Below are 56,033 nucleotides of genomic sequence, written 5' to 3'. Positions count from 1 at the left end.
TGAATTGCGCAATGTCCGGCTTTGGAACGATGGCTGCTTGTGCGGCCGGCGAGCTTTGTGCAGCAACAATCGCAGATGCGGAACTCCCCGACTACGCAGCGGATTTTTCTCTGGACAGGTACAAGAACGCCGATTTGATCACGGCCTTGCGCGCCGCTGACAAAGGAGTGCTCTGATGCGAACCGTAATTCTTGTTGGAGCTGGCCGGATGGCTGAAAGGATTAGAAACACCAACTCAGTTTTTGACGCTTGATCCGCACACAAAGCCGTCATTCGAAGAGATATCTGAAGACATTTTTCCCGGTCACAAGCATCAGCACTTCGATACCGCTTCGAAGATACCCAAATTTACAGCTGCGGATGCGGTTGTCCTGGCGACCAAACCGGAAATGGTAGCTGACTCGTTAAAATCGGTGCGAGAATTTATCGGACCGAACTCAGTTTTGGTGTCAGTTGCGGCTGGCGTTTCAACTGACACCATTAAGCGCGCGATATCTGGTGAACCGGCAGCTGTTCGCATCATGCCCAATATAGGCGCCATGGTTGGGCACGCGGTAAGCGCCGGTTACGCATCGGAAAACGCAACGGCGTGCCAAAAAACACTGGTTGCCGCACTCTTTTCATCGATCGGTGTCTTCTCCTGGCTTGATCGCGAAGACGATCTGCACGCGGTTACGGCTCTCTCAGGAAGTGGGCCAGCATACTATTTCGCGCTGTGCGAAGCCATGATCGAAGCCGCGCAGACCCTGGGATTGCCCGATGAGACATCGCGAAACCTGGCCATAGGAACCGTTGTTGCTGCCGGACGTCTACTTGAGCAAACCGCTGATCCGCAACACCTTCGCAAAACGGTAACCAGCCCCAACGGCACGACCGCTGCCGGACTGGATGCTATGACAGGCGGCGATGCTCTCTCCAGCCTGGTTCATGCCACGTTATCAGCCGCTCGAAATCGATCCATCGAACTGGCCTAAGCCAAGTCGCAAGCTGAGTTGTGGATAGCGCGCATTGATATCAGCAAAGTGCTTACGACGTGAGATTTGAAGCTTGTTTGAGTAACCGGAAACGGAAAATCCGTTTCAATCCCGTATTTCTCGTGTCGCAAGCGACAAAGCTTTCTGCACAAGTAATAGCTGCGTTGGCAAAGGACTGCTTCGTCGCGCAAAGCAGCCGTCCGACATGCCATGCAGCACTTGCCTTTTCAGCCCTAATCCTGAATGGAAAGATCATGAGCTCCATCGACACCCTTCCCCCGCTGCGACAGGTGATTGCCGATCACGGGCTTTCTGCGCGCAAGTCGCTGGGCCAGAACTTTCTGCTGGATCTGAACCTGACCGCCAAGATCGCCCGGCAAGCCGGTGATCTGACAGGTTGCGATGTGCTTGAAATCGGCCCCGGTCCAGGCGGTCTGACCCGTGGGTTGCTGTCTGAGGGCGCGCGCCGTGTCGTGGCAATCGAGAAAGACAGCCGCTGTCTGCCTGTGCTGGAGCAGATCGCCGCCGCCTATCCGAACCGCCTGTCCGTACTGAATGCCGACGCGCTTGAGATCAACGCACTGGACCATCTGAAGCCCCCGATCCGTATCGCGGCCAACCTTCCCTATAACGTCGGCACGGAACTGTTGGTGCGCTGGTTGACGCCGCCCGAATGGCCTCCCTTCTGGGACAGCCTGACATTGATGTTTCAACGCGAGGTGGCCGAGCGGATCGTGGCACAGCCCGGCTCAAAAGCCTATGGGCGTCTGGCCGTGCTGGCACAATGGCGGGCTGAAACGCGGATCGTTATGAGTCTGCCGCCCGAGGCGTTCACGCCGCCGCCCAAAGTGTCATCCGCCGTGGTGCATCTGAAGGCGTTTCCAGAGCCACGGTTTCCGGCAGACGCCAAGACACTGGAGCGGGTAGTGGCCAAGGCGTTCAATCAACGCCGCAAAATGCTGCGCGCGGCCCTGAAAGGCTTGGCACCTGACATTGAAGACCGGTTGATCAATGCCGGTATCAAACCCACGGATCGCGCGGAAACTGTCGGCCTTGAACAGTTCTGCGCGCTGGCCCGGCAGTTTCAGAGTTGAACCGCTGACCAGGCAAAGCCTTAGGACGCTCATTTGAGCAAACAAAAACGCGAGCCGAGTGGCCCGCGTGTTCGGTGTTCTGTTTCGAAGCCTTACTCTGCCGCTTCGGGTGCATCGCCCTTCGGAGCATCCTCAGGCGCGTCGTCATCGGCGGGCTTTTTAGGCCTGCGCTGGCGTTTTGGTTTGGGGGGCGATTGCGCCTCGGGTGTTTCCACCAAACCAGCATCACCGCTGTCCGCGACGATCACATCGGGCTGAGGTGCGTCGGCCAGATCACCACCATTAGATTCGCGTTCCTGCCTTTGAGCACGTTCGCGATCCCGTTCAGCCTGACGTTCCCGATTCTGGCGTTCCTGCTCTTCGCGCTTGGCTTCCTGCTCTTTCTGAGCCTCACCCAGTAGACGCAGGTAATGTTCGGCATGCTGTTGAAAGTTCTCAGTGGCCACACGGTCACCGCTTAGCTGGGCATCGCGCGCCAGCTGGTTGTATTTCTCAATAATCTGTTGTGGCGTTCCGCGCACCTTGCCTTCGGGTCCCGAGCTATCAAACACGCGGTTGATAACATTGACCCCAGAGCGGTTGTTGTTGCGATTGCCCTTATTGCGCGAACGTGACTTCGATGATCTCATTGTATTAGCTGATTGCCCTATGCTCAAATCGTCGCTTGATCCGATTGGCGCCCCTTGCGCCGAGTATAATTTGCCGAATCTGACGTGTCATGGCTTGGTGTCAGGCGGGATCGCCCAAACGGGCGTCGGTCGCGTTGACTAATATTCAATAAGCATGCGACGGGGCGCTGTACAAGGGCAAAGGCAAAGAATCGGTGTATTTTCCGCCATATTTGGCCCAAACACCGCTATTTTGGCCAAACCCCGCTGACAACACGGTCGCGCCCATCCAGATCGGGAATCACGGTGATCGCGTCAAATCCGGCCGCTTTGAACATCTCCGAAACCGCCGCGCCTTGCTGCCAACCGATTTCAACCAACAGACGCCCTCCGGGCACAAGATGCGCCCCTGCCCCCGGCACAATAATCCGATAGGCGCTCAGCCCATCCCTTTCATCCGTTAGGGCAATACGCGGTTCATAAGAGAGCTCTGGCTGCAAGTCCGCCATTTCTCTGACGGCGATGTAAGGCGGGTTTGACACGATCAGGTCATAGCGGCCACCGACAGCATCGAACCAGTTGCTTTCAATCAGGGCACAGCGATTCTCAACCTCCAAGGCACTTGAATTGATATGGGCAAGCGCCAGCGCCGAAGCCGAAATATCCGTGCCAATTCCAATCGCCTCGGGCCGCTCGGCCAACAGGGTCAGCAGGATGCAGCCTGATCCCGTCCCTAGATCGAGGACCTCGGAAAACGGTTGTGAAAGCGCAGCATCAACAAGGGTTTCTGTATCCGGCCGAGGGTCCAACACTTCTGGCCCCAGCTCAAAACGATATCCATAGAAGTCACGCCAACCCAAAAGTTGGGAGATGGGCTTGCCTTCACGTCTTTCTGATATGTCCGCAAAAAACACCGCCTCCGGCACGGCCTCCAACTCTTCATGCAAATGGAGGGTGAGCCGTCCCTGCTCGATCCCGAGACAAGCCGCCATCAATTTGCGAGCGTCTCGAACCGGATCATCAATTCCAACACCCCTCAACATTTCCACCCCAATGGCGAGGGCATCCTGAACGTTCACCCCTCCATCTCCGCCAGCAAGGTAGCCTGGGCATCGGCGGTCAGCGCATCAATGACCTCGTCCAGATCACCCTGCATGACCTGATCGAGCTTGTAGAGTGTCAGGTTGATGCGGTGATCGGTCATCCGTCCCTGCGGGAAATTGTAGGTGCGGATGCGTTCGGACCGGTCGCCCGAGCCCACCTGCGATGCGCGATCGGCCGAACGTTCATCATGCGCTTTTTGCCGCTCGGCGTCATACAGCCGGGTTTTCAGCACCTGCATCGCGATCTCGCGGTTGCGGTGCTGGGATTTCTCGGAACTGGTCACGACAATCCCGCTCGGGATATGCGTGATGCGCACGGCGGAATCGGTGGTGTTCACATGCTGCCCCCCCGAACCGGAGGCGCGCATCGTATCAATGCGGATGTCATTGGCATCAATCTGAATATCCACATCCTCGGCTTCGGGCAGAACCGCCACGGTTGCCGCCGAAGTATGAATGCGCCCGCCAGATTCCGTCTCGGGAACGCGCTGCACCCGATGAACGCCGGATTCGAACTTCATTCGGGCAAAGACGTTCTGCCCCTTCACGTGAGCAACCACCTCTTTGATCCCACCCAACTCGGTCTGGGTTTCTTCCAGAACGTCAAAGCTCCATCCACGGGACTCAGCATAGCGTTGATACATCCGCAGCAGATCACCGGCAAAAAGCGCCGCCTCTTCACCGCCCGTGCCGGGACGAATTTCGACCATGGCAGGACGTGCATCGGCCTTATCCTTGGGCAATAGGGCCAGTTGCAAAGCCGCTTCAAGATCGGGTTTCTGAGCTTCCAGCCCGGCCAGCTCTTCTTCGGCCAGCTCTTTCATCTCGGGATCATCCAGCATGGCGCGCGCGCCCTCGATATCATCCAGCATCTGGCGATAGGCGCGGATTTCCTCGACCACCGGGCGCAGTTCAGCATATTCGCGGCCCAGCTGCGCGATATCCCCACCGCCTTCGGCCATCTGCGCCTCGATAAACTCGAAGCGCTGGGTAATCTGTTCTAATCTGTCCAAGGGTATCATGGGGGCGATCCTGTCACGTATTCAAAACCTTTGGTCAAGGCGAAAACCCATGATATAATTGCAGGATGAAGTATCTTCTGCCTCTGATCCTGATCGCCAGCCCCGTTCTTGCTGATGGCACGATGGGTGGCAAAGCGATTGACTGTTATTGCACCGATAAATCCGGGGCACGCCTTGAGATTGGCGACATGACCTGCCTGCATGTGGATGGGCGCAGTTTCATGGCCCAATGCCAGATGTCACTGAACGTGCCCATGTGGCGCGAAATCAGCGAAGGTTGCCTGTCATCCTCCCTGCCCGAGCAAAGCCAGCCAGCGGTCCAGTCGCCTGGCATTCACGCCCAGATCTGACGCTCCGAACCGCAACCGTGCGTAAATCTCGATCTGCGGACCATTCTGACGGGTTGTGATGTAGTCGGGAAACCCAAAAAGTCTTGACCGCGCGATATAGGTGATCATGCCGTCATCTGCTGATCCGGCCAAGACTTGCGTGCGCGGCTCTGCGCGAATGATCTGATCCAGCCGGGTCAGACCGTCCTCCCCGGCCCCGACCACACGCATCGCGCCACCGGCCATATCCCGGTCGGTCACGGCCCCCGGCATGGCGTGCCAGATGGCGGGGTCCGAGGGTGCCATACGCGCCCAAACGGCCACGCCTATGGCCCCCAACACGACTGCCACCAGGAAATACACCAGCCAGTTCATGCCTCAGCCCTTTCGCTGGGTCCACCCCCAGATACAGGCCAGTTCCACCGCCACATGCGCCCCGGCCACGGCCGTCGCGCCGGTGGTATCATATTGCGGCGACACCTCAACAACGTCACCGCCCACCATATTGATCCCGGCCAGATCGCGCAGGATGATCGAGGCCTGTCCGGTGGTCAGCCCACCCCAGACCGGCGTACCCGTGCCCGGCGCAAAGGCCGGGTCGAGTCCGTCAATATCAAAAGTGAGATAGGTTTGGTGATCGCCCAGAATGCTTTTGATCTTTTCAGCCGTTTTCACAGGCCCTTCCAGATGCACTTCACGGGCGTCGATGATGTTCACGCCCAGTGTATCGGCATTATAGGTCCGTATGCCCACCTGAACCGAACGCGCCGGATCAACCAGACCGTCCTTCACGGCCTTGTAAAACATCGTGCCATGGTCAATCCGCTCCGGATCATCATCAGGCCAGGTGTCGGTGTGCGCATCGAACTGCAACAAGGAAAGCGGCCCGAACTTTTCCGCATAAGCCTTTAATATCGGGTAAGAAATATAGTGATCACCGCCAAGCGCGATGCTGGCAACGTCCGCATCGAGGAGCGTCTTGATATGTGCCGTCAACGCCGCGGGAAATTCGTGTACCTTGGCATAATCAAACGCGATATCGCCGTAATCGATCACGCTGAACTCGCTCATCACATCATAGTCGCCCCAGCCATAGACCATATCCATCGCCTGCAGGCTGCTGGCCTCACGAATGGCGCGTGGGCCAAAGCGGGTGCCGGGCCGATTGGTCACCGCCTGATCAAAGGGGACACCCGTGATGGCCAGATCGACACCTGTCAGATCTTTGGTGTATTTGCGCCGCATGAAGGACAACGCACCGCTATAGGCAGGTTCGCTTCCGATTCCCTTCAGGGTCTCTCGTGTGAACGCCTCATCCGAAACGTTTCTGTCATCTTGTCCCATTCTCTGTCTCCCTTAATCAACTGGCTGCGCCCGCTCGACCAGCCGCGCAAAGAACGAGGCCCCTATCGGCGCAACCTCGTCATTGAAATTGAACTTTTCATGATGCAGCCCCGGCCCCTCGCCCTGCCCCAGAAACAGGTAAGCGCCGACTCTGGCCTCCAGCATATAGGCGAAATCCTCAGCACCCATTTCGGCGGGGTAGTCATTCATAACGGCATCGCCAACGACATCGCTGGCGGTTTGGACGGCAAACTCCACCGATCCCGCATGATTGACCGTCGGCGGATACCCCACCTCGATCTCAAGACGGGCCTCAACGCCATAGGCTGCGGCCTGACCATCGACAATCGCTTGCAGGCGACAGAATACCATCCGCTGAACATCTTTATCGAAGGTACGAATGGTGCCGTTGATATAGGCAGTTTCAGGAATCACGTTGTCAATCGCTCCGGTATGAATCTGCGTAATCGAGATCACCAGATCATCCTTTTTTGCTGCATTCCGGCTTTTAATCGTTTGAATAGCCTGCACAATTCCACAAGCCGCGACCACCGGGTCGGTACATTCTTCGGGGAACGCGCCATGCCCGCCGCGCCCGGCGATGTGGATATGAAGTGTGTCGGCGGCCGCCATGATCGGCCCCGGGGTGGTCATCAAGCGCCCGGCCTCATGCCCCGGCAAGGTGTGCAGCGCATAGACCTGATCAATTGCGTAACGATCCAAGATGCCCTCTTCGACCATCACGCGCCCGCCGCCAGGCCCTTCCTCGGCAGGTTGGAAGATCAGCGCCACGCGGCCTTTGAAATTTCGGGTTTCGGCCAGGTACTTCGCTGCCCCCAAAAGCATCGTGGTATGCCCGTCATGACCGCAGGCATGCATTTTCCCCGGGTTCTGCGAGGCATAGGACAAGCCTGTTGCTTCTTCTATCGGCAAGGCATCCATGTCTGCGCGCAGGCCGATTGTAGGCCCATCACCCTGCCCTTCGATCACCGCGACAAGACCGCTTTCAGCGATTCCTGTCTCGATCTGAGTGATCCCGAACTCATGTAAACGTTCCACCACGAAAGCAGCTGTTTCGTGACAGTCAAAGCCCAGTTCGGGATGTGCATGCAGATGCTGACGCCAGCCTGCCATCTCGTCGGCAAATCCGGCAATGCGGTTGATCACGGCCATAGGCTGGACTCCGGTTGAAAGGCAGGTCAGGGTCCACTCAACCCCATTCATGGACCACGCGCAATGGCTGACGACACTCTCATTCATACCCCAAACGGGGGCATGCCCCGCCTGATTGAAATCATGCGTCGCTTGCGCGATCCAAAAACGGGATGTCCCTGGGATATCGAACAGGATTTCGCAACCATTGCGCCCTACACCATCGAAGAGGCCTATGAGGTGGCTGACGCGATCGAGCGTGAAGCATGGGGCGAGTTGCGCGATGAACTGGGCGATCTGCTTTTACAGGCTGTGTTTCACGCCCAGATGGCCAATGAAAAGAACCTATTTGATTTCAACGATGTGGCAGATGGAATAAGCGACAAGATGGTGGCGCGTCACTCGCACGTCTTCGGCGATGAAAGCCGTGACAAATCCGCCGAACAACAGACGCGTGACTGGGAAACCGTCAAAGCGGCCGAGCGTGCGGCCAAAAACCAATCCGGCGTGCTGGACGGGGTCGCCGTGGGCCTGCCGGCCCTGCTGCGCGCGGTCAAATTGCAAAAACGCGCGGCTCGGGTAGGTTTCGACTGGCCCGATGCCTCGCATGTGCTGGACAAAATCACCGAAGAAGCCGCCGAACTGACCGAGGCCGCCGAGACTTTGCCCCACGAAAAGGTCGAGGAAGAGTTTGGCGACCTTCTGTTCGTCATGGCCAATCTGGCGCGGCACATGGGGGTCGAACCCGAGGCTGCCCTGCGCAGGGCCAATGCCAAGTTCACAAGGCGGTTCCAACGTATCGAGGCGCTTCTCGCTGACCAAGGCAAGAGGCCCGAACAATCTGATCTCGCTGAAATGGACGCCCTATGGGATCGCGCCAAGGCAGAAGAGCGCCAAGACGATTAACCCCGGATGGACATTTCTAACAGGCGAAGCCATGGTCGCAGCATGAGCGCACGCAAGATTATCATTGATACCGATCCGGGTCAGGACGATGCCGTCGCAATCCTGTTGGCCATGGCCAGCCCGGACGAGATAGACCTGCTTGGGATCACCTGTGTCGCGGGCAATGTCCCACTTCCCCTGACCACGAGAAATGCACGTATTATCTGTGAGTTGGCAGGCAAGACTGATGTTCCTGTCTTCGCCGGATGTGACCGCCCGCTGGGGCGTGATCTGGTCACGGCTGAACATGTGCATGGCAAGACTGGTCTGGATGGTCCCGATCTGCCCGAACCGACAATGCCACTGCAGGATCGGCATGCGGTGGAGTTCATCATCGATACCTTGCGCGCCCAGCCCGCCGGCACTGTCACGCTGTGTCCTATCGGACCGCTGACCAATATTGCAACAGCTTTTAAGAAGGCCCCGGATATCATTGAAAAGGTGCAGGAAATTGTCCTGATGGGTGGTGCGTATTTCGAGGTTGGCAACATGACACCTGCTGCCGAATTCAACATCTATGTCGATCCGCAGGCCGCCGATATCGTTTTCCGTTCGGACGTACCGATCACCGTTCTGCCGCTGGACGTGACCCACAAGGCGCTGGTGACCAAGCCGCGCAACGATGCCTTCCGCGCCCTTGGCACACCGGTGGGCATCGCCGTGGCACAAATGACCGAGTTTTTTGAACGTTATGATCGTGAGAAATACGGCTCGGAAGGGGCACCCTTGCATGATCCTTGCGTCACCGCCTATCTGATCCGCCCCGATCTGTTCTCGGGACGGCAGGTGAACGTGCAGATTGAAACCACGTCCGAGCTGACCATGGGCATGACCGTGGCCGACTGGTGGGGAGTCACCGACAACACTCCCAACGCATATTTCATCGGCGATCTGGACGCCGATGGTTTCTTTGACCTTTTGACCGAAAGGCTGGCCCGGCTATGACCGCCCTCAACCTTGCCAAACCCGAAGATCTTGAACGCGTGATGCGCCTCGTCGGCGATTTCCACAAGGAAGAAGGTATCAATCAGGATGATCCGGTGCGCCGCGCCGCGATCCTGCCCCTGCTGGAAGGTTCGCCCCATGGGGCTGTCTACCTGATCGGCCCGGCCCGCGCGCCGATCGGCTATGTCACGGTTAGTTTCGGCTGGTCGATTGAGCTGGGCGGCATGGATGGCTTTATCGACGAGGTTTACATCCGCCCCGGAGTACGTGGCCGCGGCATTGGGTCAGAGGTGTTGCTGTCCTTGCCCAAAGCGCTTGCTGGTGCAGGCTTGAAGGCACTGCATCTTGAGGTCGACCGCGAGGCCAGCAAGACGCGGGGGCTATATGAGAAATTGCATTTTCAGCCGCGCGAGCGATACATGCTCATGACGCGTACGCTCTAGCAACCTCGCCCCGCGCGGCTATATAAGTCTCATGACCCTGCACATCCCGTTCGACAACAGCTATGCGCGCCTGCCGATGCATTTCTTCACCCGGCTCAACCCAATGCCGGTGAAAACGCCTGCATTGATCCGGTTCAATCATGATCTGGCGCGCGACTTGGGCATCACGCCGGGCGACGACGACACGCTTGCGCAGATTTTTTCGGGCAATGCGGTGCCTGATGGTGCTGACCCTCTGGCGCAGGTCTATGCAGGTCACCAATTCGGTGGGTTTTCGCCGCAGTTGGGGGATGGTCGTGCCAATCTGCTGGGCGAGGCGCTGACGCCGGATGGGGCGCGGGCTGATATACAGCTAAAGGGCTCGGGCCCTACGCCCTATTCCCGCAGGGGCGACGGGCGCGCATGGTTGGGCCCGGTGCTGCGAGAATATGTGGTGTCCGAAGCGATGCATGCCCTTGGTGTACCCACCAGCCGGGCACTGGCCGCTGTCACCACAGGCGAACCGGTCTACCGCGAACAGGGCGCCCTGCCCGGCGCCGTGCTAACTCGGGTTGCGGCGAGCCACATCCGCGTCGGCACGTTTCAGTTTTTCGCCGCACTACGGGATGTAGAAGGGTTAAAAGCTCTCTATGAATACACCCGGGCGCGCCACTACCCGAACACGACTAACCCTTCCGACTTTCTGCGCGCCGTGGTTGCCGCGCAGGCAAAACTGATCGCGCATTGGATGGCCGTCGGCTTCATCCACGGCGTGATGAATACCGACAATACAACCTTGTCCGGCGAGACGATTGATTACGGGCCTTGCGCATTTCTTGACACCTTCCATCCCGACACGGTTTTCAGCTCGATTGATGCCCATGGCCGCTATGCCTATTCCAATCAGCCCAACGTGATCGTTTGGAACATGGCGCAACTGGCCACCTCGCTTGTGCAGCTGATGCCCGATGCCGATGCGGCGGTGGAAGAGTTTACCCAGATCATCCATGCGATGCCCGAACAAATTCAAGCCGAATGGCTGCACCGGTTTGGCCGGAAGATCGGGATCACGAACGCCACGCCCGAAGATGAGGCCCTGATCACCGACCTGCTGGGGCGCATGGCCACAAACCGTGCAGATTTCACCAACACGTTCCGCGCGCTCAGCGATGGCGCGGCCCGAGATGAATTCCTTGACCCGGCCAGTTTCGACGCGTGGGAGGTGACATGGCGTACCCGGATTGAGGCCGAGGCCGACCCCGAAACCACGATGCGCGCTGCCAACCCTGTGTTCATCCCGCGCAATCACCGGGTTGAGCAGATGATCGAGGCCGCCGTGGCAGGTGATTACGCGCCGTTCAACCGTCTGGTGGACGTACTGAGCAAACCCTATGAAGATCGCTCGGAAGCCAGTGATTTGAAAGCGCCACCGTTGCCGGCCGAAGTGGTACAGCAAACCTTCTGCGGTACCTGAATCACTTGCGGCGACGGCGAAAAAACCTCGGGTTGCTATCCACGAATTCCGCAATCACCCGTGGCAGCCCCCCTCGTGCCCATTCTTTCAAATAGGCATATCCGGCGCTGGCCCCCAACACTGCGCCGATGCCATTCACCATCAGGTCGCCCATCGTATCGTTTAGCCCGGATTTTTGCATGTTAAGCCCAAACAGCTGGTCCATTGCGAACTCGAAAACCTCCCAAGCGGTCCCGATGGCAATGGCAAAGCAAAACGCGAAGACGGCCATGGCAAAAGGCGGCGCGGCAAAACGATCGCCCTGAAACATCATGAAGACCAAAACAAAACCGATCAGCCCAAACCCCACCGCGGAACCACCATGCATCACCATATCCCACCACCAGTAGCGTTCGTAGAAATCAAACACCTCGCCCAGAAAGACGGTGCCACCGATAAACATCACGATGGCAGCGATGAAACTGGGCGGCACACGGATATCCGCCCAACGGGCCGCCAGCACCGGTGTCAGGGACAAGGCCAGCGTCGCCATGCCCACAAAGGCCTGCTCCCACCGAAACGTGGCGAGCGCCCACAGCACAACGCCCAACAGCAACAGCCAGATCAGGCGCGCCACCCAGGTTTGCTCGGCGAACACGGGGATGACTCCTCTTCGATTTCATGGTGGTATCCCTTGATATGAAGGCATCTCACATCAGGATTGCAAGCTACAATCTGCAAAAATGCGTCGGCCTCGATCTGCGGCGCAGGCCGGATCGCAGCCTGTCGGTGATCAACGCGCTGGAGGCCGATCTGGTGGTGCTGCAAGAGGCCGACAAACGCCTGCCACCCCGCCCCGCTGCCCTGCCCCACGAGATGATCGAAGCCGATGGATGGTGCATCCTGCCGTTTGGGGCACCAGGTGGGTCGCTGGGATGGCATGGCAATGCGATGCTGGCACGGGGATCGATGACCCCGATACAAACCGCCCATCTTGAGCTTCCCGGACTAGAGCCACGCGGGGCGATCCGCGCCGATCTCAACACTCCTATCGGACCACTGCGAGTGATCGGACTGCATCTCGGGCTGGTGCGTCGCTATCGACAACTGCAATTGTCCACGATCATGCGTGCGTTGCGGGATCTGCCCGCCCGTCCAACCATTCTGGCAGGCGATTTCAACGAGTGGCGCGCGATGGCAGGATTGGAAAGCGCCGCCCACGGCCTGACGTTTCTGCGCGGTGCGCCCAGCTTTCCTGCGCCGCGACCCGTCGCGCGCCTTGACCGGTTTGCCTTTGGGCCCGGACTGGAGGCGATGGAGACTGGCATCTATGCAGCACAGCCTGCACGAATCGCATCGGATCATTTGCCGGTTTGGCTGGACATCGCAACGTCATCGCCCTGAGCGGCATCACGCGGATGGCGCAAGCTTTCGGTTTTTCCCCTGTGGGGCCAACCCCAAGCCGGGCATACTGCGCTCAGCAAGTCTGGGAGGACGTATGACATGAGTATGATGAAGACATTGGCCAAGGTGGCCATCGGCGTGGCCGTGGCCAAGGGCGTGAGCGGGATGATGAAAAAGGGTGGCGGAGGCCAAACAGCGTCGCGCGGCCAGGTTGGCAATGGCGGCTTGTTTGGCGGGATGCACTCGCCAAATGCGCAGGCGCAGTCCGGTGGCGGCATCGAGGATATGCTGGGTTCGATCCTTGGCGGTGGTGGTACAGGCAGTACCCAAAGCGGCGGCGGTCTGGGTGGTCTTCTGGAGCAATTGGGCGGCACATCGCGTGGTGGATCATCAGGCGGTGGGCTGAACGATCTGCTGGGTGGCCTGGCCGGAGCTGGTAAAGGTGGAGGCGGTGGCCTTGGCGACATGCTGGGTGGCCTTCTGGGCGCGGCGGCAGGCAAGGCCCCCTCGCAATCCGGCGGAGGGTTTGGCGACCTTCTCAATCAGGCGATTGCCCGTCAGGATGAACCCGAACAGGCCCCCTCGGCCGATCAGGAGGCGATGGCCGCCCTGATGCTGCGCGCGATGATCGCTGCGATGAAATCCGATGGCGAGATTGACGCGGCCGAGCAGGAAAAACTGATGGGGCGGCTTGGTGATGTCTCGCCCGAGGAACAGGCATTCGTGCAAAACGAACTGCGCCAGCCACTGAGTGCCGATGCGATTGCACGCGACGTACCGCGCGGTCTTGAGGCGCAGGTTTATGCGATGTCGGTGATGGGCATTGATCTGGACAGCCAGAGCGAGGCGAAATACCTGCATCAACTGGCCTCGGCGATGGGCATCGGCCCCAAGGATGTCAACCATATCCACGAGCAGATGGGCGTGCCAGCGATCTACGCGTAAGACGGGACGACACCCCAAAAGGAAAGCCGCGGCACGTGTCCCTGCCGCGGCTTTTTTGACTGAGTCAGGCCGCCTTAGCGCGGTTCCCGCCGCCGCCACCGCGACGCCGCCGCCGTGATCTGCCCGGTGCCCCGCCCGGCTTGCCACCCGGTTTGCCGCCACCGGGGCCGCGACGCCGGCCTTTACCACCCTGTGGTTTGGCACCCGGCTCGGGCAGGTTTTCCCACGGACGCCCTGAGGCGACCGGAATCGAGATTTTCATGACCTTCTGAATGTCTTTCAATTCGCCCATTTCATCGGGTGAACAAAACGCCACGGCCGAGCCATCTTTGCCCGCCCGCGCGGTGCGGCCAATCCGGTGCACGTAGTTTTCAGGCACATTGGGCAGATCGAAGTTGTAGACATGCTTGACGTCCGGAATATCCAGACCTCGTGCCGCCACATCCGTGGCAACAAGAACTTTGACATGGCCGTCGCGGAACGCTTTCAAAGCCCGCTCGCGCTGACCCTGGCTTTTGTTGCCATGGATCGCGGCAACGGCAAAACCCGCCTGCTCCAGCTTGCGCGCCAGTTTGTCCGAGCCATGTTTGGTGCGCCCAAAGACCAAGGCCCGCTCATCACGGTGCTTGCCGATCAGCTCGATCAGTAGGTTTGGTTTTTCGGATTTGGCAATGAAGTGTATTTCCTGCGTGATCTTGTCCGCGGCCTTGCCGGGGGGCGAAACCTGCACCCGTTTCGGGTGGGTCAGATAGCTGCCTGCGATCTCTTCCATCTGCTTGGGCATGGTGGCCGAAAACAGCATCGTCTGACGCGGTGTCGCCAAAAGCCCCGCGATCTTACGCAGCGCGTGGATAAAGCCCAGGTCCAGCATCTGATCGGCCTCGTCCAGCACCAGAAAGCGGGTTTCCTGAAGGGTAAGCGCGCGGCGATCCAGCAAATCCAGCAAACGACCCGGTGTTGCCACCAGAATATCAGTGCCTTTGGACAGTCGATTGATCTGCGGGTTGATGCCCGCACCGCCCACAACCACGCCCACTTTCAGGGGCGATCCAGCGACCAGTGGGATCAGCGAATCCTTGATTTGCCCCGCCAATTCACGGGTCGGCGCCAGAATAAGGCTGCGCACGGTTTTGGGCGCAGGCTTGCCTTGCATCTCCATCAACTGCGTGACTAGCGGCAGGCCAAAGGCCAGCGTCTTTCCGGTGCCGGTTTGGGCCAGACCCAGCACATCCTCGCCATCCAACCCATAGGGGATTGCATGAGTCTGGATAGGGGTTGGTTCTTCAATGCCCATTTGGGTGAGTTTTTTCACCAGCGGGCCGGGCAGGCCCATTTCCTGAAACAGGTTCAATTCATTTCCTTTCAGGCCCCGCCCCAAATGGGCACAGGCCATGACAGGCCGCGTTTGCGGCCCTTCGTCTTGTGGTTACGCCAGTAGCCCAATGCCCGACATCATCGTCGTTACATCGCCTTGGCGTTTGGCCCCACGCGTGATTTTGGGATCATCTGAACCACCATCAGTTTTTTTATTATGGGGCGCTGCATATGGCAGGCCCGGTCTGCTCACGCGGCAGGATGGCGGGTTGAGGTGCATATGAGGGCGCTGTGTGGATAAGTCAACCTTTGTCGCCGCGGCACGGTAAACCGCCCAACTCAATGTGACAATCATATCAGACAGTTCGATCAGTCCCGCGCACCTGAAAACCGCGCTTGCCAGTCTTCGCGCTGCTCATCGGTGATTTTGGCGAATGACACCTCGGGCACGGTGAATTCATGGCCTTCGGGCAACGCGTTCAACGCAGCGGGTACATCATCGGGCCAGGACATATCCAGCGTATTCATCGCGGACAGCAACCGCGCGGCGGAATCAGGAATAAACGGTGCCGAAAGCACCGCGTAAAGCCGGATCAGGTTCAACCCCAGACGGATTTGCGCCGCCGCCTGTTCGGGGTCTTCCTTGATCGTCGACCAAGGCGCGGTGGATTGCAGATACTCATTGCCCGCCACCCAGATCGCGCGCAGTTCAGCCGCGGATTTGCGCACTTCCATCGCCTCCATATGACCCTCATAGGCCCGGATGCGGGTGGTCAGTTCGGCGATCAAGGCCTGTTCGGCATCGCCATAGCTGCCGCCAGATGGCACAGCTTCGCTGAATTTCGAACGGCAGAATTTAGTGACGCGGCTGGCGAAATTACCCAGTACATCGGCAAGGTCCTTATTCACCGAGGTCTGAAAGTTTTCCCAGGTAAATTCGCTGTCCGAACTTTCCGGCGCATGGGAAAGCAACCACCAACGCCAGTAATCAGCGGGCAGAAGTTCCAATGCCTGATCCATGAACACGCCCCTGCCCTGCGAGGTGCTAAACTGGCCACCGTCATAATTCAGGTAGTTGAACGATTTGATGTAATCGACCAGCTTCCACGGCTCGCCCGAGCCAAGGATCGTGGCCGGAAAACTAAGCGTGTGGAACGGCACATTATCCTTACCCATGAATTGGGTATAGCGCACATCATCCGCGCCCTTATCCGTGCGCCACCAGCGCTGCCAATCGGCGTCACCCCGCCCTGTCGCCTCGGCCCATTCACCGGCACAGGCGATATATTCGATGGGGGCATCGAACCAGACGTAGAACACTTTGCCTTCCATCCCCGGCCAGTCCTGATCGCCATTTTTAACCGGAATGCCCCAGTCCAGATCACGGGTGATGCCGCGATCCTGCAACCCGTCGCCATCGTTCAGCCATTTGCGTGCAATGGACGTGGTCAGGATGGGCCAGTCGGCTTTGCCGTCGATCCATTCGTTCAGCTGAGCGCGCATGCCCGACTGCTTCAGGAACAGGTGTTTGGTTTCCCGCACTTCTAAATCGGTCGACCCAGAGATGGCGCTACGCGGTTCGATCAGGTCGGTGGGGTCCAGCTGTTTTGTGCAGTTCTCGCACTGATCCCCGCGCGCCTTGTCATACCCGCAATTCGGGCACGTTCCTTCGATGTACCGATCCGGCAGGAAGCGGCCATCGGCATTAGAGTAGACCTGTTTTTCCGAGACCTCTTTGATCAGCCCAGCCTCCTGCAACCGCCCTGCAAAATGCTGGGTCAAGGCGTGGTTTTGCGCACTGGAGGAACGCCCGAAATGATCGAAGCTCAGACGGAAGCCCTTAGCGATGTCAGCCTGAATTTCATGCATCTCGGCGCAGTATTCGGCCACCGGTTTACCTGCTTTCGCAGCCGCCAGTTCGGCCGGTGTGCCATGTTCGTCCGTGGCACAGAGAAACATCACCTCGTGACCGCGCGCGCGCAGGTAGCGGGCGTAAAGATCGGCAGGTAATTGGCTGCCCACCAGATTGCCCAGATGCTTGATCCCGTTGATGTAGGGGATCGCGGAAGTGATCAGATGCCGTGCCATATCGCGCCTTTGGGTATCAGTGTCCGAGCGCCCGGTGTAGCGCAGCTTGTCCGGCAGGGCCAGAGGACTCACGTTACTTCTTGTCGCGGGTCTGCCCGGTCAGTTTGCCAATCACAAAGCTGGTACGCGGGGCCCAGATATAACGCGTGCGCTCTGTCTTGGTGGGCCGTGCGCGCATCCGGGTGAGGCCAAACAGGATCAGCAAACCGTGGCCCACCGCGATCATGGCAAACATCGACGCCGGACCATAAGCCGCCATCAGGTTGGAGGCTGCCAAAGGTGCCGCAATCGCGCCAAGCGCGTAGTAGAACATTAAGGCCGCCGACAGCTCGATCCGCTCATCGCTTTTGGCAAAGTCATGGGCGTGGGCGGCTGAGACCGAATAAATCGGGAATGATGTCAGACCAAACAGAAACGCCGTGACCATGATGCCCCAGGTGGGCAGGTCGTGGATCAGGGCCGAGGCGATACAGCAAATCACCGCCGCCACCGACAGCCAGATCAACACCTTGCGCCGGTCATAGCGGTCAGACAGCCACCCCACAGGAATCTGTGCCAAGGCCCCGCCCAGAACAAAAACCGCAAGGAAATAAGCGATCTGCTCGATCGCCAGGCCCACCTGTTGGCCATAAAGCGGGCCAACCATGCGGAAGGTCGCGCTGGACAGCGCCGCCACCAAAACCCCCATTGCCGCCAGTGGCGAACAGTTCCAAGCCAGCGCCGGACGCAGCCGCGGTGCCTTAGGCGTTTCCGGGGGCGAGGCTTTGGTCAGGGTCAGCGGCAGGATCGAGGCACAACACAGTATCGCGAGGATGTTATACGACACATAGGCCGCAGGCTCGAGCACCCCGATCATCAGCTGCGCCACCAGCGAGGCACCCATATCGGCCACACGGTACGCCCCCATCGTACGACCGCGGGTTTCGTTGGTAACCTTGGCGTTCAGCCAGGATTCGATCACCGTGTAACATCCCGCGACACACAGGCCCGAAGCGATCCGCATCACCGCCCAGGCGTAGGCGTCGATAATCACCATATGCGCCAAAAGGCCGATGGCTCCGGCGGCAGTGAAGGCCGCAAAGGCGCGGCTGTGACCCACATTCCCCATCAGGCGCGGTGCCCACCAGCAGCCAATGAAAAATCCGACGAAATGGGCCGAACCCAGCAGACCGATTTCCGCTGTGGTGAAATGCAGCGCGATGCCCGAAATCGCATCGAGCGGCCCTACCCCACCAGTGGAAAGCTGCATCAGCACGACGGACAGGAACAGGGCGGCGAAGGAAATCAGAGTGCGCATAATGCGCCCTTGATGACATGTTTCCTATGACAGGTCTGCCAATTGTCGACACCGCCCTGTCGTTTTCCGGGGAATTAGCGCGATATCCGCGCGATGATCCGCAACCCGATCATTGGCCCAACATAGCTGCCAAAGCCATCCGCGCCAAAGTCATTGCGGTTGATGGCGCCGGTGAGAAGCACGGTCAGGTTATCACGATCCCCTACCTCGGTGCCGCGTTGGCGAAACAATCCGGCCTGCAATGCCACCGGTCGGGTCACACCCCGCACTGTCAGATCGCCAGTTACGATAGCACCTCTCAGATCACCCCTGATCGAGGTCGAGCGGAACTGAATGGCCGGGTGGTTGCGAGTGTCCAGAATCTCTGGACCCTTCATCACCTGCGTGGCGAAAATGAACCCAGCACGCGCCTTGCTTGGGTTCAGCGTGACGTTGACCTCGCTGGCGGGCACATTGTCCAGATCGATGCGCATCCGGGCGGATTGTACAGGCATGGTGCCCCGCTTTTCACTGCCTTCAAACATGTAGGTGAAACCAACGTCCGATCTCTCCACATCCAGTTGATAGATTTCAGGATCCGACCAGGCCGGTGCTGCCAGGAACGCCAGACAAAAAAGCAAAATACGCATCATGATCATCCTTATGTCTTAGGGACATAACCCATTGGCGCGAACTGTCGCGACACGCTTGCGTGAATGGCGCGTGACCTTGGCCGCAAACACGCTAAACTGCGCCTCAAGACGCGAAAAGGACGAACTTCATGAAAACAAAAGAACTGGGGCGCACCGGTATTCAGGTGAGCGAGCTTTGCCTTGGGTCAATGACCTGGGGCACCCAAAACAGCGCCGCCGAGGGCCACGCCCAAATCGATATGGCGCTGGATCACGGCATCAATTTCATCGACACCGCCGAGATGTATCCGGTGAACCCGGTCAGCAAGGAAACGATTGGCCGGACCGAAGAGATCATTGGCCAATGGTGTGCCGCCAATCCGGCCCGGCGGAACGATGTTGTGTTGGCGACAAAACATTCCGGCGAAGGCCTGCGTTATGTCCGCGATGGCGCGCCGATCAGCTCGGCCAGTATTCCACGCGCGATTGAAGGCTCATTGAAGCGGCTGCAAACCGATCACATCGACCTTTACCAGTTCCACTGGCCCAACCGGGGCAGTTATATGTTCCGCCAGAACTGGAGCTATGATCCGTCCTCGCAGAACCGCGCCGAAACGCTGGCCCATATGGAAGATGCACTCGAGGCGCTGCAGCGCGAGGTCGATCGCGGAACGATCCGTGCCTTTGGTCTGTCCAATGAAAGTGCCTGGGGTACAGCGCAATGGCTGCGCGTGGCCGAGGGACGGGGATTGCCTCGTGTTGCCTCGATCCAGAATGAGTACTCACTGCTTTGTCGGCTTTACGACACCGATCTGGCCGAGTTGAGCGTGAACGAAGATGTCGGTCTGTTGGCGTTTTCACCGCTCGCGGTTGGGTTCCTGACTGGCAAATATCAGAACGGTGCCGTGCCCGAAGGATCGCGTATGACGCTGACCAAGGATCTCGGCGGGCGCAACGTGCCGCGCACCTATGAAGCGGTGGAAGCCTATCTTGAGATCGCGCGCAAACACGGGCTGGACCCGGCGCAAATGGCGCTGGCCTGGTGCCTGACCCGGCCTTTCATGGGCTCGGTCATATTTGGAGCGACAACGCTTCAGCAGCTGGAAACCGTGATTGGGGCGGCAGATATTACGCTGAGCGACGACGTGCTGCGCGAGATTGACCGCGCGCACAAGGCGCATCCGATGCCGTACTAAGCGGCGCATCGACAAAGTGGGTCGCAAATATGCGCCAGGAAAGGGATAGGGATGTTTATCCTGTTGCTACGCGGGCGAGAGGGCGCCCTTCTGCTGATAAAAATCAGTGCGTTGATCATATCGACGTTCATAGCTTTGCGCATGTTGGATCAGTTGTTTCTGGAACATGCCATCTGCATTGTCTTGGTTGTCTACGCCTTTAGATTTGTGCGCGAGGCTTTGACCATTCTGCGCAAGGCGGACCACCTGAATGATCGCCAGCGTGACACGTTTGCTCCGAGAACTGCTACGATCCGAAAAGTGATTGTCGGCCTCGATACCATCTTGTTTCTCTGTCTGATCCCCACAGTCAGCTCTCTGCTGATCCTGCCGGACATGGCACCAGCCAGAGCTGCGGGACTCTTTATGGGCTATTGTATCGGATGCATCGGTCTTATGGGGATGATCAATCATCTGTTTATGTCCAAAGAAAGCTGAGATAACCCCTTCAGCCAGATCCCGACTACGGCTGGGATTGATCAGGCCCGCTTATCCTTGATCTGCGCAATGCCCAGAACATCCAGCACTTTGGCCTCGATATCCTCGGCATTCATGCCCGCAACGGCATACATATCCGCCGGGCTGGCCTGATCCACGAAGATATCCGGCAACACCATCGAGCGGTATTTGAACCCGCGATCGAATATGCCGTTCTCGGCTAGCAACTGCGCCACATGGCTGCCAAAGCCACCAATGGCGCCCTCTTCGATGGTGATCATCGCCTCGTGACTGGCGGCGAGATCAAGGATCATCGCTTCATCCAGCGGTTTGGCAAAACGCGCATCGGCAATTGTGGGCGTGATCCCTCTGGCAGATAGGGCTTCGGCGGCTTTCATTACCTCACCCAGACGGGTTCCGAAGGATAGGATCGCAACACGTGCGCCCTCCTGCATGATCCGGCCCTTGCCGATTTCCAGCGGCACGCCGGTCTCTGGCATCTCAACACCCATGCCTTCGCCGCGCGGATAGCGGAAGGCGATTGGGCCATCGTTATGTGCCGCGGCCGTGGCCACCATATGCACCAGCTCGGCTTCATCGGCCGCCGCCATCACCACGAATCCCGGCAGGTTTGCCAGATAAGCAATGTCATAGCTGCCCGCATGAGTGGCCCCATCGGCACCGACCAAACCGGCGCGATCAATCGCAAAGCGCACCGGCAGACGCTGAATCGCCACGTCATGCACCACCTGATCATAGCCGCGTTGCAGGAAGGTCGAATAAAGCGCGCAGAACGGCTTCATGCCCCCGGCGGCCAAGGCTGCAGAAAAGGTCACCGCATGCTGCTCGGCAATGCCGACATCGAAACAACGGCTTGGATAGCGCTCGGAAAACAGGTTCAGCCCCGTTCCATCCGGCATCGCGGCGGTGATGGCACAGACCTTGTCATCACGTGCCGCCTGATCCAGCAGAGCCTTGGCAAAAACCGACGTGTAGCTAGGCGCGTTGCTGGGTGTTTTCTTCTGCTTGCCAGTCACCAGATCGAACTTGGCCGTGGCATGGCCACCATCACGCGCGGCCTCGGCAGGGCCATATCCCTTGCCCTTCTTGGTGGTCACGTGGATCAGCGTGGGCCCGGTAGCGCGTTGCTGCACCGTGCGAAGCACCGGCAGCAACTGGTTCAGGTCATGGCCATCAATCGGGCCGACATAGGAAAAACCAAGCTCTTCGAACAAGGTCCCGCCCACGGCCATGCCTTTCAGCATTTCCTTGGCGCGCTTGGCCCCTTCCTGAAACGGTTCGGGCAACAGAGACACCGCACCTTTGGCAGCCGCTTTCAGCTCCTGAAACGGCTCACCGGCGTAAAGACGCGACAGATACGAGGACAGCGCACCCACAGGTGGCGCAATCGACATCTCGTTGTCATTCAGGATCACGATCAGGCGCTTTTTCAGGTGGCCAGCGTTATTCATCGCCTCAAACGCCATGCCCGCCGACATCGCGCCATCGCCGATCACGGCAATCGCATCGCCATGCCCGGTGTCGCAGGCCCCACCCAAGTCTCGCGCCACGGCAAAACCCAGTGCAGCGCTGATCGAGGTCGAACTATGCGCGGCCCCGAACGGGTCATAGGGCGACTCGCTGCGCTTGGTGAACCCGCTCAGCCCGTCTTTCATCCGCAAGGTGCGAATGCGATCCCGGCGGCCCGTCAGAATCTTGTGGGGATAACACTGATGGCTGACATCCCAGATGATCTTGTCCTTGGGGGCGTCAAAAACATGATGCAACGCCACGGTCAGTTCCACAACGCCCAGTCCCGCGCCCAGATGCCCACCGGTTTCGGACACGGCCGAGATCGTCTCGGCGCGTAACTCATGCGCCACTTGGACCAACTGAGCGTCAGAAAGCTGCTTCAGGTCGGCCGGGCTAGCGATCTGATCCAGCAATGGGGTGTCCGGGCGTTGGGTCATTGGCCCCTCCTTCGGGGGTAATCACGTCTGACGCGAGATAACGAAGCGTGCCAGCCGCTGCAAGGTGTCAGCCTTGCTCCCGTAAATAGATAGGGCGTCACAGGCTTCTGTCACAAGGGTTTCTGCGCGGCTTTTTGCCCCGTCCAGCCCGAGAAGCGACACGAAGGTGGCCTTGCCGGCGGCGGCATCCTTGCCCACGGCCTTTCCTGCCGCTGTCGCATCGCCGGTAACGTCAATCACATCGTCCTGAATTTGAAAGGCCAAACCCAATGCACGGGCATAGGTGGACAGTGCCGATGGATCGGCCTGCGCCATGCGTGGCCCCACCAAAGCCGCCCATTCAATCAAAGCACCAGTTTTTCCGGCTTGAAGATCGGTGATCTGCTCAAGTGTCAGGGGCGCCGCAGCGGTTTCCGCCGCGATATCCAGCGCCTGCCCCAAGACCATCCCCTGCCCGCCCGACGCGCGCGCCAGAGTCAGGGCCAGATCGGCGCGCACCTCGGCAATTGGTGAGGCCGCTGGCGCACAGACCAGCTCGAACGCCAATGCCTGCAGCGCATCACCGACAAGAACAGCCGTCGCCTCGTCCCATTTGATATGAACGGTGGGCTGGCCACGACGCAGATCGTCATCATCCATGCAGGGCAGATCATCATGAACAAGGCTGTAGGCATGCATCGCCTCGATCGCGGCACCCGCCCAGACCGATTGTGCATCATCAATCCCATGCAGGCGCGCGCCCTCCATGGCCAGCATGGCGCGAATCCGTTTCCCGCCGGTGGTGGCATAGCGCATGCCCTGCACCACAGACGTGTCGCGAAACGCCTGAAACGCCTCTGCAAACCGCGCCTCGACTGCGGCAATCACCTGCGCCTGACGGGTTTTCACTGGTCTTACATCCCCTCGACAGGGGTCGCGCCGGTGGGGGTTCCGTCGCGATCCAGCGTGATGGCAGCCACTTTCTCCTCGGCTTCCTTCAACTTGGCCTCGCAGCGTTTCTTCAACTCGGCGCCGCGCTCGTAAAGGGTGATCGAATCCTCCAGCGCGACGTCACCGCGCTCGAGCTTGCCAACCACCTGTTCAAGTTCTTTCATCGCCTGTTCAAACGACATTTCAGTGATGGGCGTGTCGGTCATGGCAGTCCCTTTGACGGCTGTTGGTTTTGGCCACCATAGTCGCGGCCGCGGCCGGGTTCAATTCAGTTGACGCGCCCGGATGCCTGCGGGATGGTTGCAGAATGACGCCCCCCTCCTCCTCTCTGCCTGATCTTGATGCGATGATGGACATCACCGCCCGGTTTGAGGCAGCACAGCGCGATGATCCGGCTTTGAAAACCGCGCAACTGGACGAGATGCTGCGCCATGTGCCCGGCAAACGCGCGATCCTGACGGGGCGTTTTCAGGGGCGCGATGCGGTGTTTCGCATGGCACTGGACCCCGAAGATCAGATGCCCGAGCGCGAATGGGCGGAAATGGCCCGCATTTGGCCGGACATGCATGAGGGCGCGTACCGGATTGCCGAACCGCTCCATTTCTCATCCCGGCATGGGCTGTTGGTGATCGAGGCGATTTCCGGCACCCCTTTGATGCAATACATCTGGAAGCTGGACTCTGAACAACGCCAAGGCCTGATGACTGGTCCCGCCGAATGGTTACGCCAATACACAAAGGCATCCGAACGCATCGGCACGGCCCGCGCCGAGGCCTGGTTGAACCGTGCCGAAGACGCGGCACAGCAACAACCTCATAAGAATTTGCGCCGCCGCGAAGCCCGCGTCCTGCGCCGTCTGCGCCGTCTGGCCAAGACCGCCGATACGCAGCCCTGGCGCTATGCCATCAGCCACGGGGATTTTCACCCAAACAACCTGCTGCTCAAAGATGATCGCCTGACCGGAATCGACACCGGTGGTTCGGCCTCAATGCCGATTTACAAGGATATGGCGCGGTTCCTGATGCATATGGGGCGGCGCGGGCTTGTCCCGTCAGGGCGCGCGCGCTTTGGCGTTGATCTGGAAGGGATCGAAGCCTTCACAGACGCGTTTGAACTGACGGCGCATGAACGTGACGTGATCCTGCCTTTCTTTATCGGGTGTGAGGCTCTGTTGCGTGTTGAGAACCCCGACATGAAACGCGGACGTATCGCCCGCGCGGCACAGATGTATGACCTGCTGAACCCCGATCTGGGCGCGCTTATCGCCCCTTGAACAACCCACCCAGGATGCCGCGCACGATCCTGCGCCCGGTGGTGCCCTTCAGTTCCTTGATCACCACCTCGGTCATGGCCGAGGTGAAACTGTCATCCTTGCGCCGTGTCCCCGCGCGGCGTTTCGAGGTCGAGCGCGCCACGCCCTTGCCGGAATAACGCCGCGCCTGATTGAACTCGCGCAGCATCGGGGTGAGATCTTCGGCCTCGGCTTTTTCCTCTTCGACCGCAGCCTCCTTGGCAGCGGCATCGGCGCGGGCGGCCAGGATTTCGTAGGCGGATTTGCGATCCAGCACCTCGTCATATTTGCCTGCCACCGGTGACGTGGTCATGGCCACTTTACGCTCGGCATCGGTGATCGGGCCCAGCTTTGACGAAGGCGGGCGGATCAATGTGCGTTCCACAATGCCGGGCACACCTTTGTCTTGCAGCATCGAAGTGACGGCCTCGCCCACGCCCACATCGCGGATCGCATCTGTCGTATCAAAGCGTGGATTGGGACGATAGGTTTCGGCGGCACGGCTCAGCGCCCGTTGATCGCGTGCTGTGAAGGCGCGCAAAGCATGTTGGAAGCGGTTGCCCAATTGGCCCAGGATATCTTCAGGCACGTCATCGGGGTTCTGGGTGATGAAGTAAACGCCGACACCTTTCGAGCGGATCAGCCGGGCGACCTGTTCGACCTTGTCGACCAACGCATCCGGGGCATCATCAAACAGCAGATGCGCCTCGTCAAAAAAGAAGACCAGCTTGGGTTTATCCGGGTCGCCCACCTCGGGCAATGTCTCGAACAACTCGCTCAGCAACCACAGCAGGAAGGTCGCATAAAGCCGCGGGCTGCCCATCAGCTTGTCAGCGGCGAGGATGTTGATCTGTCCGCGCCCGTCTGCCCCCACATGCATCAGGTCATCCAGCTCCAGCGCCGGTTCACCAAACAGCTGATTGCCGCCCTGGTTTTCCAGCACCAGCAATTGCCGCTGGATCGCGCCCACGGATTGGGCCGAAACGTTGCCATAGCGCAGCGACAATTGCTTGCTGTTTTCGCCCACCCAGACCAGCAGGGCTTGCAGGTCTTTCAGATCCAGCAGCGGCATGCCTTCTTCATCGGCGACGCGGAAGGCAATGTTGATCACACCCTCCTGCGCATCGCTGGCATCCAGCAGGCGCGACAATAAAAGCGGCCCCATCTCGGCCACGGTGGTGCGTACCGGGTGGCCCTGCTGGCCCAACAGATCCCAGAAGGTCACCGGAAAACTGTCATAGCTGTAATCGTCAAAGCCGATGGTACCTGCGCGTTTGGTAAAGGCATCATGCAGCTTGAAATCCTCGGACCCAGCCGCCGCTAACCCCGACAAATCGCCTTTCACGTCCGACAGGAAGACCGGCACCCCGGCGGCCGAAAACCCTTCCGCCAGAATTTGCAATGTCACTGTTTTCCCAGTGCCTGTCGCCCCGGCAATCAACCCGTGGCGGTTCGCATATTTCAGGCTGAGACCTTGTTTTTCGCTATAATCCGGCCCGCCGCCACCAATAAACACGTTATTTTCCAAGGCCCTGTCCCCACTGTCCAACTTTTTTCACGGTCTGAACATACAAAGTTAAGAATTACACGCCAGTATCAATCTTACCCGAAAGGCCGCATGTCCTCTGGCGTTTCGGGTGACTTCCTCCCTGTCAGACTGGCCGCGCCTTGTGCGCGGCCTTTTTTTGTCGATTTCCCAAAGATTAACGGCGATTGCCTGTTGACGCATGAAGTTTCCTATCCTAGCGTCTGATCAAAGATAAGTCGGCCGGTCCGACAGGGAGATAAAGACGAAAGAGGCCGCAAGGCCTCTTTTGCATTTGAAAGGTCTCCTGTTCCTGTTTTCAAAGCCACGTGATCACCCCTTTGCCAGCGGATTTCTGCCTTGCACCCGCGTCCGGGCTGCGATTTTATCCTGACACCCGAGTGGCACCGTGATAGAGCCGCAGGCAATCGTTTGGACAGACAAATAGGGGAAACCATGCCCAAGCTTCTTTACACCCTGCCGTTCCTGGCTGCGCTCGCCTTTGACGCGCCCGCCTACGCGCAGGATGACACAACCACCGACCAGGCCGAGGCCACCGAAGCCGCGGAAACTACGGACGCTGCCGAGGCCGAGGCCGAGGCAACGACTGAAGACAACGCCACCGAGGACGGCGAAGCCGATGCGGCGGATACCGGTCTGGATATGGGGCAACCGGTCCAAGAAGACCCGACCTATGTCAAGGAAACCTATGGCGACTGGGAACTGAAGTGCTTCCGTTCCGAGGCCGAAGAAGACCCCTGCCAGATGTTCCAGTTGCTGCGCGAAGACGCCGGGAACCCGGTTGCAGAGTTCAGCATTTTCCGCCTGCCCGAGGGTGCACAGGCTGCTGCCGGGGCGACCATCGTGGTACCGCTGGGGACGATGCTGACCGAAGAACTTAAAATCACCGTCGATGGTGGCCGTGCCAAAAGCTATTCCTACCGCTTTTGCAGCCTCGTCGGGTGCTATGCACAAATCGGCCTGACAGCTGAGGATATCGAAGCCTTCAAGCGTGGGGTTGAGGCCACCCTGCAAATCGTGCCGGCGCAGGCGCCTGACCAGAAGGTCAATATCAAGGCATCGCTGTCTGGTTTCACTGCCGCGTTTGAAAACGCCTCGGTGCTTGAAAACTAAGCTAGCGAAATGTGAATGTCAGGGGGCGTGATCTGCATAGGATCGCGCCCTTTTTCTTTGGGGCAGAGTTCAGGGCGCGCGTTTAAGCGCCAGCACCGCGTTCAGCCCGCCAAAGGCAAAGGCATTGGACAGGGCCACTTTTACATCCGCCTTGCGCGCCTCGTTCGGCACCACGTCCAGCGCGCATTCGGGGTCCGGTTCCTGATACCCGATGGTCGGCGCCACGATTCCATCACGCAACGCCATGATGCAGGCCAGAAGTTCTACCGCGCCTGTGCCACCGATCAGATGACCATGCATGGACTTGGTCGAGGACATCATCAGCTTGTCCGCATGCGCACCGAACACGTCGGCCACAGCCGCGCTTTCGGTCTTGTCATTGGCCGCCGTGCCGGTTCCGTGGGCGTTGATATACCCGACCTCATCAGAATTGATCCGGGCGTCCTGCATCGCGCCTTTGATGGCCCGTGCGGCCCCTTGTTTAGAGGGCATGACGATGTCAGCGGCATCCGAGGACATGGCAAACCCTGCCACCTCGGCCAGAATATCCGCACCCCGTTTGCGGGCGTGTTCATACTCCTCGAAAACGAAAACCCCCGCGCCCTCGCCCTGCACCATACCGTTGCGGTTGGCCGAGAACGGGCGGCACGCATCCTTCGACATGACCCGAAGCCCCTCCCATGCCTTCACACCGCCGAAGCAGAGCATGCTTTCCGAGCCGCCGGTGATCATCACGGGGGCTGCGCCACCATGCACCATCTGGAAGGCCTGCGCCATGGCATGATTGGACGACGCACACGCTGTTGAAACCGTAAAGCTTGGACCCTTGAGGTTGAACTCCATCGACACGTGACTCGCCGCGGCATTGTTCATCAGCTTTGGCACCACGAAGGGATGCACCCGGTTTTTGCCATCCTCGTAAACGGTACGGTAATTGTCATCGAGGGTGGTCATCCCACCACCCGAATTGCCCAACACCACCCCTGCCCGCGCCGCCAGATCACCGGAAAACTCAAGACCCGCCTGCGCAATTGCCTCGCGCGCAGCGATCAGAGTGAACTGGGTAAAGCGATCATAAAGCGACAATTGCTGGCGATTGAACCGCCCTTCGGCCTCATACCCTTTGACCTGCCCGCCAATACGAATCGCTAACCGTTCGACGTCGCGAAACTCCAACTCGCTGATACCACAGCGCCCCTCTCGCATGGCTTCAAGCGTGTCGGGCACATTCTGCCCCAGCGCGTTGATCGTGCCTGCACCGGTGATAACAACTCGCTTCACGACTGCTCTTTCACCAACACCTTGATACCTTCGATGATCGAGGCCACCGACGAGATATCAAAATCGCTTTCGTCCGGGGCGTTGGCATTAAAGGGCACCGAGATGTCGAACTCTTCCTCGATGGCAAAGATACTTTCCACCAGGCCGAGACTGTCGATACCAAGGCTTTCAAGCGTACTGTCGAGGGTCACATCCGACGGCTCCAGCACGGCTTGTTCAGCGATAATCTTGATCACACGGTCGTTGATGCTCATTCCCGTCACCTCACACCTGCAGCGATGCGCAGGATTTAGTCGCTCGTGTCGGGTTTTGAAACCGTTTTCTTCAACTCTGCGACATCAGCGAACAGGCGCTTGAGACGACGCAGGTTTTTGTAGATATCCATCTGGCTGTCCATTTTGATCCCGGGATAGCCCAGCATCACCCGACCCGCCGGTACATTGGAAAGCAGTTTGGTCCCACCTCCGGTGATCACATTGTCGCCGATAAAGATGTTGTCACCGACTCCGGTTTGACCGGCCAAAACCACGTTATCGCCCACGGTAACCGACCCTGCCAACCCAGTCATTCCACAAAGCAGGCAATCAGCGCCGATCACGCAGTTATGGCCAATATGAACGATGTTATCGATCTTGGTGCGATCACCGATCACCGTGTCGCGGATCGTACCGCGATCAATCGTGCTGTTGGCCCCAACTTCGACATCATTGCCCATGCGAACCGATCCGAGGCTGTGAATGCGCTCATAGGATTGCGCCGTGATATCACCCTGATCCCCCAGGGTTTGGCGGGCTTTTTCCACGCCTGAGACATCCGGGGTGACATAGGCAAATCCATCCGCCCCGATGACGGCACCGGGCTGACAGATAAAGCGGTCCCCGATCATGACACGCGCACCGATCCGCACGCCTTCGCGCAGGAAACCTTGTTGACCGATGACCGTGTCGGTCCCCACAAAACATTGCGGGCCGATCACGGTGCCATCACCGACCTGGGCCCCGGCACCGATAACAGCCAGTGGGCCGACAGACACGCCCTCGCCCAAAGAAGCGCTCTCATCGACCACCGCAGACGGGTGCACGCCCTTGGCCCAGCCCTGTCCCGGATCCATCAACTGGGTCAGTCCTGCCATCACATAGCGCGGACGCGGCGCCACAATCGCCGCCTCCAACCCCAGAGCCTGCCAATCGGCACCGTCCCATAGCATGGCGGCGCGGGCGGCCCCTTGTGGCAGGGCTTCGGCGTATTCAGGCTTCATCGCCAGCGCCAGATCACCGGGGGTCGCATCGCCCGGCTCGGCCGCTCCGGTGATCTCGATATCAACGGTGCCAAAAGCCTGTGCCCCAAGCGCCGTCGCAATCTGCTGAACTGTAAATGCCATCTCAGACCTCCCAAAGCGATTCGCGGACACCTTGACCTGTTCTTTGTCACGAAACCCGTGGACCACCAATATGTCACTCAGCGTTTTGCCCCACCGTCCGGGGTGCCAGGCAAAACGCTTTGGTTTGGAAGATGATTTAGCCCTGAACGCCGGCCAGCGAAACCCCTGCTTTGGACAGGGCGTTCCAAATCACGTTGTCCCGTCCATAGACATCACGACGATACTGTGCCTTGCCCTGCGGAGTGGTGAAAGCCGTGCGATAGATGATATGGACCGGGATCGGCCGTTCCAGCATCACCTTGGTCTCACTGCCAGTGCGCAGTTTGGAGTGGAACAAACCCTCGGGATCATCCGACTGATCAGCCAGGAGCGCATAAGCAAACTCGAACGGTTGTTGCAGGCGAATACAGCCATGGCTGTAGGCCCGCGTTTCGCGCAGGAACAGATTCTTGGATGGTGTGTCGTGCAGGTAGATGTTGTACTTATTGGGAAACATGAACTTCACCAACCCAAGCGCATTGCGCGATGAGGGGGGTTGTTTGATCGAGTAAGGGAAGTTCCGGGCGTTGTAGGCGCCAAAATTGATCGCCCCGCGGCTGACCGCCCGACCACGACGATCATACAGCTTCAGATGGCCTGCCGCATTGCGGTTCTTCTTCATCATCGGCAGGTATTCCTTGACAGTGATCGAGCGCGGCACATGCCAGGTCGGGTTGATCACCATGAATTCCATCTCGTCGGAAAACTCGGGCGTGCGGCGGTCGCCAACATTCTTGCCCACGACCGAGCGGGTGGTGAAAACCTGACGATCGTCCTTGATGATGCGAGCGGTGAAATCCGTAAGGTTTACCAGAATATGCCGCGTACCGCGCTCGCGGTTGAACCAGCGTTCCCGCTCCAAGGCCACCATCACCGATTTCAAACGTTCTTCGGCCGAGGTGTTGATCTCGGTCATGGTGCCCGCCCCGGCGGTACCATCCTCTTCCAGCCCATGGTTTTCCTGGAAGGTTTGCACAGCATTTTGTAGGGCTGCATCATATCTGCCACTGGCATTGCGGGTCAGATATCCCATCGCCACCAACCGGTCGCGCAGTGCCAGAACAGCGGGCCCCGTCTGGCCCGGTTCCAGGCTTTTTGCCGACACGGTCTTGCCCCAGCCGCCTTGCGCGATCAGATGCTCAAGCCGGGCCTTTTCTTTCATCAGGCGGGCATATTCATTGGTTTGCGGTGCCAGCGAGCGGAAAAACCGGCGCGGGTCGGCGTATTTTACTTCGCTCAGATACGTGGTGGGATCGCGCTCGACCACGGCGCGCTTGTTGCCCGGAACAACGTTTGCCGGCTTCAGCACCCCGGTTTGCAGATCGGATGCGAGGCGCAGGAAGGTTTTGCTCATCGCGACCTCGGCAAAGCCAAGATCGCGAGCGCTGCGCACGGCCTTGAGCTGCTCCATCAATCCTTCCGGATCATAGCGATCTGTCGGCAAGCCATGGGCCTTCGCCCCGGCAATGGCGGCAAACAGCGCCTTGCGCCGCGCCTGATCCTCCGGCGTTTGACCGGTCCAAAGACTCGCGTAAGCGTTGTCGCGATAATATCCTGCAAGGTCTCGATCATCCGATGCCGCCTCGGCGACGGCCTGTTTGAAGGCGGTCACCTGCGCGGCCACAGGTGCTGTTGTCACAATGTAAACAAGGACCACAATCGCCAAAGCGATCATTCCTCGAATCCCAGAACCCCGTGTTACTAACTGCATCGAATTCCCCTGCGTCAATCGTTATGCCCCTGTACTATCAAATATCGGAAACAGACCCATCCCCTGTCCAATCAATTTTGCATCATCGCGGCGCCCGCGCCGAAATGAAGCAGCGTTCGATGCCGCGCGTTGCACAAATGTGGCACAAAGACTCCATTTTGCGCAAAAAATCGCCGAAAACGCTTGCGAGTTTTAAATGCGACAAAAACGCCCTTTTTCAGTGATTCTTAATATGTAATAAGCATAGTGCATCGGGGGATGGGACGGCAGAGCCACTAACATGTGGCATAAACAGGTAAGCGACGGGACAGGCGCTAGTATGACATTGAGCATGACGCGACGCGGCATTTTGGGTGCTTTCGCAGCAACCACAATCACAGCCGCACCAACCTTTTCAAATGCAGCAGGTTTTCTACGCGGCGCGGGCGATATCCGACGTCTACGCATGTCATCACCACGAACCGGTGAGAAAATCGATATGATCTACTGGATCGAAGGCGACTATCTGAAAGACGGCGTACGCGAGATCGAGAATTTCATGCGTGACTGGCGTACCGACGATGTGCATCGCATCGACATCCGCACCATCGACATCATGGCAGCCGCCCACAACCTTCTGGATTCGCACGAACCCTACATGTTGCTCTCTGGCTACCGCAGCCCCAAGACCAACGCGATGCTGCGCAGTCGTGGACGTGGCGTGGCCAAGAATTCCCGCCACATGCGTGGTCAGGCCGCCGATCTGCGCCTGTCCTCCCGCTCGGTCAGCCAGATGTACCGCGCTGCCAAGGCCTGTCGCGGTGGTGGTGTCGGCAAGTATTCCGGCTCTAACTTCGTGCATATGGACTGTGGCCCGGTCCGCACCTGGGGAAGCTGATCAACGCCTCGAAAGTTCCAAAGTTCCAAAAAAACACCGGCGCGATTTGGCCGGTGTTTTTTTGTGTAGTGGCGATCCTGATATCAGGCTTCGGCCAGTTTTTTGGTCCGCGCCTCGCGCAGCTGCGCGAAATCATCACCGGCGTGATAAGACGACCGCGTCAACGGTGTGGCTGACACCATCAGGAACCCTTTGCCATAGGCCGATTTCTCATAGGCTGCGAACTCGTCCGGGTGCACGAAACGATCAACGGCATGATGCTTGGGTGTTGGCTGCAAATACTGGCCAATGGTCAGGAAATCGATATCCGCCGCGCGCATGTCATCCATCACCTGATGCACGCCCAGCCGGTCTTCGCCAAGGCCCACCATGATACCGGACTTTGTGAACATCGAGGGGTCCAGCTCTTTCACGCGTTGTAGCAAGCGCAGCGAATGGAAGTAACGCGCGCCGGGACGCACTTTCGGATAGAGGCCCGGCACAGTTTCAAGATTGTGGTTGAACACATCCGGGCGTGCCTCGACCACCACTTCCAGGACCGACGGATCACAGTTGATGAAATCAGGCGTCAAAATCTCGATGGTCGTCTTCGGGCTGCGATGTCGTATCGCGCGGATCGTCTGGGCGAAATGTTCGGCCCCGCCATCGGCAATATCGTCACGATCTACCGAGGTGACAACAACGTGGTTCAATCCCAGTTTGGCCACAGCATCGGCAACGCGGCCCGGCTCGAACGCGTCCAGATCCTCGGGCGGCTTGCCGGTGGCGATGTTGCAGAAGGTGCAAGCCCGCGTGCAGACCTCGCCCATGATCATCATGGTGGCGTGGCCCTGGCCCCAACACTCACCGACGTTCGGGCACCCTGCCTCTTCGCAGACCGTGGTCAGTTTATGCTCGCGCATGATCTTGTTGGTATCGGCATACCCCTTGCCACCGGGGGCCTTTACGCGAATCCAACTGGGTTTCTTTGGCTGCGGATTTGACGGGCGATGCGCCTTCTCAGGATGGCGCTGCTCGGGTATTTTGAGGTCTCGCACGAATTATTCCCCGCGAATGGTTTGGTAACACCTCTTACCTATAGTTCATAGCGGTGGGGAGTTCCAGTTCACGAAGTCAGCCTAGCGCCCGGCTTCTAACGTTAAAAAGTGCCACCGCGTTTCAAGGTTGTCTGGTGTTTAAGGCCCGTGCTCTTTCGGGGGCACGGGCTTCTTTTTCAAGCTGGAAGCGGCAGATCAGCCCGGGCCTGTGCCAGCAATCGTGATCCCACGGCACCCAACAGATCAGTCAGCTCGGAAAACCAGCTTTCATCATTGCTGCTAACGCGTCGCACCAACCCGATCTGACGGCATGGTTCGGGGGCGGCAAAGCGCATCACGCGCATGTCGGGCGCCGCCCGCAACTCGGTCGGGGCGGCCAACTCGGGGATCAGCGTCAGCCCGAAACCCGCAGCCACAAGTCTTGATAAAGTAGGCAGGGACGAAGCACCCATATCGATCTGGGCATGGCTACGCGCGCGTCCGCACAGCTCCAACGCCTGATCGGTCAGACAGTGACCATCCTCCAGTAGCAACACCGGCGCTCGCCCCAACCCGTTGGGGCGCAATGTTTCGGCCCGCGCCCCCAGATCGGCCAGACGCGCCGCACTGCCCGCCAGCATGAAACGATCCTCGAACAGCCCTGCCCCGACCAAGCCATCGACGGCGACGGGCAACGCCATCACCGCCGCATCCAGATGACCCGAGAGCAGCAGCGGAATCAGCCGGTCGGTCTTGGCTTCCTGAACATGCACATCCAACGAGATGTCATCGCTGCGCAACGCTTCCAGCACATCAGGCAGAATGTAAGGCGCAATCGTCGGAATCACTCCAAGGTTCAAGCGCCCCGACAACCCGCCATGCCAACGCGCCGCCTCACCGAGGGCCTGCATTTCAATCAACACTTTTTCCGCGTGATCCAGAATCATCCGCCCGAACGGAGTCAGCGCGGCATCGCGTGAGCGCCGTTCAATCAGAGGCTGGCCCAAGGTGGTCTCCATTTCGCGGATCTGCACCGACAATGCAGGCTGCGAGACGTTCACAACTTCGGCTGCGCGGCCAAAATGGCGTTGCTCCGCAAGGGCCTTGAAATACGTGAGTTGGCGAAGCGTCAAATTCATAACCAAAAACTATCGCAATCAGAAGAAACTGCAATTGGATTTTATGACCCTCGACGTATTTACTTTAGAAGAATTCCAAACTGTGCCGCTCCACTGTCGTGGACGGCCCCCCTAAACCGCGAACCCAACCCCATGGAGGATTTTATGGACGGCGATATCAAATGCCCGATGTCAGGTAAGAAACATGTCAGCAACCGTGACTGGTGGCCAAACCAGCTGAAACTGAAAATCCTGCACCAGAACGACACCAAGGGTGATCCGATGGGCGCGGGTTTCAACTATGCCGAGGCGTTTAAATCCCTTGATCTCAAGGCGCTGAAAGAAGACCTTTACGCTCTGATGACCGACAGTCAGGACTGGTGGCCTGCGGATTACGGCCATTACGGTGGTTTGTTCATCCGCATGGCATGGCACGCCGCAGGCACTTACCGCACCGGTGATGGCCGTGGCGGCGCGGGCACCGGGCAGCAACGGTTTGCCCCGCTCAACAGCTGGCCCGACAATGGCAACCTCGACAAGGCGCGCCGCCTGCTTTGGCCAATCAAACAGAAATACGGCAACAAGATTTCCTGGGCCGACCTGCTGATTCTGGCGGGCAACTGCGCCATCGAATCGATGGGCGGGCGCACCTTTGGCTTTGGCGGTGGTCGCGCCGATGTGTGGGAACCGGAAGAAGATGTTTACTGGGGCTCCGAACAGGAATGGCTGGCCACCAGCGACAAGCCCGACAGCAGGTATTCGGGCGATCGTGATCTGGAAAGCCCGCTGGCCGCCGTGCAGATGGGCCTGATCTACGTCAACCCCGAAGGCCCCGATGGCAATCCTGACCCGTTGGCCTCGGCCAAGGACATCCGCGAAACCTTTGGCCGGATGGCAATGAATGACGAAGAAACCGTGGCCCTGACCGCGGGTGGGCACACATTTGGCAAGGCCCATGGCGCAGGTGATGCCGCCCATGTCGGCGTTGAGCCTGAGGGCGGAAACCTTGAAGCAATGGGCTTTGGCTGGCTTTCGACCTTCAAGTCCGGCAAGGGCGGCGACGCGATCACGTCGGGCATCGAAGGTCCGTGGACGCCCAACCCGATCCAGTGGGACAATGGCTATTTCGATGTGCTGTTTGGCTATGACTGGGAACTGACCAAATCCCCCGCCGGGGCGCATCAGTGGACGCCTGTGAACCCGAAAGAGGAAGATATGGCTCCTGATGCCGCAGACGCCTCGAAGAAAGTGCCTCTGATGATGACCACCGCGGATATGGCAATGAAGATGGACCCGATTTACGGACCAATCTCCAAGCGTTTCCACGAAAACCCCGAAGAGTTTGCCGAGGCTTTCGCCCGCGCCTGGTTCAAGCTGACCCACCGCGACATGGGTCCCAAGGCCCTTTATCTGGGCGACGAAGTGCCGGAGGAAGACCTGATCTGGCAAGACCCGATCCCTGCAGCCAAGCATGATCCAATCGGTGAGGCCGAAATCGCGGCCCTGAAAGACGCGATCAAGGCCACCGATCTGTCCGTATCCGAAATGGTCAGCACCGCCTGGGCCTCGGCCTCGACTTTCAGAGGCTCGGACAAACGGGGCGGTGCCAATGGCGCACGCATCCGTCTGGCCCCGCAAAAGGATTGGGAAGTCAACGAACCTGCCAAGCTGGCCAAGGTGCTGAGCGCATTGGAAGGTGTACAATCGTCCTTTGGCAAACCGGTTTCGCTGGCCGATCTGATCGTGCTGGCCGGGAATGTGGGTGTCGAGGAGGCCGCAGCCGCAGCCGGTCACCCCGTCACGGTGCCGTTTGCGCCGGGCCGCACCGATGCAAGCCAGGATCAGACCGACGCGGACAGCTTTGCCCCGATGGAGCCGCAAATGGATGGTTTCCGTAACTATGCCAAGGCCAAGTATACCGTTCCGGCCGAGCATATGTTGGTGGATCGTGCGCAATTGCTGACCCTGACAGCGCCGGAAATGACCGTGCTCGTGGGTGGCCTGCGGGTGTTGGGTGCAAATCATGGCGGAACATCGCATGGCGTTCTGACCGACCGGGTTGGCACACTAAGCACGGATTTCTTCGTGAACCTGCTGGATATGGCGACAGAGTGGTCTTCAACCAGCGCGGATCAGGACCTGTTTGAAGGGCGTGATCGGGCTTCGGGAGCGGTCAAATGGACCGGAACGCGGGCCGACTTGGTCTTTGGCTCAAACGCACAATTGCGGGCCTTGGCCGAGGTTTATGCGCAGGCCGATAACGGTGCAAAATTCGTCGCCGATTTCGTCGCCGCGTGGACCAAGGTGATGAACGCAGATCGTTTCGATCTTGCTTGATCGCTCTTTAGAATAACAAGAAAGGCCCGGGGTGATCCTCGGGCCTTTTTTATTGTTAACCGATCATCCCACCGGCATCACCCAAATCGTCGTAATGTCGTTTCAGCCGTTGCAACGCGATGCGCAGAACAATCTTGCCGGATCGCGCGGACCATCCCATCCGCTTTTCAATCCGCTCAAGCCCTTCAAGATAGCAACAACAGCGCAGCGCCACATCCCCCAATCCCGGGCCGAGATTGCGCAAGGCTCCGGTTACCCGTTGGCGGGCTGCACTGCCCGTTTCACCGGGCGTTCCACCACTCTCGGAACTGACCCCTCCGGTCAGAAACTGATCCCAGTTCTGGGTCACGCGCGGCCCCATCTGGGCCAGCTCGAAATCCTCTCGAAGACGCTCGCCCGCGCGCACCAATTCGTCGGGCAAAAACGGTTGCCCATCGCGATCCTTGCGCCGGGCCAGCCCGACCAAAGGGGTCTCGCTCACCGAATACCGTTTGCGCCGCGTTGGTCTTGGTGCAGCATGACCATGGTCCGCTTCAAACGGGCTCTGCGCTTCGGCAAATCCCATCTCATCCTCGTCGGCATCCGCCAGAAGGTGATTGAGCGCCTCACGACCGGCCCGGGTGATGCGATAACGGGTCACACGGCCCGATTTACCGCATTGGATCCACCCCTTGAGGGCCATCGCCTCGGCCACTTCTTTGTCGACAATACCAATGCGGGTCGGCTCTTTGCCCTCCGCCTCGCGCACAATCACGGCCTTGTCCATCGCCGGAGCGACAACAAGGATCGAGCCGGTCTCGGACAAGCGGCGCAAGGCGCGTCGCCCATCCTGTTTAAGACGGTTTTCGGACAGGGTGTTCTTGGTCGTTATCCGGGTCCGTAATGCAGTCATCCTTATCTCCTTCTTCGGAGAACCGGGGGCCTTCAGCGGAGGAACATGTTGTCCAAGTCGCTTGAGAGCATCATCGACAAGCGGGTCCTCGCGTCGGGATTCAAAACTGCGGATTTGCCGAAGCACGGTAGAGGCATGACAGCCCGCGTCCCGGGCAAGCGCCCTGATCGAGACACCTTTTTCTGTATGCGCTAGATAGCGCATCGCTGTCCGGGGTACCCAACCGGGGATATGATCAATACTGCACGTCACGCTGCGTCTTCTCTTCGAATTCTGGTGTCAGTTCCGCATTTGTCCACAGCTGCACGGCATTTTCCCACAGAGTTATCCACAAAACGCACTCAACCTATCCGAGCAAACCTTACCGGTTCGTTAATTGTTTCCACAATCACAACAATTGTAACCAAAAGGTAAACAACGCCGCACCCCATCGCACGCTGCAATGCAGGTCCGCGCAACACCACCTGAAGTTGTGCCATCAAACCGCATGAACACCGGGAGACATCACATGAATCACATCCTCACGATGCTGGACACATTGCGCCGCCCCCGCCTGCTTATTCAGGCCGCCCGGATCGGCGCAGCAGAGTATCGGCGCAGCATTCATCTGCGCCGACATCTGGGCGCCGGGCGATTGCCGCGCTCGGGCGAAGCATTGATGCAGCTTATGGAGATCGAGGCAGATATGGACCAGCGTCGCAAATCGGGCGATGCGACCTATTCAGCCACCGATCATGTGGATATTCTGATTGTGATGCTGGGCGAAGCACGCTTACTGCGTGTCGCCCATCCATCATCCAAACCTATGTAAACGCGTCCGGCATCGACGCCTTTTTCTGCGCCACATAGGCTGCCAACGCCTCGGCAATCGCCGGATCCATCGCAGGTTTCTGGTAGGTGTCCAGCATCTGCTTCATCTTGGCATTGGCCAGGGTCATGGTATCGCGCTCGCCCTCTTCTGCCCATTGCTCGAACGGCTTGTAATCCAGCAGGTTCGAGCGCCAGAATGCCGATTTGAAATTGGCCTGGGTATGGGCGCAGCCGAGGTAATGACCGCCTGGGCCCACCTCGCGGATGGCATCCATCGCCTGGCCGTTTTCATCCATCTCAACGCCCTTGGCGAGGTGGTGCAACGTGCCCAGCTGATCCGCGTCCATCACGAATTTCTCAAAGGACGACACCAGCCCCCCTTCCAGCCAGCCGCAGGAATGTAGCATGAAGTTCACACCGGCCAGCAGGCCCATGTTCAGGCTGTTCGAGGTTTCATAGGCGGCCTGCGCATCGGGCAGTTTCGAGCCATTGAACGACCCGGCCGAGCGATAGGGCAGCCCCAGACGCCGCGCGATCTGACCGGCCCCATAGGTAATGTGCGCCGCCTCGGGGGTGCCAAAGGTGGGCGCGCCCGAGTTCATATCGATCGAGGTCACGAATGCCCCCATGATCACCGGTGCCCCGGCACGGCACAGCTGGTTATAGGCAATGCCGGCCAGAACCTCGGCCATCACCTGAGTCAGCGTGCCCGCGACCGATACCGGTGCCATGGCCCCGCCAACGATGAAGGGAGAGACGATACAAGCCTGATTGTTCTGCGCGTAAATCTCCATCGCGCCCATCATCACGTCGTCGAAGGTCATCGGCGAATTGATGTTGATCAGCGAGGTCATCACCGTGTTTTCCTGCACGAAATCCTCGCCGAACAGAATCTCGCACATCTCTACACTGTCTTGGGCACGGCTGGGTTCGGTGACCGACCCCATGAACGGCTTGTCGCTCAGCGTCATATGGGCCAGCAGCATGTCAAGGTGACGCTTGTTCACCGGCACATCGGTGGGTTCACAAACCGTGCCGCCCGAATGGTGCAGCCATTTCGACATATAGCCCAGCTTCACGAATTTTTCGAAGTCATCCATCGTGGCGTAACGACGGCCACCATCCATATCGCGCACGAAAGGAGGGCCATAGACCGGGGCCAGAACCAGATTCTTGCCGCCAATCACCACGTTACGTTCGGGATTGCGGGCATGTTGCGTGAAGCTGCTCGGGGCCGTCTTGATCAGCTCGCGGGCAAGTCCTTTAGGAATGCGAACGCGTTCTCCATCCACATCGGCACCGGCGGCGCGCCAGCGTTCCAGCGCGGCGGGGTTATCGACGAAATTCACCCCAATCTCTTCCAGCACCTGCTCGGCATTGGCCTCGATGATATCCAGCGCCTCTTCGGTGAGGATCTCGAAGTTGGGGATGTTGCGTTCGATGTATTTCGCGGTCTCGATGCTGACGGCGGTGCGTTCCGCCCGGCGGGCTGCGCCGCCTCCACCCCGTCCACGTCTGCGTGCTGCTGCTTCGGCCATCTTGTCGTACCCTTGCAAGAAAATCATGCACCCCCTCTGGGCGCGTTCCTCAATGACGGTATCGCAAGGCCCGAAGACATCAGGTGAAAATAGCGGCCTATAAAGGGAAAAAGCGACATTCTGCACCATACCCGACAAAAAGCGACATCGCGACCGCCACTATTCTGGTGCGTGCCGGGTGTACCGCTCTTGCACATGCTCCATCCCCGGCCTAGTAGGTTTTCATGAGCCAAACATCCCATGACCGCCTTCTCATCATCGACTTCGGCAGCCAGGTCACCCAGCTGATCGCCCGCCGCCTGCGCGAGTTGAATGTCTATTGCGAAATCCACCCTTATCAGAATGTCACCGACGCATTTCTGAGTAATTTCGCGCCCAAAGCCATCATCTTTTCCGGCGGCCCCGACAGTGTCGTGCGCGAGGGCAGCCCGCGCCCACCCGCAAGTGCCTTTACGGCTGGCGTGCCGATCCTTGGTATCTGTTACGGCCAACAAGTGATGATGCAGGAACTGGGCGGCAAGGTCGAGGGTGGCAAGATTTCAGGCGGCGGCGGGACAGCCGAGTTTGGCCGCGCGTATGTCACCCCGACCGTGCAACATCTGGACCTGCTGGAGGGATGGTTTGCCGACGACAATGACCGCGAACAGGTCTGGATGAGTCATGGCGATCATGTCAGCAAGCTGGCCCCGGGCTTTGAGGTCTTTGGTACCTCACCCAACGCGCCTTATGCGATCACAGCCGATCCTGCGCGCCGGTTCTATGCGGTTCAATTTCATCCCGAAGTGCACCACACGCCCAATGGCGCCAAACTGTATGAAAACTTCGTGCGTCTGGCCGGTTTCACGGGCGACTGGACCATGGGCGCCTACCGCGAAGAGGCCATTCGCAAGATCCGCGAGCGGGTTGGCGACAAGCAGGTGATCTGTGGCCTGTCGGGGGGCGTTGATTCTTCGGTTGCCGCCGTCCTCATTCACGAGGCGATTGGCGATCAGCTAACCTGTGTGTTTGTCGATCACGGGCTGTTGCGGCAGGATGAGGCAACCGAAGTCCTCACCATGTTCCGGGACAATTACAACATCCCGCTGATCCATGCCGATGAATCCGAGCTGTTCCTGGGCGAGTTGGACGGGCAGTCTGATCCCGAAACCAAGCGAAAGATCATCGGGCGGCTGTTCATTGATGTGTTCCAGAAACATGCCAACACGATTGAGGGGGCCGAGTTCCTCGCCCAAGGCACGCTTTACCCGGATGTGATCGAATCGGTCAGCTTTTCGGGCGGCCCGTCGGTCACCATCAAATCGCACCACAACGTCGGTGGCCTGCCCGAAAAGATGGGCCTGAAACTGGTCGAGCCGCTGCGTGAGTTGTTCAAGGATGAAGTGCGCGCCTTAGGGCGCGAATTAGGCCTGCCAGACAGTTTCATCGGGCGTCATCCTTTCCCCGGCCCCGGCCTTGCGATTCGCTGCCCCGGTGAAATCACCCGTGAAAAGCTGGAAATTCTGCGCAAGGCAGACGCGGTCTATATCGACCAGATTCGCAAGCACGGGCTTTACGACGAGATCTGGCAGGCGTTCTGCGCGATCCTGCCCGTACGTACCGTGGGCGTAATGGGCGACGGGCGGACCTATGATTTTGCCTGTGCGCTGCGCGCCGTGACATCGGTGGATGGCATGACGGCGGATTATTATCCGTTCAGCCACGAATTCCTGGGCGAAACCGCAACACGCATCATCAACGAGGTGCCGGGCATCAATCGCGTGACTTACGACATCACCTCTAAACCCCCCGGCACCATCGAGTGGGAGTGATCGGCCAACAGGCCCAACCAACGCAGGGTGCTGCCTTGCGCGCCGCCCTTTGGATGACCGGCGCGATTGCCTCCTTTTCGCTTATGGCCGTGGCCGGGCGGTCAGTGAGTTTTGAACTGGATACGTTCGAGATCATGCTGTTCCGCAGCATCGTCGGATTTCTTATCGTGCTGATCGTTGCCGGGATCACGGGAACACACCGCCAGATCACCACCCGCAATATGGGTCTGCAGACAGCGCGCAACATTTCGCATTTTGCCGGGCAGAACCTTTGGTTTTTCGCCCTGACGGCGATTCCCCTCGCGCAGGTCTTTGCGCTTGAATTCACGTCCCCCCTCTGGGTCCTTGTTCTGTCGCCCCTGTTGCTGGGGGAGAAGTTAACCCGCATCCGTGCGCTGGCCGCGATCCTGGGGTTTATCGGCATTCTGATTGTTGCCCGCCCCAGCCCGGAGACCATCAATGTAGGGACCATGACCGCCGCGTTGGCCGCGGTCGGCTTTGCCTTCTCGATCATCTTCACCAAGCGGCTGACCCGCACCGAAAGCCTGACTTGCATCCTGTTCTGGATGACCGCTCTGCAATGTGTCTTTGGCGTACTCTGCGCGGGGTTCGATGGTGACATCGCCCTGCCCTCCTCCGCGTCGATACCATGGCTGGTTGTGATCGGCTGCTGCGGCTTGCTGGCGCATTTCTGTCTGACAACCGCCTTGTCGATCGCCCCCGCGACGGTTGTGATTCCAATTGATTTTGCCCGCCTGCCGGTGATCGCCGTGGTGGGCTTGTTGCTCTATTCCGAGCCGATTGACGTTGCCGTCATCCTGGGTGCGGTGGTGATTTTTGGCGCAAATTATATTAATATCTGGGCCGAAACCCGCCACAATCACTGATTTGCCACATATCTGTTGCAAAACTGCGTCGGTCCGGAGCGCGTTTCATGACGTGGCGTCTGTTACGTGGCGTCAAAGTTTGACCGATTCAACTTTGTAGATAGTGTCTCTTGCAACGCTCAGGAGGAGGAGTAGGGACAATGAAGAACATCGTAAAGGTAGCCTGCGCGCTCAGCGTGGCGGCGACGGCTGCACACGCAGGCGGAATTCAACGCAGCGGTGACAAATCGCAAATCCTGTTTGAAGAAGGCGAGAACTACGTTGAATTCTCGTTTTCGACAGTCAGCCCAAACGTGAGCGGCTCTGTCGCCGGTGGGGCGGTTCAATCCGGCAATATCCAAAAGAGCTACGAGGGTTTTGAACTGGGTTGGAAACGTCAGGTCAATGACCAACTGAGCTTTGCAATCTATTCGCAGGAAACTGTGGGCGCAGATGTCAGCTATGTCGCCGGCACCCCCTATCCTTTCTCTGGCTCAAATGCTCAGGTGGAATCACTCGCCGTCACTGGTTTGGTGAAATATGATTTCACACCACGAATCAGCGCCTACGGTGGTTTGCGTCTTCAATCGCTCAAAGGGAATGTGAACATCGTGACGGCAGGCTTGCCTCTGCCTCCCAACTACTCTTTGTCCGTGAACGAAGATTACCAGGCGGGCTACGTACTTGGCGCGGCCTACCAGATCCCTGATATCGCGATGAAGTTTGCCGTGACCTACGAGTCCGAAATCGAGCACAGTTTCCGTGACAACACTGGCACCCCGTTTGACGTGACAATCCCGCAAGCCGTCACAATCCATGCGCAGAGCGGCATTGCCAAAGATACTCTTATCTTCGGCTCGGCGCGCTGGCAGGAGTGGACAAAGTTTGAGATTCGCCCATCCGACTTTCTCGGGGGGGCGGTGCCGATTGCGAGCGAACCTTCAGACACCTGGACCTTCGAGGTGGGCGTCGGTCGCCGCTTTACCGAAAACTGGTCCGGCGCTCTGACTCTCGGTTATGAAGAAGATCGAAACGACACGGTCGGCAACCTGTCGGGCAAGGACGGCTTCACCAGCTTCGGTGTCGCTGCGAAATACGAGACCGAAAGCTGGGAAATCACAGCTGGAATCAAGTATTTTGACATCGGTTCGACCGCTACAACCATCGGCGCGAATTTCTCGGATAACGATGCGATTGCCGCTGGTGTGAAGGTTGGTTTCCGCTTCTAAGTAAACCTCTCATTGACAAACACCAAAAACCCCGCCCTTCACTCAGGCGGGGTTTTTTGATGCGTGATGCCTTTGGATTTGACCCGCCCGCGCTGGCTTTGTACCACGGGCCACCAAAGGACACCGAGTGATGATCTATAAGACCCCGCAAGACTTGCAGAACGCCCCCAATAAACGTGTGCTGTTTTATGGCATGTCAGGCTTGGGCAAGACCCATATCTCGAACCTGTTGCGCGATACGGGCAGTTGGTTTCACTATTCCATAGATTACCGGATCGGAACGCGCTACTTGGGCGAACACATCACCGACAATGCCAAGGCCGAGGCGATGAAGGTGCCGTTTCTGCGCGATCTGTTGCGCAGCGACTCGATCTATATCGGTTCGAACATCACGTTCAACAATCTCTCGCCGGTCTCGACCTGGCTGGGCAAGCCCGGCGATCCTGCCAAGGGCGGCCTGCCGATCGAGGAGTACCGCAAACGTCAGGAACAGTTCCGCGCGGCCGAGATATCGGCCCTGCGCGACACAGGCTATTTCATCGAGCGGGCCGAAGCCCTTTACGGCTATCCGAATTTCGTCTGCGACACCGGTGGCTCAATTTGTGAGTGGGTCGATGGCAATGACCCCGATGACGCGCTTTTGAACGAACTGGCCAGCCACTGCCTGCTGGTCTGGATCAAAGGCGATGAGGCTCATACCAAGGAACTGATCCGTCGCTTTGACAAGGCACCCAAACCTATGGCGTATCAGCCGGAATTCCTGCTTAAGGCATGGCAAGATTATACCAAGGAAAACAATGTCTCGGATGGCGATGTTAATCCTGACAGCTTTATCCGCTGGACGTATGCGCGAGCATTGGAACACCGCCAGCCGCGCTACCAGGCGATGGAAAACTGGGGCGTCTCGGTGACCGCCGATGAAATTGCAGCCGTCAAATCAGCAGACCAGTTTGACATGTTGATCTCCGACGCCCTTGCACGTCGGGCCTGATCAACTATCTCTGCACAACCTCTTTGAAAGCAATCCTATGCCGATCAAGATTCCCTCAGACCTCCCCGCCTATGACGTGCTGACGCGCGAAGGCGTGATGGTGATGTCCGAGGATCAGGCCGCGCGGCAGGATATCCGCCCCTTGCGCATTGCGTTGCTCAATCTGATGCCCAAGAAGATCCAGACCGAGAACCAGTTTGCCCGGCTGATCGGGGCCACGCCCTTGCAGATCGACTTCTCGCTGATCCGCATGTCCGAACACCGCACCAAGAACACGGCGGCGGAACATATGGCCAGCTTTTACCGCCCCTTTTCCGAGGTTGAGGCATCGGGCGAGAAATTCGATGGGCTGGTGATCACCGGTGCCCCGATTGAACATCTCGATTTTGACGCCGTCACCTATTGGGATGAATTGTGCCGCGTCTTTGACTGGACGCAGACCCATGTGCATTCCACATTTGGCGTGTGCTGGGGCGGGATGGGCATGATCAACCATTTCCATGGCGTGAAGAAACACATGCTGAACGCCAAAGCCTTCGGCTGTTTTCGACACCGCAATATGGCCCCTGCCTCGCCCTATCTGCGGGGGTTTTCGGATGATTGCGTCATTCCGGTCAGCCGCTGGACCGAAATGCGCCAGTCCGAGATTGACGCTGCCCCCGGCCTGACCACCCTTCTGGCCAGCGACGAGGTCGGGCCCTGCCTGGTGGAGGATGCGGCGCATAACGCGCTCTATATTTTCAACCATCTGGAATATGACAGCGACACGCTGAAACAGGAATATGACCGTGATGTGGAGGCAGGCACGCCCATCAACGTGCCCTGCAACTATTATCCCGGTGATGATCCCAGCCTTGATCCGCAGAATCGCTGGCGCAGCCACGCGCATCTGCTTTATGGCAACTGGATCAACCAGATATATCAGACGACCCCATTCGATCTGCATGCCGTTGGCCGTTAAGTTTTTGATATTCCTGATCGCCCTCGCGTGTTTCTGGGCCTGGGTGATGCACCGCGCGGGTCAACACGAAGCTGCCGCCGAGGCAGAATTTGCTCCGCAGGGACAGTTGTTGACCGTGAATGGCACTCAGGTCCACACGCAGGTTTTCGGGCCACAGGATGGCTCGGTGCCTGACGTGGTTCTGCTACACGGATCAGGCGGCAACCTGCGCGACATGACGCTGGATCTGGCCCCTGCCCTTGCCTCGGATTACCGCGTTATCCTGCTGGATCGTCCCGGCCATGGGTTCACCGATCGGATCAACACCACCGGGGCAACGCTGCAAGAGCAGGCCCATCTTCTGGCCGCTGCCGCACGGCAATTGGGGGCCGACAAACCCATCGTTCTGGGTCACAGTTTCGGTGGGGCTGTGGCGCTGGCCTGGGCCGTACATGAACCAGACAGCCTGTCAGCACTGGTCCCGCTCGCGGCTGCCTCACACCCATGGGACACGGGCTTGCCTTTCTTTTACAAGGTCACATCCCACCCGCTTCTGGCCCCTGTCGTGAACCCTTTGCTGGCGTCCTTTGTTCCCGACACACGGGTTGAGAGCGGAGTGGCCAGCGTCTTTGCACCCAATCCGGTACCGCAGGGGTATCTACACCATTTCGGGGCCGCCCTGACATTGCGCAGAGATGCCTTGCGCGCCAATGCCCTGCAACGGCGCAACCTGCTTGGTCAAATCAAAGCGATGGTGCCGCTTTATGATCAGATCGCTGTCCCAACCGAGATCGTCCATGGCGCAGACGATATCACCGTCGGGGTGGCCATCCATTCCGAGCCTCTGGCCAAGGCCATTCCCGATGCTGTGCTGACCCCATTGCCCGGCGTGGGCCATATGCCCCAGCACGCCGCGCAGGATGAGGTGATCGCCGCCATCCACCGCGCCGCCGCCCGCGCCGGATTGCGCCCAGGGCCGTAAACCCCCATATTGGCTGAAAAAAGGAGAGGCTCATGGAGCTGCCATTTGACGGCGCGATCAGCACGTATTTTGACAATGACGCCCCCGATGCGATCCGCAATGCCATCAGGCGCTCGGAAAAAGGCGATATCCTGTCATCCGATTATCCGCATTCCGAACGGATGCCCCGCAAGGCCTACGAGCAAGACCTGCTGGGATTGCAGATCGAACTGGTCAAACTTCAGGCTTGGGCGAAAGAGACCAGCGCACGGATTGCCATCGTGTTTGAGGGTCGGGACGCCGCCGGAAAAGGTGGCACAATCAAAAGGTTCCGCGAGAATCTTAATCCTCGGGGCGCACGGGTTGTAGCGCTCTCCAAGCCTTCGGACGTGGAAAGGACTCAATGGTACTTTCAACGCTATATTGACCACCTGCCCGCCGGGGGCGAGATCGTGTTCTATGACCGTTCATGGTACAATCGCGGCGTGGTCGAGAAGGTTTTTGATTTCTGCACTGATGAACAGCGCGAACATTTCTTTGCCCAAACCCCCGATTTCGAGAAGATGCTGGTCGAGGAGGGCATACACCTGTTCAAGTTCTGGCTGAATGTCGGGCGCGCAGAGCAACTGCGCCGTTTCATGAAGCGCGAGGCGGACCCGTTGAAACAATGGAAGCTTAGCTGGATCGACGTGGAAGGCCTGAAAAGATGGGACGCCTACACCGCTGCCATCGGCGAGACGCTGACGCGTACCCACACCGATCATGCCCCCTGGACCGTGATCCGCTCGGACGACAAGCGCCGCGCCCGTCTGGCCGCTTTGCGCCGGGTGCTCGACAGCATTGACTATGCCCGCAAAGACCCCAAGGCACTGGGACAGATAGATACCAAAGTCTCCGGCGGGCCCGAGATCTGGGATGCCTAAACGAGGCTATCACCACGGCAATCTCCGGCAAGCGCTGGTTGAGGCCGCGCTCAGCCTGATCGAGGCGAAGGGCCCGACCGGGTTTACCCTGTCCGAGGCGGCCAAACAAGCCGGGGTCACCCCCGCAGCGGTATATCGGCATTTCGAGGGCCGCGAAGACCTGATTGCCGAAGCCGCGCGGCAAGGCTATGAGATTTTCGCCGATGTGATGCAATACGCCTATGACAAGGGACAGCCCTCGGCTCTGGCATCTTTTGAGGCCACAGGGCGCGCCTATCTAGCCTTTGCCCGCAAATATCCCGGCCATTACATCGCGATGTTCGAGAGCGGGATTTCGGTTAACCGTACGCCTGAACTGGCCGCAATTTCAGGCCGGGCGCGGGATGTTCTGGAACGCGCCGCGACCGAGCTGAGTCAGCATATCCCCGCCGCGAAACGGCCACCGGCTTCGATGTTTTCCGCCCATATCTGGGCCCTCAGCCACGGCGTGGTCGAACTGTTCGCGCGAAACTCACCCGGCACCGTGTCCCCATTCTCGCCCGAGGATCTGCTGGAGAGCGGTATCGGGGTCTACTTGCGTGGACTTGGATTGGTTCCCCCCGACGAATGACGATGACAGCGATCCTCTGCGCCCTGTTTTTTCTGGGGTATCTTCTTCTGCGCAGCAATGGTCAGGCGTTGGCCTTTCTGGCGATTGGCGCAGGCTATCAGGCGCTGACCTATGTGCTGCCCGCGCCGGACGGCACCGAGGTTCAGTTTGACACCTTCCTTCTGGTCTGCCTGTTTTCGGTGGCTGGCTACATCGCTTGGCGGATGAGCCGGAAATATCTGGAAGGCGGGCTGTTTGCCAGACACCGCATTGGCATCTTTGCCGGGGTGGCGACCAATACAGGTATCGCTGTGTTTATCCTTTGGCAAACCGGGACACTGACGTTCTCAAGCTAAGCCCCAACAAAAAAGGGCCGCCCAATCGGGCAGCCCTTTCGCAAATCTGATAAAGCAGCTTAACGCTTGGAGAACTGGAAGCTCCGACGTGCCTTGCGCTTACCGTATTTCTTACGTTCCACCACGCGGCTGTCGCGGGTCAGGAAGCCAGCGGCTTTCAATGCGCCACGCAGCGACGGATCATAAAGCTGCAGGGCTTTCGAGATGCCGTGCTTGACCGCTCCGGCCTGACCGGACAGGCCACCGCCTTTGACCGTGGCCATCACGTCAAACTGATCGGCAACACCGGCCACTTCGAACGGCTGACGCAGGATCATCTGCAGCACGGGGCGCGCGAAATACTTGGTGTAGTCGATGTAGTTGCCCTTGGCGTCGCGTACCAGAACCTTGCCCGATCCGGGCTTGATCCAGACACGGGCAACCGCGTCTTTGCGCTTGCCAGTGGCATATGAACGCCCCAGTTCATCGCGCTGAGGTTCACGCTCGATCGCGGCGTCAACAACGGGGGCGTCTGTGGCGCCTTCGGCAACCGCTTCCAGCCCTTCGAGGGATTTGATTTCTTCGGTCATGACTGTGCCACCCGGGTGTTTTTCTTGTTCATGGATTTCACATCCAGCACTTCGGGGCTTTGCGCCTCGTGCGGATGCTCGCCGCCTGCATAAACGCGCAGGTTGGTCATTTGGCGACGGCTCAGGCGGTTGCCAGGCAGCATGCGCTTGACCGCTTGGGTCACAACACGCTCGGGGTGCTCCCCTTCCAGGATCTGGCCGGTAGTGCGCGATTTGATGCCGCCCGGATGGCCGGTGTGCCAGTAGTTCGGCTTTTCACGCTTGTTGCCGGTCAACTGAACTTTGTCAGCGTTGATGACAATCACGTTGTCGCCCATGTCCATGTGAGGCGTGAAGCTGGCTTTGTGCTTGCCACGCAGGCGGGTGGCGACAATCGACGCCAGACGTCCCAGAACGATGCCTTCGGCGTCGATCAGGATCCATTTCTTGTCGATATCTGCCGGTGTTGCAGAATAGGTTTTCATTTCGTATCCCCTTGGGGTGTCATTTGATCGCTGCGTTCTATCTGATCGGGGCGTACAGTCAAGAGCCGCGAAGTCTTATTATACTATGGTTTTCAATGTGTTATAAAATAGGTATTATTTTACCCCATATTTTCTCATAGATCCACGCTCTCTGGTGGGCGGGCCAGCATATCTGACAGTTTCTGCAACGCTTGTTCGTATCGCGCCGGTTTCATATTCGCATTAAGACCAAGCCGAACGGCATGCGGGGCAGCGCCATCAGGCAAAGCAAACTCATCGGCAGCCTTGATGCGTATCCCTTCGATCTCGCAGGCCCGCGCGAAGCTTGACCCGCGCCAACCCTGCGGCAGTTTCAGCCACACGAACGGCACATCCTGACGCCAGCTGACATCCCATTGCCCAAGCCTGTTGACCGCCAACCTGACCTGTTCGGCCACGCGCTGCTCAACCTGATGTCGAATACGCTCGGCCTCACCTGATCGCATCAGCTCGGCGCAGACATCAAGGATCGGCTGCGGCATGCCATAGAATGTGCTCTGCGCCACTTGCCGGGCCATTTCGGCCTGCCCTTTGGGAGCCACCGCAAAACCGAACCGCAGGGACGCCGAGACCGACTTGGTCAGGGATGAGATGAACCACGCCCGTTCCGCACATATCCCGCGATAGGCCGGTTCCTCTGGTCGGGTGATGCAATGGCAATCATCCTCGATGATCTGCAGGTTGTACTTCCGGGCAAGGGCAACAATCTGTTGCTTGCGCGCCAGCGTGGTACGGTTGGTGGTCGGGCTGTGCACTTCGGCCGAGGTCAAAAGCACCTGGCCGCCATGTCGGCGCAACGCCTCTTCCAACCGGTCCGGGCGCATGCCCTCGTCGTCCATTTCAACCCCGATCAACTGTGCCCGCAACAGCCGCGCCGCGTGGCGTACGCCGGGATAGGCAAGTTGTTCGGTCAGGATCACCGGGTTCGCCCCGTGCAACACTGTCTGCAACGCCATGATCACCGTATTCTGTGCACCCAGCCCCATCACCACATCATCAGATGTGATACGCCCTAATCTGTCCGGCCCGATCCAATCGGTCGTCGCCTCACGCGCCGGACGCTTGGTGTAGGTGTTGGGGTAGTCGATGTAGTCATGCGGGCCGCCCCTGCTGAGATCGCCCATGATCGCCCGGATCACAGCATCCTGCCCGACATCCGGCACACGCACCGCACGGAAATCAATCGCATTGGGCTGTACGGTGTTGAGTAGCTGATCGGGAACCGAAAACCCCTGCGGGTTCTGACCCGCCACGAACGTTCCCCGGCCTACGCCGGTGTCCACCAAACCCTCATCCGCCGCCAGTTTATAGGCACGCGCCACGGTGCCCGGCGTGATGCCAAGCTCCCAGGCCAGTTCGCGCACAGGGGGCAACTTGTGCCCAGGTGACAGCGCTCCGGAGCGAACTGCTCCGCGCAGAGATTGTACCAACACAATGTACTTAGGGTCGGAGGCATTGGCGAAAGTTGGCGGCCAAATTGTATCAGTCACAATGTTTTCCTAGCAGAGTGAAAGAAGGATTGTTACAAAAATCACAGCTATCATGCGAATTGTATCAAAACAAGGAAAGGATTGTACCAATACATAGCTTGACACAAACCGACCACATGGCCCTTGCGCAGCTGTCCACCAGCCGCACCCTGCCTGTCGCGTCGCGTTGGGCGGTGCAGGTGGCTTATCTGATCCTTGTCTGGACAAATCGCAGCCGCACACGTGCGCATCTGCGGCGCCTTGATGACGCGATGCTCAGCGATATTGGCCTCTCGCGGGATGAGGCGCATCGCGAATACCTCAAATGGTTCTGGAGGCCGTAACGTCCCCGTTTGGGCCTCTTCCTACTGGGCCGGAGCATCCCTCCGGCCCTTTTTTGTTCGCAGCTCGCCAATTGCCCCCTTATTCCTGGCCCATGACCTATCCCCTTCACACATCCCGCCTGACCTTGCGACCGTTCAAGGCCATCGACCTGCCCGCTTTTGCCAAACTGCATGCCGATGCCCACTCCATGGTCGATTACGGTGTCACGCTGACCGAGGCTGAAAGCATGGCCAAGCTCTCTAACTATCTGGACACAACACAGCGGGATGGAATCGGGCGGCTGCATGTCTCGGACCCGGATGGATTTGTCGGGTATGTGGATGTGATGGCGCATGATGCCTCCCACCCGGTTGGTGCGCATTTTGAAATCGGCTGGCGATTGCTGCGCCGCGCCTGGGGCAAAGGCTATGCGAGCGAAGCTGCCTCCAGCGCCTTGAAAGATGCGTTTCAGCGGTTGGGCGTTGACCGGATTCTCGCCTACACCGCCCCCAATAACGCATTGTCGCGCGCGGTGATGGCGCGGCTGCATCTTCACCGACACCCCGAGTTGGACTTCGATCTCGTTGATCCCATAGTCGGGCGCTGGTCAGGTCAGGTCTGGGTTGCCGAGGCCGCGGACTGGGCAGGCGGGATGGAATAGGTCAGGCTGGCGCGCGCGACCGGGGCAGCTTGGCCTTCCGAGTAGACAAGCACATCACCAACAGCCAGAACGCGACCCAATTTCAACAGCTTGCACTCTGCTATTAAGTCTTTTCCAGCCATGGGCTTGCGCATGAAATCAATGCTGCAATTGGTGGTCACCGCCAGTGCTTCGCGGCCCACCATCGCCATTACCGCCAGATAGACCGACACATCGGCCAGCGCAAAAATAGACGGACCCGAGACCGTGTTCCCCGGGCGCAAATGCCGCTCTTCGACATTCAAGCGGGTGCGTACATACATTTCAGCCAACTCTTCGATGGAAAAATCACCCTGTACCTGTGGAAACACCTCGTCCAGATAGGCCATCAATTCGCCCGCGGTGAATTGCAACGCCATACTTCCCTCCCTGTCCCGACTTTCGTAAGAAGGACACAACCGCATGGGAGAGACAAGATGCCAATTCTGGAACGTGCCGATACCGGTGCAATTGCCCGCCTGACGCTGAACGCGCCTGAAAAACTGAACGCGCTCAGCGATGCGATGCTAGCGGCCCTGCAAAGCGAATTTGATCTGCTGGCCACGCAATCGCATATCCGCGTGGTCGTCCTGGCCGGGGCTGGCAAGGCGTTTTGTGCCGGGCACGACCTCAAAGAAATGACAGCGGGAAGGCAGGCCGAAGATGGCGGCAAGGCCTACTTTGCCGACCTCTTCACCCGCTGTGCGCGGGTGATGACCGCCATTCGCGCCCTGCCCCAGCCGGTGATTGCACAGCCCCACGGCATCGCGACCGCAGCGGGCTGTCAACTGGTCGCATCCTGCGATCTGGCCGTGGCGGCCGAGGGCACGCGTTTCGGCGTCAACGGAGTCAATATCGGGCTTTTCTGCTCAACCCCGATGGTGGCCTTGTCCCGGAATATCCCTCGCAAACAGGCGTTTGAGATGCTGACCACGGGAGAATTCATCGAGACAGGTCGCGCACTGGAACTGGGCCTAATCAACCGCGCCGTACCCCATGATCAGTTGGAAGCCGCCACCAACGAACTGGCCGAAACTCTGGCTGCGAAGCTTGGAACCGCTGTCAAGATTGGCAAACAAGCTTTCTACAACCAGTTGGAAATGTCGCTGGACGCGGCCTATGACTATACCCGCGACGTGATGGTCGAAAACATGCTGGATCGCGACACCGAAGAGGGCATCAACGCCTTCATCGAAAAGCGCCCGCCAGAGTGGACTCAATAGCTTTTTAAGCAAAGTGTTTCCAAATCCGCGCCATTCAATTTCCAGAACGGGCGTTTTTCCGGGCGCGGTGCTGCTGTAGACCTAGGTGATCTGGGGATAACGGCTGGAGCTGTATGCGCGTTTGGGCTGCTTGCATTTTGCTGTGGGTATCTTCTGGCCACTCTTTGGCCGGCGATCTTCCGCGTGCCATCACCCCCGAGGATTTCCCGGTGCCGGGGGCCACGTCGGTCCTGCTGGGACGGGATCTGTTTTTTGACCCGATCCTGTCGGGTAACAAGAACATCTCTTGCGCCACTTGCCACAACCCTCAAGCCGCCAGCGCCGATGCGGTTGCACTGACTTTGGGCGAAGGGGCTGTCGGGCTCGGACCCGCGCGCAAGGACGATATCGAGGCGGCTGCGCGGATTGCGCGGCACACCCCTGCACTGTTCAATCTTGGCGCGGCTGAGTTCAAGATCCTGATGCATGATGGCCGGGTTGCGGCAGATGCCAGCACACGATTTGGTTTTGGCTTGCCGGATGGGCGACGTCTGGAACGTCCAGTCACCTCGGCACTGGCCGCGCAAGCGCTGATGCCGATGGTCGCGCCGGACGAGATGGCCGGGCAGCCCGGCAGCAACCCCGTGGCAGATGCGGTGGCCGCTGATCGCATCATGGGGCTGGATGGGGCATGGGATCTATTGGCGCGCAGGGTCAATAACACGCCTGCCTATCGTCAGCGGTTTGATTGGTTGATCGGCGCGGAGGAGCCTGTGCACATCGCCCATATCGCGCAGGTTCTTGCCGACTTCATTACGTATGAATTCCGCGCAACTGACAGCCCGTTTGACGCATTCCTGCGTGGTGATGACAGCGCGCTTGGCAATGATGCCCTGCGCGGCATGTCGCTTTTTTATGGCAAGGCCAATTGCGCCGCCTGCCATGCAGGTCCGTTTCAGACCGATCATGATTTTCATGCCATCGGAATGCCTCAGATTGGCCCTGGCAAGGGGCACGGGGCAGCCATGGCAGATCATGGACGCGGTGCCGTAACGGGTAATGAAGAGGATAACTATCGCTTTCGTACGCCCTCGCTGCGCAATGTCGCGCTGACCGCCCCTTATGGCCATAGCGGTGCCTATGCCACGTTGGACAGCGTCATTCGCCACCATGCTGATCCGATGACGGCTTTGGCCGAATATATGGGCGAGGCCGTCGTGTTTCCGGGTATGGACACGCCCGATCTGGGTGCGATGGAGGATTTCGATGAAGCCCTCAACATCGCCGCCGCGATTGAGATTGCACCGGTCCCGCTGAGCGATCGTGACGTCGCAGCATTGATCGCCTTTCTGGAAGCTCTGACCGATCCTGTCTCGAAAACCGGACGTTTGGGCGCACCCGACACCCTGCCCTCGGGCTTACCGCTTGATCTGGGTGCCAACCCGCCGTCCTGACCCTTTCCAAACGCGAGGCAATCCCCTACATCGCGGGACATGAGCACAGTTTTACACATCGTTGGCGGCGGTATGGCCGGATCCGAAGCCGCCTGGCAGGCCGCCCATATGGGCGTGAAGGTCATCATTCACGAAATGCGGCCCAAGGTTGAAACCTTCGCCCATCGCACCGGTGATCTGGCCGAGATGGTCTGTTCCAACTCCTTCCGTTCCGATGATGACGAACAAAACGCCGTGGGCCTGTTGCATTGGGAAATGCGCGCCGCCAACGGCATCATCATGCAAACTGCCGACAAACACCGCCTGCCCGCGGGCGGGGCCTTGGCCGTTGACCGCGATCCCTTTGCCGCTTCGGTGACTGCTGCGCTGAAAGCGCATCCAAACATCACCGTGTCTTACGACGAAATCACCGAATTGCCGCGCGAAGGGCATTGGATCATTGCCACCGGGCCGCTGACTTCGGACGCATTGTCAGGTGCGATTGCCGCCGAAACCGGCACCGAGGCGCTGGCCTTTTTCGATGCCATTGCGCCGATCATCCATTACGACAGCATCGACATGTCCCGCGCCTGGATGCAATCGCGCTATGACAAGGGC

At 58.9% G+C, this 56,033-nt stretch carries 58 protein-coding genes (2 of these 58 cut by a window edge); 31 read left to right on the top strand and 27 right to left on the bottom strand.

The genetic code is table 11. The annotated features are described in order from the left end of the window. The 3 genes from V6N02_RS03170 to rsmA all read left to right on the top strand — a co-directional run. Positions 1-176: the 3' portion of an NAD(P)/FAD-dependent oxidoreductase gene (locus V6N02_RS03170; RefSeq protein WP_371224035.1), read on the top strand. It extends 1,192 nt beyond the left edge of the window; 176 of the gene's 1,368 nt are visible here — the last part of the coding sequence; the start codon falls outside the window, past its left edge; its stop codon occupies positions 174-176. A gap of 15 nt (positions 177-191) precedes the next feature. After that, positions 192-974, top strand: a complete 783-nt coding sequence (locus V6N02_RS03165) for a pyrroline-5-carboxylate reductase family protein (RefSeq protein WP_371224034.1) — start codon at positions 192-194, stop codon at positions 972-974. Between the two features lie 254 nt (positions 975-1,228). Further along, the gene (gene rsmA, locus V6N02_RS03160) at positions 1,229-2,068 is read left to right on the top strand and encodes a 16S rRNA (adenine(1518)-N(6)/adenine(1519)-N(6))-dimethyltransferase RsmA (RefSeq protein WP_371224033.1); all 840 of its coding nucleotides are present in this window, start codon (positions 1,229-1,231) and stop codon (positions 2,066-2,068) included. Positions 2,069-2,160: 92 nt separating this feature from the next. Here the strand turns inward: rsmA and V6N02_RS03155 are convergent, their stop codons facing one another. The 3 genes from V6N02_RS03155 to prfA form a co-directional block, all read right to left on the bottom strand. Further along, positions 2,161-2,697: a DUF4167 domain-containing protein gene (locus V6N02_RS03155; protein WP_371224032.1), complete on the bottom strand. Its 537-nt coding sequence runs from the start codon at positions 2,695-2,697 to the stop codon at positions 2,161-2,163. Between the two features lie 227 nt (positions 2,698-2,924). Continuing rightward, positions 2,925-3,755 (bottom strand): peptide chain release factor N(5)-glutamine methyltransferase, encoded by an 831-nt coding sequence (gene prmC / locus V6N02_RS03150; RefSeq protein ID WP_371224031.1) that lies wholly within the window; start codon positions 3,753-3,755, stop codon positions 2,925-2,927. Continuing rightward, entirely contained in the window at positions 3,752-4,801 is a 1,050-nt protein-coding gene (prfA, locus tag V6N02_RS03145) for a peptide chain release factor 1 (protein WP_371224030.1), read from the bottom strand. Before prfA ends, prmC begins: the two co-directional genes overlap by 4 nt. Positions 4,802-4,866: 65 nt before the next feature. On the opposite strand from prfA, the gene V6N02_RS03140 reads away from it, so the two are divergent. Continuing rightward, positions 4,867-5,151: a hypothetical protein gene (locus tag V6N02_RS03140; protein ID WP_371224029.1), complete on the top strand. Its 285-nt coding sequence runs from the start codon at positions 4,867-4,869 to the stop codon at positions 5,149-5,151. Here the strand turns inward: V6N02_RS03140 and V6N02_RS03135 are convergent. The 3 genes from V6N02_RS03135 to V6N02_RS03125 are packed head-to-tail and all read right to left on the bottom strand — an operon-like array spanning position 5,086 to position 7,647. Beyond that, positions 5,086-5,505 carry a DUF1499 domain-containing protein gene (locus tag V6N02_RS03135; RefSeq protein WP_371224028.1) on the bottom strand — a complete coding sequence of 140 codons (420 nt, stop codon included), beginning with the start codon at positions 5,503-5,505 and terminating at the stop codon, positions 5,086-5,088. The two genes, V6N02_RS03140 and V6N02_RS03135, sit on opposite strands and share 66 nt — an antisense overlap. Positions 5,506-5,508: 3 nt before the next feature. Continuing rightward, a complete protein-coding gene (speB, locus tag V6N02_RS03130) occupies positions 5,509-6,474 on the bottom strand; it encodes an agmatinase (RefSeq protein WP_371224027.1) in 966 nt (321 codons plus the stop codon). Between the two features lie 12 nt (positions 6,475-6,486). Continuing rightward, the gene (locus tag V6N02_RS03125; protein WP_371224026.1) at positions 6,487-7,647 is read right to left on the bottom strand and encodes a M20 aminoacylase family protein; all 1,161 of its coding nucleotides are present in this window, start codon (positions 7,645-7,647) and stop codon (positions 6,487-6,489) included. A 63-nt stretch (positions 7,648-7,710) separates the two neighbouring features. Here V6N02_RS03125 and mazG point away from each other — a divergent pair, with 63 nt between their 5' ends. From mazG to V6N02_RS03105, 4 genes are read left to right on the top strand one after another with little or no spacing between them, the layout of a single operon-like run. Continuing rightward, complete coding sequence (gene mazG / locus V6N02_RS03120) at positions 7,711-8,532, top strand: nucleoside triphosphate pyrophosphohydrolase (RefSeq protein ID WP_371224025.1); 822 nt, start codon at positions 7,711-7,713, stop codon at positions 8,530-8,532. 42 nt (positions 8,533-8,574) lie between these two features. Next, positions 8,575-9,516 carry a nucleoside hydrolase gene (locus V6N02_RS03115; protein WP_371224024.1) on the top strand — a complete coding sequence of 314 codons (942 nt, stop codon included), beginning with the start codon at positions 8,575-8,577 and terminating at the stop codon, positions 9,514-9,516. Next, a complete protein-coding gene (locus V6N02_RS03110) occupies positions 9,513-9,959 on the top strand; it encodes a GNAT family N-acetyltransferase (RefSeq protein WP_371224023.1) in 447 nt (148 codons plus the stop codon). Before V6N02_RS03115 ends, V6N02_RS03110 begins: the two co-directional genes overlap by 4 nt. Before the next feature lie 31 nt (positions 9,960-9,990). After that, positions 9,991-11,412: a protein adenylyltransferase SelO gene (locus tag V6N02_RS03105; RefSeq protein WP_371224022.1), complete on the top strand. Its 1,422-nt coding sequence runs from the start codon at positions 9,991-9,993 to the stop codon at positions 11,410-11,412. A 1-nt stretch (position 11,413) separates the two neighbouring features. On the opposite strand, the gene V6N02_RS03100 is transcribed toward V6N02_RS03105, so the two are convergent. Beyond that, positions 11,414-12,049, bottom strand: a complete 636-nt coding sequence (locus V6N02_RS03100; RefSeq protein ID WP_371224021.1) for a DUF2238 domain-containing protein — start codon at positions 12,047-12,049, stop codon at positions 11,414-11,416. Positions 12,050-12,072: 23 nt separating this feature from the next. On the opposite strand from V6N02_RS03100, the gene V6N02_RS03095 reads away from it, so the two are divergent. Next, a complete protein-coding gene (locus V6N02_RS03095; protein ID WP_371224020.1) occupies positions 12,073-12,795 on the top strand; it encodes an endonuclease/exonuclease/phosphatase family protein in 723 nt (240 codons plus the stop codon). Between the two features lie 99 nt (positions 12,796-12,894). Next, positions 12,895-13,740 carry a DUF533 domain-containing protein gene (locus V6N02_RS03090; RefSeq protein ID WP_371224019.1) on the top strand — a complete coding sequence of 282 codons (846 nt, stop codon included), beginning with the start codon at positions 12,895-12,897 and terminating at the stop codon, positions 13,738-13,740. Positions 13,741-13,804: 64 nt separating this feature from the next. On the opposite strand, the gene V6N02_RS03085 is transcribed toward V6N02_RS03090, so the two are convergent. From V6N02_RS03085 to V6N02_RS03070, 4 genes are all read right to left on the bottom strand, one after another. Then, positions 13,805-15,133, bottom strand: coding sequence for a DEAD/DEAH box helicase (locus V6N02_RS03085; RefSeq protein ID WP_371224018.1), 1,329 nt, complete (start codon positions 15,131-15,133; stop codon positions 13,805-13,807). A gap of 290 nt (positions 15,134-15,423) precedes the next feature. Then, positions 15,424-17,142 (bottom strand): methionine--tRNA ligase, encoded by a 1,719-nt coding sequence (gene metG, locus V6N02_RS03080; RefSeq protein ID WP_371224562.1) that lies wholly within the window; start codon positions 17,140-17,142, stop codon positions 15,424-15,426. A 73-nt stretch (positions 17,143-17,215) separates the two neighbouring features. Beyond that, positions 17,216-18,439 carry an MFS transporter gene (locus V6N02_RS03075; protein WP_371224017.1) on the bottom strand — a complete coding sequence of 408 codons (1,224 nt, stop codon included), beginning with the start codon at positions 18,437-18,439 and terminating at the stop codon, positions 17,216-17,218. A gap of 74 nt (positions 18,440-18,513) precedes the next feature. Continuing rightward, on the bottom strand, positions 18,514-19,068 hold the full coding sequence (locus V6N02_RS03070) for a YceI family protein (RefSeq protein ID WP_371224016.1): 555 nt from the start codon (positions 19,066-19,068) through the stop codon (positions 18,514-18,516). 131 nt (positions 19,069-19,199) lie between these two features. Between V6N02_RS03070 and V6N02_RS03065 the strand changes: the two genes are divergently transcribed. Together V6N02_RS03065 and V6N02_RS03060 are read left to right on the top strand one after the other, a co-directional pair. After that, positions 19,200-20,246 (top strand): aldo/keto reductase, encoded by a 1,047-nt coding sequence (locus V6N02_RS03065; RefSeq protein ID WP_371224015.1) that lies wholly within the window; start codon positions 19,200-19,202, stop codon positions 20,244-20,246. Positions 20,247-20,297: 51 nt separating this feature from the next. Further along, positions 20,298-20,723, top strand: a complete 426-nt coding sequence (locus V6N02_RS03060) for a hypothetical protein (protein ID WP_371224014.1) — start codon at positions 20,298-20,300, stop codon at positions 20,721-20,723. A gap of 41 nt (positions 20,724-20,764) precedes the next feature. Here the strand turns inward: V6N02_RS03060 and dxs are convergent, their stop codons facing one another. From dxs to V6N02_RS03045, 3 genes are read right to left on the bottom strand one after another with little or no spacing between them, the layout of a single operon-like run. Beyond that, positions 20,765-22,693, bottom strand: coding sequence for a 1-deoxy-D-xylulose-5-phosphate synthase (gene dxs, locus V6N02_RS03055; protein ID WP_371224013.1), 1,929 nt, complete (start codon positions 22,691-22,693; stop codon positions 20,765-20,767). Between the two features lie 21 nt (positions 22,694-22,714). Then, the gene (locus V6N02_RS03050; protein WP_371224012.1) at positions 22,715-23,581 is read right to left on the bottom strand and encodes a polyprenyl synthetase family protein; all 867 of its coding nucleotides are present in this window, start codon (positions 23,579-23,581) and stop codon (positions 22,715-22,717) included. Between the two features lie 5 nt (positions 23,582-23,586). Further along, on the bottom strand, positions 23,587-23,829 hold the full coding sequence (locus tag V6N02_RS03045) for an exodeoxyribonuclease VII small subunit (RefSeq protein WP_371224011.1): 243 nt from the start codon (positions 23,827-23,829) through the stop codon (positions 23,587-23,589). Positions 23,830-23,930: 101 nt separating this feature from the next. Here V6N02_RS03045 and V6N02_RS03040 point away from each other — a divergent pair, with 101 nt between their 5' ends. Continuing rightward, positions 23,931-24,896, top strand: coding sequence for a phosphotransferase (locus tag V6N02_RS03040; protein ID WP_371224010.1), 966 nt, complete (start codon positions 23,931-23,933; stop codon positions 24,894-24,896). Here the strand turns inward: V6N02_RS03040 and V6N02_RS03035 are convergent. Continuing rightward, positions 24,883-26,442, bottom strand: a complete 1,560-nt coding sequence (locus tag V6N02_RS03035; protein ID WP_371224009.1) for a helicase HerA-like domain-containing protein — start codon at positions 26,440-26,442, stop codon at positions 24,883-24,885. The two genes, V6N02_RS03040 and V6N02_RS03035, sit on opposite strands and share 14 nt — an antisense overlap. A 453-nt stretch (positions 26,443-26,895) precedes the next feature. Here V6N02_RS03035 and V6N02_RS03030 point away from each other — a divergent pair, with 453 nt between their 5' ends. Beyond that, positions 26,896-27,573 (top strand): invasion associated locus B family protein, encoded by a 678-nt coding sequence (locus V6N02_RS03030; RefSeq protein WP_371224008.1) that lies wholly within the window; start codon positions 26,896-26,898, stop codon positions 27,571-27,573. A 69-nt stretch (positions 27,574-27,642) separates the two neighbouring features. On the opposite strand, the gene V6N02_RS03025 is transcribed toward V6N02_RS03030, so the two are convergent. The 4 genes from V6N02_RS03025 to V6N02_RS03010 form a co-directional block, all read right to left on the bottom strand. Continuing rightward, complete coding sequence (locus tag V6N02_RS03025; protein WP_371224007.1) at positions 27,643-28,854, bottom strand: beta-ketoacyl-[acyl-carrier-protein] synthase family protein; 1,212 nt, start codon at positions 28,852-28,854, stop codon at positions 27,643-27,645. Further along, entirely contained in the window at positions 28,851-29,108 is a 258-nt protein-coding gene (locus V6N02_RS03020; RefSeq protein WP_371224006.1) for an acyl carrier protein, read from the bottom strand. Before V6N02_RS03020 ends, V6N02_RS03025 begins: the two co-directional genes overlap by 4 nt. A gap of 35 nt (positions 29,109-29,143) precedes the next feature. Then, positions 29,144-30,235, bottom strand: a complete 1,092-nt coding sequence (lpxD, locus tag V6N02_RS03015) for a UDP-3-O-(3-hydroxymyristoyl)glucosamine N-acyltransferase (RefSeq protein WP_371224005.1) — start codon at positions 30,233-30,235, stop codon at positions 29,144-29,146. Between the two features lie 136 nt (positions 30,236-30,371). Further along, positions 30,372-31,985, bottom strand: a complete 1,614-nt coding sequence (locus tag V6N02_RS03010) for a L,D-transpeptidase family protein (protein WP_478013478.1) — start codon at positions 31,983-31,985, stop codon at positions 30,372-30,374. A gap of 331 nt (positions 31,986-32,316) precedes the next feature. Here V6N02_RS03010 and mepK point away from each other — a divergent pair, with 331 nt between their 5' ends. Next, positions 32,317-32,862: a peptidoglycan L,D-endopeptidase MepK gene (mepK, locus tag V6N02_RS03005; protein WP_371224560.1), complete on the top strand. Its 546-nt coding sequence runs from the start codon at positions 32,317-32,319 to the stop codon at positions 32,860-32,862. Between the two features lie 83 nt (positions 32,863-32,945). Here the strand turns inward: mepK and lipA are convergent, their stop codons facing one another. Both lipA and V6N02_RS02995 read right to left on the bottom strand, forming a co-directional pair. Further along, positions 32,946-33,899, bottom strand: coding sequence for a lipoyl synthase (gene lipA, locus V6N02_RS03000; RefSeq protein ID WP_371224003.1), 954 nt, complete (start codon positions 33,897-33,899; stop codon positions 32,946-32,948). Between the two features lie 176 nt (positions 33,900-34,075). Beyond that, on the bottom strand, positions 34,076-35,017 hold the full coding sequence (locus V6N02_RS02995) for a hydrogen peroxide-inducible genes activator (protein WP_371224002.1): 942 nt from the start codon (positions 35,015-35,017) through the stop codon (positions 34,076-34,078). 144 nt (positions 35,018-35,161) lie between these two features. Between V6N02_RS02995 and katG the strand changes: the two genes are divergently transcribed. Continuing rightward, positions 35,162-37,333, top strand: a complete 2,172-nt coding sequence (katG, locus tag V6N02_RS02990) for a catalase/peroxidase HPI (RefSeq protein ID WP_371224001.1) — start codon at positions 35,162-35,164, stop codon at positions 37,331-37,333. 55 nt (positions 37,334-37,388) lie between these two features. Here katG and V6N02_RS02985 read toward each other — a convergent pair whose 3' ends face one another. After that, the gene (locus tag V6N02_RS02985) at positions 37,389-38,225 is read right to left on the bottom strand and encodes a DUF6456 domain-containing protein (protein WP_371224000.1); all 837 of its coding nucleotides are present in this window, start codon (positions 38,223-38,225) and stop codon (positions 37,389-37,391) included. Positions 38,226-38,733: 508 nt separating this feature from the next. Between V6N02_RS02985 and V6N02_RS02980 the strand changes: the two genes are divergently transcribed. Beyond that, positions 38,734-39,036 (top strand): DUF6477 family protein, encoded by a 303-nt coding sequence (locus V6N02_RS02980; RefSeq protein ID WP_371223999.1) that lies wholly within the window; start codon positions 38,734-38,736, stop codon positions 39,034-39,036. Here V6N02_RS02980 and V6N02_RS02975 read toward each other — a convergent pair. Then, positions 39,029-40,573, bottom strand: a complete 1,545-nt coding sequence (locus tag V6N02_RS02975; RefSeq protein ID WP_371224559.1) for a trimethylamine methyltransferase family protein — start codon at positions 40,571-40,573, stop codon at positions 39,029-39,031. The genes V6N02_RS02980 and V6N02_RS02975 overlap by 8 nt on opposite strands. Before the next feature lie 224 nt (positions 40,574-40,797). On the opposite strand from V6N02_RS02975, the gene guaA reads away from it, so the two are divergent. The 9 genes from guaA (at position 40,798) to V6N02_RS02930 (ending at position 49,236) form a co-directional block, all read left to right on the top strand. Beyond that, on the top strand, positions 40,798-42,381 hold the full coding sequence (guaA, locus tag V6N02_RS02970) for a glutamine-hydrolyzing GMP synthase (RefSeq protein WP_371223998.1): 1,584 nt from the start codon (positions 40,798-40,800) through the stop codon (positions 42,379-42,381). Positions 42,382-42,416: 35 nt separating this feature from the next. Further along, entirely contained in the window at positions 42,417-43,268 is an 852-nt protein-coding gene (locus V6N02_RS02965; protein ID WP_371223997.1) for a DMT family transporter, read from the top strand. Positions 43,269-43,408: 140 nt separating this feature from the next. After that, entirely contained in the window at positions 43,409-44,476 is a 1,068-nt protein-coding gene (locus V6N02_RS02960; RefSeq protein ID WP_371223996.1) for an outer membrane protein transport protein, read from the top strand. A gap of 130 nt (positions 44,477-44,606) precedes the next feature. Beyond that, positions 44,607-45,467: an ATPase gene (locus V6N02_RS02955; RefSeq protein WP_371223995.1), complete on the top strand. Its 861-nt coding sequence runs from the start codon at positions 44,607-44,609 to the stop codon at positions 45,465-45,467. A gap of 37 nt (positions 45,468-45,504) precedes the next feature. Continuing rightward, on the top strand, positions 45,505-46,428 hold the full coding sequence (metA, locus tag V6N02_RS02950; protein ID WP_371223994.1) for a homoserine O-acetyltransferase MetA: 924 nt from the start codon (positions 45,505-45,507) through the stop codon (positions 46,426-46,428). Then, a complete protein-coding gene (locus V6N02_RS02945) occupies positions 46,412-47,389 on the top strand; it encodes an alpha/beta fold hydrolase (RefSeq protein ID WP_371223993.1) in 978 nt (325 codons plus the stop codon). The genes metA and V6N02_RS02945 overlap by 17 nt, the downstream gene beginning before the upstream one ends. A gap of 32 nt (positions 47,390-47,421) precedes the next feature. Then, entirely contained in the window at positions 47,422-48,291 is an 870-nt protein-coding gene (gene ppk2, locus V6N02_RS02940; protein ID WP_371223992.1) for a polyphosphate kinase 2, read from the top strand. Then, complete coding sequence (locus V6N02_RS02935; RefSeq protein ID WP_371223991.1) at positions 48,284-48,901, top strand: TetR/AcrR family transcriptional regulator; 618 nt, start codon at positions 48,284-48,286, stop codon at positions 48,899-48,901. The genes ppk2 and V6N02_RS02935 overlap by 8 nt, the downstream gene beginning before the upstream one ends. A 2-nt stretch (positions 48,902-48,903) precedes the next feature. Beyond that, positions 48,904-49,236 (top strand): hypothetical protein, encoded by a 333-nt coding sequence (locus tag V6N02_RS02930; RefSeq protein ID WP_371223990.1) that lies wholly within the window; start codon positions 48,904-48,906, stop codon positions 49,234-49,236. A 59-nt stretch (positions 49,237-49,295) separates the two neighbouring features. Here the strand turns inward: V6N02_RS02930 and rpsI are convergent, their stop codons facing one another. From rpsI to V6N02_RS02915, 3 genes are all read right to left on the bottom strand, one after another. Next, positions 49,296-49,805 carry a 30S ribosomal protein S9 gene (gene rpsI / locus V6N02_RS02925; RefSeq protein ID WP_371223989.1) on the bottom strand — a complete coding sequence of 170 codons (510 nt, stop codon included), beginning with the start codon at positions 49,803-49,805 and terminating at the stop codon, positions 49,296-49,298. Then, positions 49,802-50,269 (bottom strand): 50S ribosomal protein L13, encoded by a 468-nt coding sequence (gene rplM, locus V6N02_RS02920; RefSeq protein WP_371223988.1) that lies wholly within the window; start codon positions 50,267-50,269, stop codon positions 49,802-49,804. The genes rpsI and rplM overlap by 4 nt, the downstream gene beginning before the upstream one ends. 134 nt (positions 50,270-50,403) lie before the next feature. After that, positions 50,404-51,741: an aminotransferase-like domain-containing protein gene (locus V6N02_RS02915; protein WP_371224558.1), complete on the bottom strand. Its 1,338-nt coding sequence runs from the start codon at positions 51,739-51,741 to the stop codon at positions 50,404-50,406. A 173-nt stretch (positions 51,742-51,914) separates the two neighbouring features. Here V6N02_RS02915 and V6N02_RS02910 point away from each other — a divergent pair, with 173 nt between their 5' ends. After that, positions 51,915-52,121, top strand: a complete 207-nt coding sequence (locus tag V6N02_RS02910) for a DUF1127 domain-containing protein (protein WP_371223987.1) — start codon at positions 51,915-51,917, stop codon at positions 52,119-52,121. A gap of 92 nt (positions 52,122-52,213) precedes the next feature. Then, positions 52,214-52,762 (top strand): GNAT family N-acetyltransferase, encoded by a 549-nt coding sequence (locus V6N02_RS02905; RefSeq protein WP_371223986.1) that lies wholly within the window; start codon positions 52,214-52,216, stop codon positions 52,760-52,762. On the opposite strand, the gene V6N02_RS02900 is transcribed toward V6N02_RS02905, so the two are convergent. After that, the gene (locus tag V6N02_RS02900) at positions 52,714-53,160 is read right to left on the bottom strand and encodes a PaaI family thioesterase (RefSeq protein WP_371223985.1); all 447 of its coding nucleotides are present in this window, start codon (positions 53,158-53,160) and stop codon (positions 52,714-52,716) included. The two genes, V6N02_RS02905 and V6N02_RS02900, sit on opposite strands and share 49 nt — an antisense overlap. 57 nt (positions 53,161-53,217) lie before the next feature. Between V6N02_RS02900 and V6N02_RS02895 the strand changes: the two genes are divergently transcribed. From V6N02_RS02895 to trmFO, 3 genes are all read left to right on the top strand, one after another. Further along, the gene (locus V6N02_RS02895) at positions 53,218-54,003 is read left to right on the top strand and encodes an enoyl-CoA hydratase (protein WP_371223984.1); all 786 of its coding nucleotides are present in this window, start codon (positions 53,218-53,220) and stop codon (positions 54,001-54,003) included. Positions 54,004-54,167: 164 nt separating this feature from the next. Then, a complete protein-coding gene (locus tag V6N02_RS02890) occupies positions 54,168-55,436 on the top strand; it encodes a cytochrome-c peroxidase (RefSeq protein ID WP_371223983.1) in 1,269 nt (422 codons plus the stop codon). 39 nt (positions 55,437-55,475) lie between these two features. Continuing rightward, a protein-coding gene (gene trmFO / locus V6N02_RS02885) for a methylenetetrahydrofolate--tRNA-(uracil(54)-C(5))-methyltransferase (FADH(2)-oxidizing) TrmFO (RefSeq protein ID WP_371223982.1) crosses the window boundary here: on the top strand, positions 55,476-56,033 show its 5' end (the start). 807 nt of this gene lie beyond the right edge of the window; 558 of the gene's 1,365 nt are visible here — the first part of the coding sequence; the start codon lies at positions 55,476-55,478; the stop codon falls past the right edge of the window.

Origin of the sequence: Roseovarius conchicola (assembly GCF_041403425.1) — a bacterium.
GTDB lineage: Bacteria > Pseudomonadota > Alphaproteobacteria > Rhodobacterales > Rhodobacteraceae > Roseovarius > Roseovarius conchicola.
Note: the sequence above shows the minus strand (reverse complement) of the source record. Positions and strands in the feature narration are given on the sequence as shown.

What these genes read in the sequence shown, in the direction of transcription:
- rsmA (WP_371224033.1), top strand. Translation starts at nt 1,229, where the DNA reads ATGAGCTCCATCGACACCCTTCCCCCGCTGCGACAGGTGATTGCCGAT.
- V6N02_RS03155 (WP_371224032.1), bottom strand. Translation starts at nt 2,697, where the DNA reads ATGAGATCATCGAAGTCACGTTCGCGCAATAAGGGCAATCGCAACAAC.
- prfA (WP_371224030.1), bottom strand. Translation starts at nt 4,801, where the DNA reads ATGATACCCTTGGACAGATTAGAACAGATTACCCAGCGCTTCGAGTTT.
- V6N02_RS03140 (WP_371224029.1), top strand. Translation starts at nt 4,867, where the DNA reads ATGAAGTATCTTCTGCCTCTGATCCTGATCGCCAGCCCCGTTCTTGCT.
- V6N02_RS03135 (WP_371224028.1), bottom strand. Translation starts at nt 5,505, where the DNA reads ATGAACTGGCTGGTGTATTTCCTGGTGGCAGTCGTGTTGGGGGCCATA.
- speB (WP_371224027.1), bottom strand. Translation starts at nt 6,474, where the DNA reads ATGGGACAAGATGACAGAAACGTTTCGGATGAGGCGTTCACACGAGAG.
- V6N02_RS03125 (WP_371224026.1), bottom strand. Translation starts at nt 7,647, where the DNA reads ATGGCCGTGATCAACCGCATTGCCGGATTTGCCGACGAGATGGCAGGC.
- mazG (WP_371224025.1), top strand. Translation starts at nt 7,711, where the DNA reads ATGGCTGACGACACTCTCATTCATACCCCAAACGGGGGCATGCCCCGC.
- V6N02_RS03115 (WP_371224024.1), top strand. Translation starts at nt 8,575, where the DNA reads ATGAGCGCACGCAAGATTATCATTGATACCGATCCGGGTCAGGACGAT.
- V6N02_RS03110 (WP_371224023.1), top strand. Translation starts at nt 9,513, where the DNA reads ATGACCGCCCTCAACCTTGCCAAACCCGAAGATCTTGAACGCGTGATG.
- V6N02_RS03105 (WP_371224022.1), top strand. Translation starts at nt 9,991, where the DNA reads ATGACCCTGCACATCCCGTTCGACAACAGCTATGCGCGCCTGCCGATG.
- V6N02_RS03095 (WP_371224020.1), top strand. Translation starts at nt 12,073, where the DNA reads ATGGTGGTATCCCTTGATATGAAGGCATCTCACATCAGGATTGCAAGC.
- V6N02_RS03090 (WP_371224019.1), top strand. Translation starts at nt 12,895, where the DNA reads ATGAGTATGATGAAGACATTGGCCAAGGTGGCCATCGGCGTGGCCGTG.
- V6N02_RS03085 (WP_371224018.1), bottom strand. Translation starts at nt 15,133, where the DNA reads ATGGCCTGTGCCCATTTGGGGCGGGGCCTGAAAGGAAATGAATTGAAC.
- metG (WP_371224562.1), bottom strand. Translation starts at nt 17,142, where the DNA reads ATGGCACGGCATCTGATCACTTCCGCGATCCCCTACATCAACGGGATC.
- V6N02_RS03075 (WP_371224017.1), bottom strand. Translation starts at nt 18,439, where the DNA reads ATGCGCACTCTGATTTCCTTCGCCGCCCTGTTCCTGTCCGTCGTGCTG.
- V6N02_RS03070 (WP_371224016.1), bottom strand. Translation starts at nt 19,068, where the DNA reads ATGCGTATTTTGCTTTTTTGTCTGGCGTTCCTGGCAGCACCGGCCTGG.
- V6N02_RS03065 (WP_371224015.1), top strand. Translation starts at nt 19,200, where the DNA reads ATGAAAACAAAAGAACTGGGGCGCACCGGTATTCAGGTGAGCGAGCTT.
- V6N02_RS03060 (WP_371224014.1), top strand. Translation starts at nt 20,298, where the DNA reads ATGTTTATCCTGTTGCTACGCGGGCGAGAGGGCGCCCTTCTGCTGATA.
- dxs (WP_371224013.1), bottom strand. Translation starts at nt 22,693, where the DNA reads ATGACCCAACGCCCGGACACCCCATTGCTGGATCAGATCGCTAGCCCG.
- V6N02_RS03045 (WP_371224011.1), bottom strand. Translation starts at nt 23,829, where the DNA reads ATGACCGACACGCCCATCACTGAAATGTCGTTTGAACAGGCGATGAAA.
- V6N02_RS03040 (WP_371224010.1), top strand. Translation starts at nt 23,931, where the DNA reads ATGACGCCCCCCTCCTCCTCTCTGCCTGATCTTGATGCGATGATGGAC.
- V6N02_RS03030 (WP_371224008.1), top strand. Translation starts at nt 26,896, where the DNA reads ATGCCCAAGCTTCTTTACACCCTGCCGTTCCTGGCTGCGCTCGCCTTT.
- V6N02_RS03020 (WP_371224006.1), bottom strand. Translation starts at nt 29,108, where the DNA reads ATGAGCATCAACGACCGTGTGATCAAGATTATCGCTGAACAAGCCGTG.
- lpxD (WP_371224005.1), bottom strand. Translation starts at nt 30,235, where the DNA reads ATGGCATTTACAGTTCAGCAGATTGCGACGGCGCTTGGGGCACAGGCT.
- V6N02_RS03010 (WP_478013478.1), bottom strand. Translation starts at nt 31,985, where the DNA reads ATGCAGTTAGTAACACGGGGTTCTGGGATTCGAGGAATGATCGCTTTG.
- mepK (WP_371224560.1), top strand. Translation starts at nt 32,317, where the DNA reads ATGACGCGACGCGGCATTTTGGGTGCTTTCGCAGCAACCACAATCACA.
- V6N02_RS02995 (WP_371224002.1), bottom strand. Translation starts at nt 35,017, where the DNA reads ATGAATTTGACGCTTCGCCAACTCACGTATTTCAAGGCCCTTGCGGAG.
- katG (WP_371224001.1), top strand. Translation starts at nt 35,162, where the DNA reads ATGGACGGCGATATCAAATGCCCGATGTCAGGTAAGAAACATGTCAGC.
- V6N02_RS02985 (WP_371224000.1), bottom strand. Translation starts at nt 38,225, where the DNA reads ATGACTGCATTACGGACCCGGATAACGACCAAGAACACCCTGTCCGAA.
- V6N02_RS02980 (WP_371223999.1), top strand. Translation starts at nt 38,734, where the DNA reads ATGAATCACATCCTCACGATGCTGGACACATTGCGCCGCCCCCGCCTG.
- V6N02_RS02975 (WP_371224559.1), bottom strand. Translation starts at nt 40,573, where the DNA reads ATGGCCGAAGCAGCAGCACGCAGACGTGGACGGGGTGGAGGCGGCGCA.
- guaA (WP_371223998.1), top strand. Translation starts at nt 40,798, where the DNA reads ATGAGCCAAACATCCCATGACCGCCTTCTCATCATCGACTTCGGCAGC.
- V6N02_RS02960 (WP_371223996.1), top strand. Translation starts at nt 43,409, where the DNA reads ATGAAGAACATCGTAAAGGTAGCCTGCGCGCTCAGCGTGGCGGCGACG.
- V6N02_RS02955 (WP_371223995.1), top strand. Translation starts at nt 44,607, where the DNA reads ATGATCTATAAGACCCCGCAAGACTTGCAGAACGCCCCCAATAAACGT.
- metA (WP_371223994.1), top strand. Translation starts at nt 45,505, where the DNA reads ATGCCGATCAAGATTCCCTCAGACCTCCCCGCCTATGACGTGCTGACG.
- V6N02_RS02945 (WP_371223993.1), top strand. Translation starts at nt 46,412, where the DNA reads ATGCCGTTGGCCGTTAAGTTTTTGATATTCCTGATCGCCCTCGCGTGT.
- ppk2 (WP_371223992.1), top strand. Translation starts at nt 47,422, where the DNA reads ATGGAGCTGCCATTTGACGGCGCGATCAGCACGTATTTTGACAATGAC.
- V6N02_RS02935 (WP_371223991.1), top strand. Translation starts at nt 48,284, where the DNA reads ATGCCTAAACGAGGCTATCACCACGGCAATCTCCGGCAAGCGCTGGTT.
- V6N02_RS02930 (WP_371223990.1), top strand. Translation starts at nt 48,904, where the DNA reads ATGACAGCGATCCTCTGCGCCCTGTTTTTTCTGGGGTATCTTCTTCTG.
- rpsI (WP_371223989.1), bottom strand. Translation starts at nt 49,805, where the DNA reads ATGACCGAAGAAATCAAATCCCTCGAAGGGCTGGAAGCGGTTGCCGAA.
- rplM (WP_371223988.1), bottom strand. Translation starts at nt 50,269, where the DNA reads ATGAAAACCTATTCTGCAACACCGGCAGATATCGACAAGAAATGGATC.
- V6N02_RS02910 (WP_371223987.1), top strand. Translation starts at nt 51,915, where the DNA reads ATGGCCCTTGCGCAGCTGTCCACCAGCCGCACCCTGCCTGTCGCGTCG.
- V6N02_RS02905 (WP_371223986.1), top strand. Translation starts at nt 52,214, where the DNA reads ATGACCTATCCCCTTCACACATCCCGCCTGACCTTGCGACCGTTCAAG.
- V6N02_RS02900 (WP_371223985.1), bottom strand. Translation starts at nt 53,160, where the DNA reads ATGGCGTTGCAATTCACCGCGGGCGAATTGATGGCCTATCTGGACGAG.
- V6N02_RS02895 (WP_371223984.1), top strand. Translation starts at nt 53,218, where the DNA reads ATGCCAATTCTGGAACGTGCCGATACCGGTGCAATTGCCCGCCTGACG.